The following is a 40,925-nucleotide window of genomic DNA, read 5'->3' on the forward strand; positions in this document are numbered from 1 at the left end:
TTCCAAGCGTCCTAACAGCAATTCGGCGTTTTACCTATACGGTAAGGCCGTGCCACAGGCGCTTTATGCCTACCGTCGGATTTCTTGTTACTTGTATTTGCCCCCCTATTAGATACTGGGGGCTTGAGGCGGCCGGCTAACGCCGACCGCCGCCGCTCGCGCTAGCGGCTTTCGCGCTGCACGCCGCGCACGGCGGCGATGCGTTGCAATACCCTTCCGGAAGGTCTGTGAGAACTTTCGCTCTCAACATATACAGACTGTTTGTAGGACGTATTTTGAAACTGAAAGTTGAACTGTAACAGGATCTTAACATGAACCTGATTTATTCATAGGTTTGTGAAATACAACCATAGGCTCAATAGCGACACTAACTTCGCCATGCCGAATCAATACACCTTGATTTTGGCCAACTTATTCAGAGTCGGCGTCGCCAAATAGACCGAACGTATTTCAACACTTCGGCCAGGCCCGACCATTTAGTTGCTTTGGTCACATTTGCAAAATATCGTTCAACACATTGCCTATAAAGCCACTAAAAACTTGGCTTGAAGCTAAATGTAGGACGATTCGGTGCGCATGATGCGTGATCTTACCCGTAACATGGAGCAATTCAAAGCGCAAGGTTGCGATTGTCTTTCGTGCGTCAAAAGGTATCAAAATGAGTTTGAATAGTTGAACGATGTTGTAAGCAACAGCACTGATCAAGGCCCTAGCAGCGTTCATCGTAAACGAGTGACTGTCAGTCTTGTCGAAAGCAAAACCGGCTTTCAATTCTTTGATCAGATCTTCGACTCTTCCGCGTTGACGATAGCGGGTGATCAATGTTTCACACGGAATCTTCGTATCATTAGTGACCAATAAAGACCAATAAAGTATGATCGTCCCAAAGAAAAGACTCAGCCTTACTTTCAGAATGCACGATCACGCGATAATTATCCGCCCAAGTTTTAACTTGATAGTCCAGTTCGTGGTCTTCACTTTGAAAATCAGTCGTCATCTCAGTGGCTTGAGTTGCCGTTGTGGTGAGTTCGTTAATGCGGTTATTCTTCTTCAGCCGGACAATAAATTTAACACTGCGCTTGGCACAGGCTGCATAAAACTCTGGCTTGGCAAAGCCTGAATCACCGCGGACTGTGATGTTCATATCAGGGCGTAAGGCTTTAAGATGATCAAGGATCGGGGCGATGAACGTATCAGCATCGCTACTGGTATAGACGTTACCCGGGCGCAACTGCGCACCTAGTAAAAGCCCGGTGGCATCATCAAAAACCAGCAGAGGGTGATAGCCATTAGCTGAATAATGACCATTATAGGTTGCGTGTTCTTGATGGCCGAAGGTATCCGAGTGTGTGGAGTCGATATCAAGGATCATTTCAGTGCGTGAAGGATCTTTAAGGACCACATCAGCCAGTTTCAGTAACAGGTTTTGGGTTTCAACCAGATTATCTTGAGTCAGGCTTGCGATGAAACGTGAAATAGAAGCTTGAGAGGCCACACCATACTCACCTAAAGCAATCCTAATAGCAGGATCCTGACGCCAAGTATTTGCCGCAGAGTCAGTGCAATAACCGGCAATCCGGAGCATAAGCGTAAATTCAAATAGATATACGAAAGAGATCTTGGCAAATTTTCGCTCATCATTAAAGAAAATCGTATTACGAATCAAGTTTTTGAGGTGGATCCGATTGGTAAATTAAATTGGTAGTATCATTCCAGCATCATTGGATAATTGTCCGGCGTCGTTGATAACAGATAAATGAGGATTGCATTGAAGTGAAGTTGCGCGTAGTCTAAGCATTGTGTTATGGCCTTCATATTGTTGGTTTTCAGCGACTCTACAATATCACAAGACCGCACCCAGTGGGTGAAAAACACAAAGCAGCGCAACTTCATGCCAGTCATGAGGTTGCGCTGTATTTTGTCGTGTTTAAGAATAATCCAGGCTAAATGTTCTCCCGCTCCGAAGTCTGTTATACTATGCTTTATCGTATAAATTTTAAATTTTAATGAATTTCTTTAGGGGGAATAGGTAATGCTATTTGTAAAGGATATGTTCGTGCTACTAGTCGCCGTTGAGGCATTGCTGATAATGCTTCTCGAGATGTTTGGCACCCAAACAAAAATGGCCCGTAAGGCTTTTGACTTGTCAAAAGGATATCTTGCCACCAAAGAAGCCAAATCATCGATGGCAAACCAAGGACTATATAATGGATTTATCGGTGTAGGCTTGTTATATGCTCGATATTGGCTCAGTGGTGGTGCCTCCTACCACGTTCAGATTTTATTCGTGGGTTTTGTCGTGCTTGCTGCCGCTTTTGGATCACTGACAGCTAACAAGAAAATCATATTTACACAGGGTAGTCCCGCAATCGTAGCGCTTTTTATGCTTATATTTGTACACTGATGTGCTCCTCATAGTAAGATAAACTTTGGCTCCTAGAGAAACGGTAAGAATCGTTAGATATGCCAGTTAATTCTGATGAGGATAAGCTATTGAAAGTATTATTGGCCTGCCATCCGGCGGGCTTTTTGATTGCAAAAAAATAAGCCCCATATAGGGACTAGGGTGTACTAATTGGTATGCACATGGTTGGTACACGTGACTACTCTGTGGTCTTTCATGACGTGCAAGTTATATGGGCCTCGCCTCTAGAATGAGTTATTATTGAGTGCCACGGGTGCTCAAAATATCGGTATAAAAGCATTTCTAGTTTTGGGCTTGTCACTGATTTGCACTGATTTTCAAACCTAGGTGATTATCTAAATAGCTAGGCAGACGCCAGCCAATTCATTATGAGGCGCTGTTTTTAATTTTCAGAACGTCCCCACTCTGCTATACTTCTTTTCGTAACATAAAATTTGGAGGCATTCAAAATGATTAAAGAATTTAGAGACTTCATTATGCGTGGCAACGTTCTAGATCTTGCTGTAGGTGTCATTATTGGCGGTGCGTTCACCGCTGTTGTAACTTCCCTGACCAAAAACTTGATCAACCCAATTATTTCTATGTTTGTAGGTAAGGCTGATTTAAGTAAGCTATATTTTACAATTTTGAACGCAAAATTTACGTATGGCAGCTTTCTTAACGACGTCATTAACTTCTTGATCACTGCTTTTGTAGTCTTTATTATTGTCAAGACGGTTAATCGTATTATGCCGTCTAAAAAACCTGATGCTCCTGTTGTTTCGAAGGAAGAACTCTTACTTACACAGATTCGCGATTTACTGCGCAATTCACAATGAGCTATCGTAAGTAGTAAGAGGGAATAGATATCTTCGGCTTTCTTTTTGGCCTTAACTCCTGTATACTTACAATTATTAACAAAGAATATATTTAATGGGAGGGATTTACATGCACTTCATTTGGTCACTAATTGTTGGCGCAATAATCGGTGCTATTGCTGGCGCTATTACAAGCAAAGGAAAATCGATGGGTTGGATTGCAAATATTATTGCTGGGCTCATCGGATCATCTATTGGTGAAGCACTACTCGGCCATTGGGGTCCTAAACTTGCTGGTATGGCAATGATTCCATCGATAGTTGGCGCAGTGATTGTCGTAGCGGTTGTATCATTCTTTGTTGGTAGATCTAAAGATTGATTGGAGGTCATATGCATGGATGCTTTAAAATCAATTTTTACATTTATGGTAGCCAGCACTTTGCTGGTTGGAGGAGCTCTGGTAGCTGGTACAATTTTGGCAGCCAAGGAAATAGATAAGGCTGGGGATAAATTGCAGGATTCGATTCATGACTAATGATATACGGGCCGTCTGTGATAGACACACGTTCGCAAAATCCTGCTGAAAGCGTAACTTTCAGCAGGATACGGTACGGTTGAGGTACGAGAAGACTTGATGCTACACACGGAAAAGGGTATCGTGGTTTAAGATGCATCGAAATTAACCCCAGCTCGGCATGTCAATTGGCATGCCGAGTTTTTTTACTCCCTCAATTGTCAAATCAAGTGCAACACTTTATAACCAATTCTTGTTAGTGGTATAGCTTATGCCATATTGGGGTAATAGTCGCAAGGACGAAACCAGCCCAGTGAGCGCCTTGGGCGATGATTCAACGCCGACTGTGCTGGCTGGATCTCATCAAGGGTTACGTTCTTGAATGACTTTCCTTTTGGGAAATACTCACGTAGAAGGCAATTAGCATTCTCATTTGATCCACGCTCCCAGGGTGAGTACGGATGATCAAAGTAAATCTTCGTGCCAGTCACGCGAGCCAAAGCCGAGAACTCTGAACCATTGTCGAACGTAATGGTATCTAACTCCCTGGCCCCATAAGAATCGATTGTCTCCTGAAGCGCCCGACGGCAGGTCTCAGCGTGGTAGTCAGGTAGCTTAACGATTATCTCAGTACGGGAGTACCGCTCTGTCAACGTCATCAGTGCTGGGTCACTTTCAACTCGCTTTCCCTTGACCAGGTCGCCCTCCCAGTGGCCGACTCCTAGACGGTCGTCAACGGCCTTTGGCCGATTCTCAATCGACTCACCGAGCTTATGCTTGTTAGTGCGAGCGTGGCGCAATCCTGGTCGCTTGATGCGACGCCGTAACTTGACGGGTAAATCTAGGTTGGTGATTGGGAGCAGACCTGCGTCAACCCTTGCTACAAGCGGACTATCACAAATGCAAGCTCGACAAAAACATAACTAAATATCTATTGCCCTTATGATGATATTTTAGCAAACGAGAAAAACTAGTCCGAAATCTCATCATAAGAGCAAGTGTGTTAATCAGTCCGTATTAGATAGTTTTCCGTCGACAATTTTGTAGACATTATCAGAAAACTCTCGCAGACGATCATCGTGCGTGACGATGACGACTGCTTTTTCCTCGTCATGCGCAATATTGGCAAAAAGTTGGCCAACTTCTTTGACACGTGCCGTATCTAAGGCTGCCGTAGGTTCATCGGCTAGGATGATCGCCGGGTCTGTATAAAACGCACGGGCAATTGCAACGCGCTGTTGTTGACCGCCAGACAATTCGCCAGGGTATTTGTTTAATAATTTTTGAATGCCTAGCGTTTCAATAATTTTGTCAAATCCATCTTGACTGAGGTTATTGTTAGGCTTTACCTGGTCAACAAGTTTGAATTGGTCTGCTACGGTTAAATATGGCACAAGATTGTACGCCTGCAAGACGAAACCGATTTGTTCAAGTCGTCTTTTTTCGGCTTCTTTGGTACTCAAATCACTGATATCGTGGCCATTCAAACGAACTGAGCCGTCTGTTGGTGTTTGTAACCCGCCTAAAATGGTTAGCAAGGTACTTTTACCAGATCCTGAAGGCCCAATGATAAGCGACACCTCACCAGCTTTAAACGCTAAACTGACGTCTTCTAGTGCCGTAACTAAATTGGTTTTCTGACCAAATTGTTTCGTCACGTGTTCAAGGGCTAGTTTTTCTTCACGCATCTTTTTAACCTCCAATTACTGATACCGGATCAATCTTACTAATCACACGAATCGGAATGATTGCACCCAGTAACCCGGTTACCATCAATCCGACCGCAATGAGTACCATCAATCCCCAATCAAATGCCATTGGTACGCTATCTGGAATCCCAAATTCAGTTAATGCCGATAGTACGGCACCAACGACGATACCAGTTGCCATGATAAAGAACGTCTCAAATAACGTATTTTGGGCCAAAAAAAGATTTGGAATGCCTTGTGCACGCAAAACTGCCAAGTTAGGCAATTTTTGAACCGTTAGAATGTAGAGGAAGATGGTAATCACAATCAATGAAATGACAATCAGGAATCCAATCATGAGACCAAACGTCGCTTTTTGCGGTGTATAACCTGGCAATTTATTGATAAAGGCTTGGTATGAATAAGTCTTTAATGCTTTATCATCGACCGATTGTGACGTTTTTGAAGCAACGACGCTACCCTGGAATTGATCTGACACGCCCTTAATGATACGCCATTGCGCTAACTCGCCATAAATAACAGGTGCGGTGTTATACGTGGCATTTTTCGCATAACCCACGATTTTATATTTCGTATCAGATAACCCAATCGAAATTTTATCCCCCATACCGTAAATATCCTTATCAACTGAGTCAGCGAGGACGACTTCGTTAGCTGCCTTTGGCAAGTTCCCCTTGGTTAATTGTAGGTTTTTAGCGATGTACTCGTCGTTATTCATCCCAACGAATTGTGCGGATTCACGTTTTCCGCCAATTTTCATATTAACTGGTGTAATGCCAAGTGTTGCGGTTTTGTCGTCGCTTAACTGATCAACCTGTTTCGTTGTCAGTAATGACTGTCCGGCATTACCATTAGCGTCTTTGGTCATTACAAACGACTTAGACTGCCAGCTGTCCACCGCTGCGGTGTTAGCTGTTGCCAGCCCGAGCGCCAGGGCACTTAAAATGAAAATCAAATAACTGATTAAGACGACGACTGTTAGAATCAAGCCGTACCGTAGTTTTTCTTTTTTAATCTCTCTAATTGCTAAAAACATTTGTTCCTCCTGTATTTGTTGAAGTTCAACAAACTTACTATACACAAGCATACATGATATTATGATGAGATTACAAAATGATTTTTCTAGGATGTGTCTTCAAACTATCTAGTCATTAACACTATTGACGCAGCGTAAACAAATGTTCGGAACACATATGACGTCTTATCGTAGCAAGTAGCTACCCGTCTAACATGTTTAAGCCGATTAAAGAAACACTCAATTGAATGTCTTTCTTTATATATCCACCAGTCTACTGACCATGGTTCTCGATTATTCTCTTTTGGTGGGATTGTATACTTTCCGCCTTGGCTCGTGATGAATTCTCGAATTGCTTTACCACCGTATGCTTTATCGGCAACGACATTAACCCCAGTCAACTGAATGGTTTTCAATAATTCAAGCGCTACGGGACCGTCATGACGATTGCCTTCTGTTAACATAAATTTAACCGGGTTTCCCAATGCATCGACCAGCGCATGTATCTTAGTTGAATTACCACCAACGGAACAACCAATATTATTGCTTTCAAGTTTAGGACCGCTTTGTTTAGCACCGGCACTATGCTGATGCGCAATAACAGCCGTCGAATCAATATGCAGGTATTCCATATCCGCGTCCTAGCGAAGCGCGCGGAAGATACATTCCAATACACCATCGCGGCCCCAGCGGGAAAGCCGTGTATAAACCGACTTTCATGGTCCAAATCGTGCAGGTAAATCACGCCAAGGCGCACCAGTCCGATTGATCCACAGAATCGCATTTAACATGGTCCGATTATCTCGTAATATTGGACGACCTGTACTTTATGGTGGAAATAATGACTCGATCTGGGTCCATTGCTCATCAGCGATCTCATAGCGATGAGTAAGCATCACAATCAGCCCTTTACTCCAACATATCAGATTCAGGCCGTTTCGTACAACTAGTAGGCAATTCGCGAATATTTTTGAGTTTGAAGACACATCTTAATTTATATTGTTAACTTGATGTGGCTTTGATTACGGTTACACAGTTTAATCATACCAAACTTCCACCGTTTATTCCACTTGTATAACAATGTGTTCAAACGTAACCTAAAAACAGACGCTCCATGTGTTCGACTGAAAAACTGGTTATTCAGTATAAGTCCAAAAGGCGCAACAGCACCCACGACTTGAACGGCATCGATTGAAAGCCGCAAACCAAACACGCTTGCGGCCATCTAACAATTTAAGGACCTGCTTCAAAAAATCAAAACTATAGACATTCGCAAAGGATAAAGAACTGGAAGCTTGTTTGCCACGAAATTTAATTCACAAAGAGTAGCCATGTTACGGATAGCGTATACAAAAATGCCGCAAAGCATCCGAAAGGTTTGGCTCCATCCTAATTTTGGAAAATGATGGGTGGCTTCATCGGTAGATCACCGTTAAGCACCTCTAATAGGCTCTTGTCGATGTCGCGCTAACCCGGCATGGCAGTTCTGAATGTACCCGCTTATATCTGTGCACAAAGCTACCAACGCTGCGGATTCGAGGAGACACTATGAGCACCACCATAAGCTCTGCGTAGGATTCTGAGCACTGCTCTAAGTGTGTGCCTGGACAACACACAGCACGGTTCTTCTCGTATACGGCAACACCGGTTTCGGCAAAGTAACGCTGGTAGTGTCTGCCAGCACCACGGATCTGTTCGGTATTGCCACGCCTGAGTTCACTGCTAACTGTAAACTTGTTGCGATAAATCTGCTCGGCGGTTTGAGCGATGACGAAAGCAGCTTGATGGAGTGCTTGAAGCTTCCCCCGTTCGTCTAAACTGAGTTATTGATGTTGTCCTGTCGTGCTAATCTGAGAGTGGGCCATGATGGCTCCTTTCTTATATGCATAAGGTGCTTATAAGAAAGGAGTCATCATGACCTTTTTGGTCTAGTCTATAAGCTTTTGCACTTCAAGTTAAAATCGGAGTTACAAGAAGCCTGAACTCAGTATAACGTTTTGCTAGTTAAAAAAAGAAGCCAACAACGCTTCTCTTTTTTCGTGGGGTGGCACGTTTGTGGCACATTCCATCAGCACATTATATAATATTGATTTAGCAAAGTGTCCTAAAGGGCGGTTTACACCGCGATTCTAAATTTCATTCGTTTGAGACGTTTATTTCCCGGGAAATAGATAATCCCAGTAGTAACCAGAACGAATAATAACCAACTGGCACCTTCTGCGTGACTACTTGCCCACGCAGAACTGTGTGAAGAGGGTGGTGATTAGTTCATCTGGTGCAGCTTCGCCGGTGATTTCACCAAGCTTGTCCCACGCGCCGGTGAGGTCAATTTGGATTAAGTCCACGGGCATCCCCGCATCAATTCCGTCAAGCACCGCCTGCAAGCTCGTCTGCGCCTGCCGCAGCAGCCCAATCTGGCGGGCATTCGTTACAACCACGTTCGTTTGACTATTTTCGATGCCGCCAAAGAACAACTTGGCGATGCGCCCTTCGAGCTCGTCAACACCAATCGCGGTCAGGATGCTCGTGCTAATCAACTCGCTCGGCTCCACGTACTGCGCCAATTCACTCGGCGTAATGGCGGATTTTAGATCTTGCTTGTTGAGCACAACGATTCGCTTCTTGGCCTTAGTTTCGGTGAGCAGCTCCCGGTCTTCATCCGTCAGTGGCTCGCTGGCGTCGAGCACCAGCAAGACCAGGTCAGCCGCGGTCAGGGCCTTGCGTGACCGCTCCACCCCAATTTTTTCGACCTTATCGTTCGTGTCGTGGATACCGGCCGTGTCAACCAGCCGCAACGGCACACCACGCACGTTGACGTATTCTTCCAGCACGTCACGGGTCGTTCCGGCAACATCCGTCACAATCGCCTTGTCTTCATGCAGCAGGTAGTTAAGCAGGCTGGACTTACCCACGTTGGGCCGACCAACTATGGCGGTGGCCAGACCCTCACGCAGGATTTTCCCGCCCTGAGCCGTTTGCAGCAAGCCGTCGATGCGCTTGCTGGCGTCCCGGGCGCAATCGCCCATCGCCTGCACCGTCATCTGATCCGTATCGTATTCGGGGTAGTCGATATTCACTTCCACTTGGGCGAGAACATTCACGATGTCCTGGCGCAAGTTGCCGATGAGCTGGCGCAAATTACCGCCAAGCTGGTCCACTGCCACCTGCGCCGCGCGGTCGGTCTTGGCGCGAATAATATCCATGACCGATTCCGCCTCGGTAAGGTCAATTCGGCCATTGAGGAACGCCCGCTTGGTGAACTCGCCCGGCTCCGCTGGCCGTGCGCCCGCCGCAATCAGCAACTGGAGCACGCGGTTTGTGGCCACAATACCCCCGTGCGTGTTTATCTCCACGACGTCTTCGCGCGTGAAGGTCTTCGGCGCCCGCATAACGCTGACCATGACCTCATCGATGGTCCGCTTAGTCTGCGGATCCACAATGTGCCCGTAATTAATCGTGTGGGTGGGTACTTTGGTCAGGTCCTTGCCCTTGAACACCGTGTTTGCCAGTTCAACCGCGTCATCCCCAGATAGGCGCACAATTGAAATGGCCCCCTCACCAGGGGGAGTAGAAATGGCCGCAATGGTTTCGGCAACGTATTTTGGCATGAAATCGACCTCCATTTATTTAATAACACCAACGCCGGATTTTTTCGCACAAAAAAAGTGCACTCCTCCCCTGTAAATTCAGGGAAGACTCAGCACTTTGACTACTTCATCCGGTATTTAACTGTTTTCTACTATACAACTGTAAGCAAGCTAGGGCAAGCCTCGCCGTTGACAGCCGGTAATCCGCACCGCGCTAGTTTAAGTCGTTCGGGCTGGGCATCGCTTCACCCAGAATAATTCCACAATCATGGCCATTTGATACACGACATATTTTTAAATAGGCGCATTTCCACTAAATCTGCGCATATATAAAAATATGTCCTGTCTAGTGGGCGCCATTTCCGAAAATTGCGCATCGTACGTGTGCCCAGAATCCTGCAGCATGTTGGCCAGTTCGTGTTCACACCTTTTTTCGCGGGACCATGTGCCATGTGCGTAACGCTAACCGCAGCGGAATCACGAGGGCTAAGCTGCCAATTAGCGGCGTGAAGATCATGACGTAACCGCCAGCGGTGATGCTTGAATACCGCGTAAGCACGATGAGCCACAGCGTGACGGTCCCCGTCAGGCCCAAGGTGCAAGGCAACCAGCGTAAGTAGTTGTCAAGACGAAGCCAAAAGCTGCGTTTCTTTGCCCGAACCACGTCCGCATCGGTTTGACCATGGAGCAAATAATCAGTTAAAACGTTAATAACAGCACTGAGCCTTTCGATATCCACCAAACTGGGCTCAGACCGCCCCGTTTCCCAATTCGAAATTGTCGCCCGCGTAACTACCAATTGTTCCGCCAGCTCGCTTTGCTTTAGGCCAGACGCACTGCGTAACTGCTTAATTTGTTCCCCAACCGCCATCACAATCGCCTCTTTCTGGCCCCATTGTAACCACGAACAGTCCAAAACTCACGCGCAGAATCTTGTCATGCGCTGAATCAACAAAAAAAGCCGCGGAAAAATCGCTGACGCTGATGGTCAACAGTTTTCCGTGGCTTAATTCTACCTTCTTGGCACGACCACAACGTACCGGTGTGGCTCCACACCCTCGGAGCGCGTCGTCGCGTACTGGTTGTCCTGCAATTCATGGTGAATGGCTTTACGCTCAAACGATGGCATCGGGTCGAGGTAGACGGTCTTGCCGCTAGCCAAAACTTCCCGCGCCGTTTTTTGTGCGAGCCGCCGTACGCTCTCATCGCGCCGCTGCCGGTAATCACCGACATTGAGCATAATGGTCCACTTGGCGCGCCCACGGTGGTTAAAGAGCGTCTGAGCAAGGAATTGGAGTGAGTTAATCGTCTTCCCGTGCTTACCAATGAGTAACGCGTCTTTATCGGCATCAATTTGGAACATTACCCCACCGGAAATATGCTTTTGCGTCACTGCTGCCTGGATGCCCAAGGCCGCAATGCTGTGTTCGAGGTATTCCTGCACCGCTGCCAGCGCTTCGTTGTTGATTTGTTGCCGCTTCTCCCGCCGCTTTTTTTCGGCAAGTTCAGCTGCGGCTTCGTCCGTCGCCGCTTCCGCTGGCGCTGGATCCTGCTTCGTCTGCGCGGACGCGGGTGCAACCGGAGCTGCTGCAGCCGGTTCCGCAGCTGGCGCAGTAACTGGCTGCTCCTTGGGGGTGATTGTCACCTTCGCTAACCGGGAACCAAACCCCAAGAACCCGCGCTTGGCATCGTTCACCACGTCAATTTGAACGTCATCTTGTGTTAGTTGCAGCGCCTGCAATCCCGCTTCAATCGCTGCTTCAATCGTTTTTCCTTCGTATGTTGGCATGGTGTTTCCTTTCTGTGCCCGTTAGCGAACACAAATAATGCAATTTAGCCGTTAATGTATTTATTTTACACCTTTAACCCCAGTCAACCACCCCCAGTGCTAAGTGAAAGGCCACTGGCGAAGGATTGCGCACATTAACGGCATAATGTGCCACCGATAATGACCACACCGGCCGGAACGGTGTAGCTAGCATGGTACAGGCGCAGCATTAACAACTCCCCAACCGGCGTATACATCAGCAAAAAAGCAGCCGGCGTTTTTCGCCGACTGCTTTTGCGTTATATTCTGAAGAATTACCGCTTGCTAAGTGCACGCTTCTTGGCTTTCCGCAGAGCCTTTTCGCGGGCCTTTTCTGCTGCAACCTTTGCTTCACGTTCTTTGCGGAGCTTGAATGGGTTTTGCAGAATCAATTGCTGAACCAGGGAGAATGCGTTGGTGACAACCCAGTAAATGGTAACAGCTGATGGTAACTTGAGGGCAATGATGAAGATGAAGATTGGCATCCCAATGGTCATCGCCATACTCATCCCGTTACGAACTGGCTGTGCCAACATGGACATGTAGCTGGTGAGTCCGGTGAAGAGCGCTGCCAGAATCATCGTGATGTACAGGGGGTCAGGATTACCGAGTTGCATCCACAGGAACGTCCCCGCCTTCAGGGATTCGGTCCGGTAGATGGCCTGATACAAGGCAAACAGGAATGGCATCTGGACCAGCATTGGCAGGATACTCATCATCGGCCGCACACCGTTGTCGGCGTATAGCTTCCGGGTTTCCTTCATCAACTTTTCTTGAGTCTCAGGATCCTTGGACTTGTATTTTTGCTGGATTTCCTTCAGTTGCGGGGTGATTTCGGACTGCTTGGTCATGCTCTTCATGGACATGGCAGACAGTGGGAAAATCACAATCCGGATAATCAGGGTAAAGGCGATAATCCCCATCCCGTAGCTGCCACCGAACAGAGCAGACAACCACTTGATGAATTGTGCCGCGTTGTAAATGACGTACCGATCCCAAATCCCGGTGCTGTGGACATCAACTGGACTAGTACCACATCCAGCCAGGGTTACGGCAACTAGCAACATTGCCCCAACCGTTAAAATACGTTTTGCTTGCTTACTCACGGATAATATCCTCACTAGTTATTATTTTTCGCCTATTAATATAGTCGAGCTGTGCTGGGCAAAAGTGCCGTAGCTGCAACAAAACACGTTGCGGCTAGCCTTCTTTTGGTTGCCCATCTTCGTTCTGCGGTGCATCAGCCAAAATACCAGCCAATTTCAACGCGTGTGCAAGATTTTTCTTGCTGGCAGCCATGTCGAGCTGGCTGGCACCGCGACGAGCGATAATTAGGAAGTCAGTTTGCGGATTAATTTGCGGTTTAAGTTCAAGCAAACTCTGGCGAATGTACCGTTTAATCCGGTTGCGAACGTTAGCCCGGTGGCCGATCTTCTTGCCCACAGAAATGCCGACGCGGAAGTGTTTCGCCTCTGGCCTGGCAATGTGGTATACGACGAAGTTCCGGTTCGCCACGGATTGACCGTTGTCGAATACGTCTTGGAATTCGTCTTCACGTTTAATGCGGTAAGATTTGCGCACCGTTTCTTCCTCCGTCTAAGTATACCCCAGCAAGCGCTATCCTGCAGTAACATCTATGTTCTTGTCACTACGCCCGATTTGCGCAGCTGGGGTTCATGTTAATTGATTCTTTCCCGTAATGCCTGATCCTATTAGAAAGCAACTAATCCTGCCTAATATTACCAGAAAAAAAGGGTGGACCAAGACAAATGTCCTGGCCCACCCTTTAAAATCGCAGCTGATTGCCAATTAGGCAGCCAGAACCTTGCGACCCTTAGCGCGACGACGAGCCAATACGCGGCGGCCGTTCTTAGTACTCATGCGCTTCATGAAACCGTGAACGCGTTCACGGTGACGCTTCTTAGGTTGAAAAGTACGCTTGGTGGTCATTGTTGCACCTCCTCATTCTAAACTTCTTATGTTCATTTCGATTACAAACACTTTAAACAAAGTTTGATTATACTGGTCAATTGCCTCCGCGTCAACCACTAACGCCGAAACCGCGGGCAGTATCTCGTTTTATTGCGTAAAAATGTGCCGCTGAAAAAATTTTTTTGGTGAAATTTCGGGTGAAAATACAAGGAAGTTTTCGGTGCTAATCGAATTTATCCACAAGTTCAAAATCAACGGATGCGCAAACCGGCCCCGGTCGATAATGGGTGTGGATAACCAAAATGGCGCTTTGACCCCCAACAGGTTGTACCTGAGTTATTCGCAGGTCCCCAAATAAATCACAGGATTGGGGATAAACTATCCACACGTTTGAACATTCCTGTGCAAAACCTTGTGAAACAGCAATGCACCGGGATTTAATTTTGTCACACTCGTGTGCATAACCTTGGAGCCAGCTGCTTTTTACGCACTAAATCACCGAGTTGTGGACATCTTTTCCACAACACTGTCAATTCTCTGAATTAGGCTTTGTGAAACATGTGCATAGTTTATTTCTCCTCTTTTTTAGTGGCTTTGCCTGTGGAAAACTTTTTTAACAAATGCTAAACTCAAGTTTGTAAGTTTTGCGCCGGTACCGTTTATTTTGCGGCGTAAACAAAAAGCAAACTTCACAGGCTGCGTGGTCCGTGCAGATTCTGTGCAGTTTGGTGCGCTTAAAAGTCATGGTCGCCATCCCGGTCGGCCTGAATCAAAAATTTCGTATGACGCGGTATTTGCTGAGCAAGTATCGCGTTTATACCCGTTAAGGAGCTGAGAGGAATGGATGAATTATGGGCTTACATAGTCGATCACTTCCGCGAAACAATGTCCTCCGTGGCCTACACCACGTGGATTGAATCGGCAAAACCCATCCGTTTAACCGCCGATACACTTGAAATCCAGGTACCAGACCAACTGCACCAAACATACTGGCAGAAGAACCTGGCCGTAAAGGTGGTCGAAGCCGCATACTCCTTCAACGATACGGAGCTGTCCCCGGTTATTACTATTAAGAGCGACGACCCTGAACCAAACGTAACTGACAATGCTGAACCCGCACGCCAAACCGTGCCCACACCAACCTTCAAAACTGAATCGCACCTTAACAGCCGGTACACCTTTGAAGATTTCGTTATCGGGAAGGGTAACCAGATGGCCCACGCCGCCGCGTTAGCCGTTTCCGACGAACCCGGTACGCTGTACAACCCGCTATTCCTATATGGTGGTGTTGGTCTGGGTAAGACGCACTTGATGCAGGCAATTGGGCACCATATGTTGCAAAACAACCCGAACGCAAACGTTAAGTACGTCTCCGGCGAGGACTTCACCAATGATTTCATCGCGTCCATCCAGACCAAGCGGCAAGAGCAGTTCCGCCAAGAGTACCGCAACGTGGACCTGCTACTGGTCGATGATATTCAGTTCTTCGGCGACAAGGAAGGAACGCAGGAAGAATTCTTCCACACGTTCAACGCGCTGTTCAACAATAAGAAACAAATCGTCCTGACCAGTGACCGGTTGCCCAACGAGATCCCCAAGTTGCAGGATCGGTTGGTCTCCCGCTTCAAGTGGGGCTTGTCCGTTGACATCACGCCGCCTGACCTCGAAACGCGAATTGCAATCCTGCGCAACAAAGCGACCGACGAGGGCCTCGATGCACCGGAAGATACCTTGCACTACATCGCGGGCCAAATCGATAGTAACGTTCGGGAGCTTGAAGGGGCACTGCTGCGCGTCAAGATTTTTGCCGAAACGACCAAGTCGCCGATTACAACCAGCCTCGCTGCCGACGCGTTAAAGACCCAAATCTCCGGTAAAAACACACAGCTGACGATTACCGAGATTCAGGAAATGGTCGCCAAGTACTACCAGGTTTCCGTCACCGACATTAAGGGCCGCAAGCGCGTCAAGCAAATCGTGATGCCACGGCAAATCGCCATGTACCTCGCCCGCGAACTGACCGATAGCTCCTTGCCTCAAATTGGGCGGGAGTTTGGCGGCAAGGACCACACAACTGTGATCCACGCGGTCGACAAAATTGAAAAAGCAATGCACCTAGATGAAGATTTGAAGGCCTCGATTATTGAGCTCAAAAACAAGCTGAAGAATCGGGGGTAACCGCCCGCCCGTAATTGAGGCGCGGCGCTGATTTAATCCCATGTGGACAAATGTTAGTAACCCCTAAAAGTTATGCACACACAATCCACAAGCATTTCGGCTGTGTCACGGGGCCAATTCAGACTTTTCCACAGGTTCCCCAGCCCCTACTACTGTTACTCTCTTTTAATTACTATATCTATGTACCCTGGAGGTCACCACCAATGAAATTCTCTATTAATCGCTCCAGCTTCCTCAAGACGTTCGGCGATGTCAGTCGGGCAATCAGTTCAAAGACCACAATTCCCGTACTCACCGGTCTTAAGATGGTTGCAACCACCGCTGGCCTAACCCTGACCGGATCCGACGCCGATATTTCCATCGAAGCCATGATTCCTGAAGATAGTGAAGACAACACCCTAACCGTTGAAGAACCTGGTGCCATCATTTTGCCGGCACGATTCTTTGGTGAAATCGTCAAGCGCCTGCCCGAGGACAACATGACTGTGGCCATTGGCGAAAACCTGCAGGCGACCATCACGAGTGGTGCCAGCGAATTCACCATCAACGGACTCGATGCCGCAACTTATCCACAATTGCCAGAAATCAGCAGCGACCGGTCCTTGAAGTTGAACGCAGACATCTTCCACCAGATTATTGGCCAAACGGTCATCGCGGTTTCGACTCAGGAAAGTCGGCCAATCCTGACAGGGGTGCACATTTCTATCCAAAACGGCACGCTGGTTGCGGTGGCTACCGATTCTCACCGCCTTGCGCAGCGCAGCATTGACCTTGAAGGTGTCAACACGGATGCCGACTTCATCATTCCTGGACGCAGCTTGACCGAACTTGGCCGGATGCTCACGGATGATGTGGCCGAGGTTGAACTGCGCATTGCTGACAACCAGGTACTCTTCACGATTGGCCAGACGGCGTTTTACTCCCGGCTGCTTGATGGTAATTACCCGGACACGACGCGGCTCATTCCCACCACGTCCAACACGCGCATCGAATTCTCCGCACCAGCACTGCTCGCCGCCATCAACCGGGCCAGCTTGCTTAGCCACGAAGGCCGCAACAACGTTGTTCGGCTGAACATCGAGGTCGGCGCCGGCCGCGCCACCCTGTTTGGGAACTCTCCAGAAATCGGGAATGTTGAAGAACAGCTTAGCTTCAACAAACTCGAAGGGGACGACCTTGAGATTTCGTTTAACCCTGACTACATGAAGGTTGCACTGCAGGGCCTTGGCCAAAGTACAATTGAGGTTGCCTTCACCGCACCACTACGGCCGTTCACCTTGGTCCCAAGTGAAGACAAGGAACACTACATTCAGTTGATCACGCCAGTTCGGACGTTCTAGGGTTGCTTCCGTTCAGATAACGTCCAGCGTTATTTAATCAAATCAGACAAGCAACCAGGGTCCACACTCCGCAAATCGGGGTGTGGACCTTTTTTTGCCCCGTAATATTGGGAATTAGTGACTGAATTTGGCCAATGAAAATCCTTTTTTGATTAATGAAAAAGGTGGCCGATTTTTGGTGGCCGTGGCAAAAGCCAATAAAACATGCCTGGACGGGTAAAAATTTGCCCTTTTTGGCGCATGACGGCGTAAAACGGCCGCTGTGGCTTTCTACGCTTTTTTAGTCTCGGGGTACGGGCTACCCATAAAGATTAAATATGGCCCCAAGCCGCGCCATTTCGTTGTTAATTGTGGCAAAAATCGCTATAATAGAAGATGTAATGTTTTCGGCTGATACATATGAAAACACGTGACAATTAAGCAGTTCGGTAAAGTGCGAGGCTTGCAGATGGATTTGCTAGCGGACAGGGGTGAATAGAATGCAGACAATTACAATTTCCACGCCGTACATCACTTTGGGCCAGTTTCTGAAGGAAGCCGGCGTGATTGATTCTGGCGGGGCAGCCAAGTGGTACTTGGCCGAAAACAGCGTTGAAATTAACGGTGTCGAGGACAACCGGCGCGGGCGGAAGCTTGTGGCGGGCGACAAAGTTATTCTAAACGACGGGAATCAGTTCACCCTGGCTCAGGAATAATATGTACCTGAAACACTTGGAACTGCGGAACTACCGGAATTATGCGCGCGTCAGCACCGATTTCTCCCCGCAGATTAACGTGCTAATTGGTAGCAATGCGCAGGGAAAGACCAATCTGCTCGAGAGTGTGTACGTGCTTGCCCTCACCCGCAGCCACCGGAGTAATAATGATCGGGATTTGATTAACTTTGGTGCCGATTTTGCCCGCATCGACGGGCGGGTTAGTCGCAAACGCGGCAATACCGACTTGCGACTAGTAATTAGCCCCCAGGGTAAGCGTGCGAAGGTGAACAACCTCGACGCGCCGAAACTGTCGGCGTACATGGGTAAGCTCAACGTGATTTTGTTTGCACCCGAAGATTTGAATCTCGTGAAGGGCAGTCCCACGTTGCGGCGCCGGTTCATCGACATGGAGTTCGGCCAAATGAGTCCGGCGTACCTAGCCAACCTGTCGCTATACAAGAAGGCGCTGAAGCAGCGCAATGCGTACCTCAAACAATTGAAGTTCCACCAGGCGAAGAGCCAAACGTTTCTTGACGTGCTGACGGACCAGGTTGCCCATTATGGTGGCCTAGTGGTGGCGGCACGGGCTAAGTTGCTGCAGGACATGGGCAAGTTTGCGCAGGTCATTCACAGCGACATTACGCGCGGCGGCGAACAATTGCAGTTGCACTATGTTAGCCAGGTCAAGGACGAAGCCGTCGTGGATGCGGACATGGCAACTGCGCGCCTGCAGGACCTGTACGCCAAAAACCGGAAGCGGGAATTGGAACAGGGAACCTCACTAATTGGGCCCCACCGCGACGACGTGCAGTTCATCGTCAACGACCGCGATGTGGCCACGTTCGGTAGTCAGGGCCAGCAGCGCACCACCGCGCTGGCCGTCAAACTGGCCGAGATTGACCTGATGAAGCAGGAAACGGGCGAATACCCAGTGTTATTGCTCGATGACGTGTTGTCGGAGCTTGATGATGACCGCCAAACGCACCTGATGAAGGCAATCGAGGATAAGGTGCAAACCTTTCTGACGACCACGAGTCTGGATGGCATTGCCCGGGAAATAATTCATGATCCGGCGATTTTTCACGTCGATGCGGGGCAGCTAACACGGCTGTCTGCCGACGCGGTGCTGCGCGAGAAGAGCGACAAGCCGGATCAATAACGTGTAATTAACTGGTGCGCGATTTGCACCATTGAAAAAAGTTGTGAGTTGTTTGCAACTACAGGAGGTAAAACTGTGGCGGAAGCTGATATTGAGAAAGAAACCAAGGCCGAACGGGCTGCGGAATACGATGCCAGCCAGATTCAAGTGCTCGAAGGACTTGAAGCTGTCCGTAAGCGGCCCGGAATGTACATCGGGTCAACTGGTGTGCAGGGCCTGCACCACCTTGTGTGGGAAATCATTGATAACGGGATTGACGAAGCCCTTGCTGGATTTGCCTCAACGATTGACGTCGTGGTTGAACCCGACAACTCGGTAACGGTCACCGATAATGGTCGCGGGATTCCCGTTGACATTCAGGCCAAAACCGGACGCCCAGCCCTTGAAACTGTGTACACCATTTTGCATGCCGGTGGTAAATTCGGCGGTGGCGGGTACAAGGTTTCTGGTGGGCTCCACGGGGTGGGGGCATCCGTTGTTAACGCCCTGTCCACGCACGTGGAAGTCGAAGTCGCTAAGAATGACAAAATCTACCGCATTACGTTCAAGCGCGGCAAGGTGGACAAGCCGATGTACGTGGTCGGCCCGGCTCCAGCAGACTTCAAGCATGGGACCAAGGTTCACTTTGTTCCAGATCCCGACATTTTTACCGAAACCACGGTTTACGATGACAAAATCCTGACCACACGTATTCGCGAACTGGCCTTTCTGAACAAGGGCCTGCGCCTGACCTTCACCGACAAGCGCAAGGACACCGCGGAAAAGCTCGAGTTCTTCTATGAAGGCGGGATTCGCCACTACGTTGAATACCTCGACAAAGGAAAAGAAACGCTGCTGCCAGAACCGGTTTACGTTGAAGGACAGCAGGACGGCATCACCGTTGAAGTTTCCCTGCAGTACACGGACGGGTACGCGAGCCAACTGCTTACGTTTGCCAACAACATCCACACGTACGAAGGGGGAACGCACGAGGCCGGCTTTAAGACCGCGCTGACGCGGGTGATTAACGCCTATGCCCGCAAGAGTGGGGCGCTCAAGCCTAACGATGACGCATTGTCCGGGGATGATGTGCGTGAGGGGATGACCGCAGTTGTTTCCATCAAGCACCCAGACCCACAGTTTGAGGGCCAGACCAAGACCAAGCTCGGTAACTCCGACGCGCGGACGGTCACGGACCGCATGTTCTCCGAGCACTTCAACAAGTACCTGATGGAGAACCCATCGGCGGCCAAACTCATCATTGACAAGGCCATGCTCGCATCCAAGGCGCGGCTTGCGGCGAAACGGGCGCGTGAAGTTACCCGGCGCAAGAGCGGTCTCGAAATCTCCAGTCTGCCCGGCAAACTTGCGGACAACTCCAGCAAGGACCCAGCAATTTCCGAATTATTCATCGTCGAAGGGGACTCCGCTGGTGGGTCCGCGAAGAGTGGCCGGAGTCGTTTGACCCAAGCCATTCTGCCAATTCGGGGTAAAATCCTGAACGTGGAAAAGGCCAGCATGGAACGCATCTTGGCCAACGAAGAAATTCGGACGCTGTTCACTGCCATGGGGACCGGTTTTGGTGAAGAATTCGACGTTGCGAAGGCACGCTACCACAAGCTCATCATCATGACCGATGCCGATGTCGATGGTGCGCACATTCGCACGCTGCTGCTCACGCTGATTTACCGCTACTTACGGCCACTGCTGGAAGCGGGCTATGTCTACATCGCCCAGCCACCACTGTACCGGGTACGCCAGGGGAAGATGATGCAGTACCTCGATTCCGACGCCGAGCTGGAAAACCTGCTCGGGCAGTTGCCACCAAGTCCAAAGCCGGAAATCCAGCGGTACAAAGGGCTTGGGGAAATGGATGCCTCGCAGCTTTGGGACACAACCATGAACCCAGAAAACCGGCGACTCCTCCGCGTTTCCGCTGAAGATGCCGAAGAAGCCGAGAAGGTTTTTGAAGTGCTGATGGGGGACAAGGTTGAACCACGGCGCAAGTTCATTGAAGACAACGCCGTGTACGTTGACGCCAAGAACATTGACGCCTAACCCGGTCGGCAGTGCCTCCGCAACTGCAATTTAACTCTAAATAAGCAAAAATCTAGAAACACACGATGACGCCGCGAAGATTCTAATTAAAAATTCGCGCACGTCATAGCAAGGAGGGAAAGATGGAAGAGCAGGATCACCGCATTGAGACCGTGAAACTCGTGCCAACAATGCGCAAGTCGTTCCTTGAATACGCAATGTCCGTTATCGTTGCGCGTGCACTTCCCGATGTCCGCGACGGACTGAAGCCTGTACAACGACGTATCCTTTACGGGATGAACGAACTCGGGGTAACGCCCGAAAAGCCCTACAAGAAGTCCGCACGTATTGTTGGGGATGTCATGGGTAAGTACCACCCACACGGGGACTCTTCGATTTACGAAGGGATGGTCCGCATGGCGCAGGACTTCTCCTACCGGTACATGCTGATTGACGGTCACGGTAACTTCGGGTCCGTCGATGGTGACGGTGCCGCCGCAATGCGGTACACCGAAGCGCGCATGAGTAAAATCACGCTGGAAATGCTCCGGGACATTAACAAGGATACCGTGGATTGGCAGGATAACTACGATGGTACCGAAAAGGAACCCGTCGTTTTGCCTGCCCGCTTCCCGAACTTGCTGGTGAACGGGGCAACCGGGATTGCCGTGGGGATGACCACGAACATTCCGCCGCACAACTTGGCAGAAGTTATTTCTGCCCTGCACATCTTGATGGACAATCCTGATGCCACGACCGCTGACTTGATGACGGCTCTGCCTGGCCCCGACTTCCCAACTGGTGGTGTGGTAATGGGCAAGACCGGGATTCGTAAGGCTTACGAAACTGGTCAGGGGACCATCACCGTGCGCGCTAAGGTTGAAATCGAGCAGGACAAGAATGGCCGCGAACGCATCGTGGCCACCGAAATCCCGTACATGGTCAACAAGGCAAAACTGGTTGAACGGATTGCGGACCTCGCCCGGGATAAGAAAATCGAAGGCATTACCGACGTCAACGATGAATCTGACCGTGACGGGATGCGCATCGTTGTCGATGTGCGCCGCGACATGTCCGCCAACGTCATTTTGAACAATCTGTACAAACTGACGCCACTGCAGACCGGGTTTAGTTTCAACATGGTGGCAATCGTGAACGGGGCGCCAAAGACCCTGCCACTGAAGTCCATCTTGGAATACTACCTGCAGCACCAGGAAGAAGTTATTCGGCGGCGGACCGTCTTCGATTTGAAGAAGGCCAAGGCACGCGAACACATCCTGGAAGGGTTGCACATCGCGCTCGACCATATCGACGAAATCATCAACATCATTCGTGGCTCCCAGACGGGGGATCAGGCCAAGGCCATCTTGATGGACAAGTTCAATCTGTCCGACAAGCAGAGCCAGGCCATCCTCGACATGCGGCTGGTTCGTCTGACCGGTTTGGAACGCGACAAGGTTGAAAACGAGTTGCGGGACGTCCGGGCGGCCATCGCTGATTACCAAGATATTTTGGCTAAGCCCGAACGCATCCACCAGATCATTTACCAAGAACTGCTGGATATCCAAAACAAGTTTGGCGATAAGCGCCGCACCGAACTGCGCGTTGGTGAAGTTCTGTCCATAGAAGACGAGGACCTCATCGAAGAAGAACAAGTGGTGATTGCGCTCACCCACAACGGTTACGTTAAGCGCCTGCCACAAGCAGAGTTCAAGACGCAAAACCGTGGTGGCCGCGGGATTCAGGGCATGGGCGTCCACGATGACGACTTCATGGAACACCTGATTTCAACCTCCACGCACGATACCCTGCTCTTCTTCACGAACCAGGGGAAGGTCTTCCGCAGCAAGGGTTACGAAATCCCTGAATACGGCCGGACCGCAAAGGGGATTCCAATTGTGAACCTGCTCGGCCTCGGTTCCGGGGAAAAGATTCAGGCGGTCATTAACGTGCCACGTGGCCGTGAAAATGACGACTTCCTGTTCTTCATCACGCAAAAGGGGACGGTTAAGCGGACCGCGGTTAGCGAATTTGCCAACATCCGGAGCAACGGCCTCATCGCGCTTTCCCTGCACGATGGCGATGAACTAAGCAACGTGCTGCTGACGGACGGGGATGCTACCATCATCATCGGCAGCAAGTCCGGTTACTCGGTCACGTTCAAGGAAACCGCCGTGCGGTCCATGGGCCGGTCCGCAGCTGGTGTGCGGGGGATGAACCTCCGTCCTGGCGACAGCGTTATCGGTAGCGATGTCCTGAAGCCAGGAAGTCACGTCTTCGTGATTTCCGAAAATGGTTACGGGAAGCAAACCAAGGCTGAAGAGTACCCAATCAAGGGTCGTGGCGGTAAGGGGATTAAGACCGCTAACATCACCGAAAAGAATGGTCAGCTCGCTGGTCTCACCACCGTTGACGGCGATGAAGATATTCTCGTGGTGACTGACGCCGGGGTTATGATTCGGTTCCACGCCGAGGATATTTCCGAAACCGGTCGTTCTGCCATCGGGGTCCGCCTGATTCGGGTCGACCAGGGCGCTAAGGTTGCCACCATGGCAAAGGTTGCCCCAGACGACGATGAAGACGACGAAGACAGTGCAGCAACGCCTGCAAGTGCGCCAGCAGCTGATGGTGCAATGCCAGCTGATGGCACCGTCGATGGACAAACGGATGCGCAGGTCCAAGACCTTCTGCACCGCGCCGAAGATGATCAAGACGACAAGCAGTAATGCACCCAAAAAGGTTCGCGGGTAACTGCGTACTTTAAATTTAAGCCCCTGAGTTTGGCCGTAGTTGGCTGAACCTGGGGGCCTTTTTTTGCTGTAATTAATTTCGACGTTGACTTTCGGCAAACCAAATTCTGATCTGAACTTAAATAAAATAATGGGGGGATTCAGATGAGCTTTTTGGACAAAATGGGCAAGACACTGAAAGGTGCAGCGGATAAGGTGCAACAAAGCGATGCGTACGCCAAGCTGACCAGCGACGAGACCAAGGAAAAGCTGCGCACGGCCGGTGATGCGGTTGCACACGGCGTGGTTAAGGGCGCGTCCAAGGTCAAAGAAGAAGTTAACAAAGGTGCCGCCCGTTACGATGAGCGCCACAAGGACTAATTAAACCGCAGTAAGATCGGTGGGGTTGTTCTACCGGTCTTTTTTTGTCTGCGGTAGCTGCCGTATAATCGAAGTGTACATAAAAACTAGCGGCATACCGTTATTAGGAGGAAAAAGATGGATTCAATCGAACGCATTAAGAAGTTCAGTAATGCAAACGGGGTCGCGGGCTTCGAACAGGAAGTGGTGCGCCTGTTTGCTGAGGACACTAAGGGTCTCGGCGAACTTACCGTTGACGGCATGTTCAACGCGATTTTGCGGCGGTCCGAAAACACCGGAAAAAAGCCCGTGGTGCAACTAGATGCACACTCGGACGCAGTGGGGCTGCTCACCCAGGCGGTGCGGCCAAACGGGATGTTGAAGTTCGTCACGCTTGGCGGCTTTGTGCCCACGAACTTGCCCGCGATGAAGGTTCGGGTCCGCGCCAAGGACGGCCAGTTCTATCCCGGCGTGGTCGCAACGAAGCCACCGCACTTCATGACCGCTGCGGAGCGTAACGCCGTACCCCAAATTGCCGAAATGTCCGTTGATATCGGTTCTTCCAGCCGCGAAGAAACCATTAACGATTTTCTGGTTGATACCGGGTGCCCAATTTTCGTGGACGTTGACTTTCAGTACAACGAAAAGAAGAGGCTGCTCTTTGGCAAAGACTTCGATGACCGCCTTGGCGCTGCCGCCATGTCCGAAGTGATGCAGCAGATTGCGGGCAAGGACCTCGGCGTGGACGTGGTTGCCGGCCTGTCCGCCCAAGAAGAAGTTGGCCTGCGCGGGGCGTACGTTGCGGCGCGCAAGATTGAACCCGACATCGCCATCGTGCTTGAGGGTGTGCCCGCCGACGACACGTTTGAACCCGACTGGCTGTCCCAGACGCGCATGGGCGGCGGCCCAATGCTGCGGGACTACGACACCACATTCATCGCCAATCAGCCGTTCCAGAACTACGCAACGGGTCTGGCGGATCAGCTCGGCATTCCGTACACCCGCGCGGTGCGCACCGGGGGCGGCCAGGATGGCGCGGCGATTGGAAACTGGAAGGGTGTGCCAACCATCGTCGTCGGCATCCCCGTCCGCTACGAACACACGCCGTACAACTGGGCAAGCCTTAGTGACTACCAGAACTCAATTAAACTGACCACGGCGCTACTGGAACGGCTCGACAAAGCAACAATTGACGGCTTTTCTGCATTCTAGCGGTAAGGGTGCCGGCTAAAAGCAATAAAAATCGCTGAATGAAGCAATAAGAAAGCACGAGGTAACGCTGATGACGATTGAATTGCGCGCTTTAAACTTGGAGGATGCAAAGGCTGAATATTGCTTCTTTCAAACTATGCCGGCTGAAAACGGCTTTGAGGTGCCATACCAGACCATGACTTTTCAGGATTTTGTCGCCACCGCCATTCCGGAACGTCTGCTCAGTGCGCAGGGGTTGGGTCCAGCAATCGGCCGCGTGCCGGACACCTATTTCTTCCTGTGGGACGACAATCAGCTGGTTGGCCTGTTTAAGGTCCGCCACCACCTGAATAATCGCCTGCGCCAGCATGCCGGACACATCGGTTACGGCATCTTGCCGCAATTTCGGGGCCACGGCTATGGTACGCGCGGATTGGCACTGGCAATCAAGTCCTGCGCTCACTTGATGCCCGCATCAGAGCCCGATATTTTCCTTTCGTGTGCTCGCACCAATCGTGCCTCGTTGCAGGTGATGCTCAGTAACGGTGGTCGCGTTGTGGACTGTGATGATCAGGAAAACTATGTGCGCATTTCTAAGCCACACGTCTGAGTACGCAGCGGGTCACATTTACCGTGCCAGCACGTGAAACACCACTACACAAGCGCAAAGGCGCCGCCTCCTTATTTTAGGGAGACGGCGCCTTTTGTCTATAATTCACTCAGTTCACACGTAAGCTGCCACTATTTAGGCCACCTAGATATCCAGCACCACCATGTTGAACTGTGAATCTTTAACCAGTCCGTGGTAAATGGTGTTGAGAATTTTGGCCGCCTTAGTGACCTTAAGTTCCTGCAACAACGTCAACGTGTCGCGGCACTGCGCTAATCCGGTCCGGTTATCGCCAAAGCGGACCGCGAACCACCCATGGTAAAAGTTTGTGGCGATTGCCTGACTGGCATTGCGCTCGTCGTAGCCGTCTATTTCAATCAGGATATCTCGGGCAAGTTCGCGGGCGTTGTTTGCGAGCGCCGAGGTGAAATCTGCGGTCAGTAAGGCAAAAGCCATATCGGCAAATAGCGGGTCCTTGACGCTGCGTTTGAGTTTGCGCATCCCCAAGCGAAGCAGCCGGATATTATCTTCAGGGGAGATACTGATGATAAATAATTCGAACAAATATATTTCGTAGGAGTTCCACGTGTCGACCTGTTGCAAGTAGCGCACGATTGGTCGACTGATGGTTAGGGTTTCGGCGCGCGGCTGCCAATCCTCCTTTGAAACCAGCGCCATTTGCTGGAAGAAGAGGTAGATGAAGTGATTACTGCGGGTGGGGGCGCTGCGATACTGCCGCTCTGCCTCGTGCAATTTAGCGACGATTTGGTCGTGGTGGCCAGAATTGATGATGGGAAATAGCAGGTATTGGCGTAAGTAAGGCAACCGAGCGGCCTCGTACATAATGCCACTAACATCGTCATCCTTTTTTGGCCGCACAACCTGCACCCGATTTTCCGCCAAGAATTCCTCAGTCGAAATATTAATCGCCGTCAGCATGCTCTGCATCTTGGTGAAGCTAACGTCGGATTTACCCCGTTCGAAACGCGAGATGAACGAACTGGTGATGCCAGTTTGTGCCTCGATATCCTTGAGCGTAATCATTTTACTGATGCGGATGCTGCGAAATGTTTCCCCGTAAGACGTCATCAAAAGTCCCCCCACAGTTTAATTGTCATATATGACAATTTTCTGCTAGTGCTCCCTGCTTGTCAAATATGATGAGGGCAACAAGTTGAGTAGTTGCATGAATACAATCAGGGGGCTTTACAATGCATATTTTTCTTACCAACCGCCAATTTCGGGCGCTGGCCACGTCATCGTTTCTGAGTCGCATCGGGTCGGTACTGTTTAACTTTGTCTTTCTTATTTACGCTCAAGGTTTGCCTTACGCCACCCAAGCACTGTCACTAGTTGCGATTGCTAACATGGTGCCGAATTTCTTTATGATTGCTAATGGCTACCTCGCGGACCGCACGCGGGCGACCAAACGGATGCCTGCACTGCTCGGTTTGCGGGCCGTGCAGGGGCTGCTTTACGTTGCCCTGGCAATTATTATTGGTCACAGCGCAACCCGCATCGTTTTCTGGGGGCTACTCCTAATCAACATTGCCTCCGACCTAATTGCGGATTACACTGGCGGGTTAGTTCTCCACTACGAGCAACATTTCCTGCACGACCGTGATGAATACCAAACAGCGATGGGGTTCACCACGGGTGTGGGCAGCATTATCAGTATTGTGTTCCAAGCACTCGGGGCTAGTCTGATTGTGCTATTAAACCACAACTACGCCTTATTTGGGCTCATCAACGCGGCCAGTTTCGTTTTGGCTGCGGGGGTCCTCATGCGTGACCGGCGCCAATTCGTTGCCGCGGATGAGGCGGAAGTCGCTGCTCAGGTAAGTGAAATTGCGGCGGAACCACAGACACCCCAAAAGAAATCAGCCGTTAGTGGCATTTTAGCATCGCTAAAGCTGGTGGCCGCTGATCACGTAATTTTCACGATGATGCTCCTCGCACTGGGGGTGAACACGCTGGGCACAGCCATTGACGGGCTGACCAACGTGCTGCTGGCCAGCCAGCGGGTATTCTGGTTCGGCAACTTTGGGACCACAGTTGCGGTCATCAGCATTGCGTCGTCGGTGGCGATGATTACGGGGGCTCTGTTCATGCACGATGGGCTGCAGCATTTTTCCCTCGCAACGCTAACGGTGATGACGATGGTCGGCCTGACCCTGTTTGCCTGCAACATGTTTTGGTGGCGGAACCGGTATCTAATGATCATCTTCATGTTCCTGGCAACCTACCCAATCGGCAAAATTAATCCGCGGCTATCCAGTGAAATCATGATCCGGGTTTCGCCAGCACATTTGGCAGCAACCGCCAGCGTGCTGCAAACCTGCATCATGCTCGGTGCGCCAATTGGGACCGCGATTTTCCTGGGAATCGCGAACGCGGTGAGCCCCACAATCGCGTGGGCTGCTTACGCGGGAACAGCGGCAATTCTGTCCGTCTTCGCCCTAATTGTGGCGCTGCGGGAACACAAGGCGAACGCTCGGGCTGCGGAGTTAAAACCAACTGATTAGACGCCAAGCAATTTCTACCGGCGAATAGTTGGGCAAACTAACAAACTTACTATTCCTAACCACAACGGCATGCGGTACACTGACAGCAAATAACGGAGGTGGGCAGTCATGGACATTCGACCACTGCGCGACAACGACGGGCCGGCGTTCGCGCAATACCGGCGGGACTTTCTCACAAATGATCAGAATAACCCGTACAGCGCGGGAATTAGGCAGCGGCTTGCGGGGGAAACAGACTTTGCGGCCACGCTGGCCCGGACGCTGGCGAACCTGACGCCGGATGCGGAGTGGCGCGTCCCACAGATTGATTACTACCTTTTCGACGATGCGGGTGCAATCGTCGGCGTCACCAGCTGCCGGCTGGGTATGAACCCGCAGCTTGCCGATTCCGGCGGGCACATTGGTTACGCGGTGGCGCCGAGTGCGCGGGGCCGTGGGTACGCCAAGTTGTTGCTGCAATACGCGCTTAATCTGTTCCGCCGCCGCGGTGAACCGTTTGTCATCGTCTCGGCGTACTCGGGTAACGCGGCCAGCCGGCACGTCATCGAGCAAGCGGGTGGGCAGCTACACAAGCGTGTCATCGACGTCACGGGCGCGGAATTGTGTATTTACCACATTGACCTGGCGCGGTAGTGAAATGTGCAGTAGCTGTTCGGCGGCGGCGTGAAAAATGCTGTGTACGATACGCAATCCGCTTGGCTAGTTTAAGGGTAAACGCGGCGTGCGGCCGACCGGCAGGGTCAGCTGTCCGCCGCGTTTGTTAGTTTCCGGGAGCAATCGGGTGCGCGGCTTCTTGCGTCTGGTCATTGTGTGCTTGGTGTCTGCGTGGTATTGTGCAGTCATTAACAGGAGGAGTCCACAAGAATAATTGTGGGCAAGTAGAAAATGATACGTTACTTATTCAAGCATCCGTGGCGGCTAGCGTTCACCGCGGGCATCAGTGTGGTCGCGGCCGGTGTGCTCGTGGCTTACTCGTATGTGTTGCAACTCATCACCGACATTGCCACCGGCGCCAGTCACCTGAGCTTTGTGGTTGCGGTGCCGGCCGTCATCGTCTACCTCATCGTGCAGGCCCTGACGGATGGCGCGGCCAGCTACATGCAGGAATCACTGCCGGCGCGAATCGGGCGGCAGCTGCGGGGTGAGCTGTTTGCACGCTACAATCGGCTGCGGCCAATGCACTTTTACGAAAAGCAGGTCGGTCAATACGTGGCTCAGCTGACGAAGCAGGTTGACGTGGTTACCGCCAGTTATTTCCACGTTATTTTGCGCGCGATTTACCTGGTCAGCCTGCTGGTACTGGCGGTGTTGGGCACGTTCCTGATTAACCCGGTCATTACCGTGGGCGTGGCGCTGCTGAGTGTGCCGGCGCTCATCTTCCCCTTCCTCGTCAAGAAGTGGCTGGAGGGGGCCAAGACGGCGGTGGTGACGACGGTGGAGCGCTACACCAGCACGGTCACCGATATTTTGTCTGGCTTCACGACCATCCAGTACGCGCTGACCGTTCCCCCGTTTGCCCGCAAGCATGACCACGCCAGTCACGCGGTGCAGGCGGCAACGGTGCGGGATCAGCGCGTGCAAAAAATCACCAGTGGCGTGTCCGACTTTCTCGGCGACGTGATGTACCTTGGTGCGTGGTTGCTCGGGGCCTACTTTGTGCGGCGCGGGGCAATTACGTTGGGACAGCTCGTGGCGTTTTCACAGCTGGCGAGTCTGTTCAACTGGCCAATGGCACTGCTGACGGAGCTGCTGGCGGAATTCTATGGCGGACGGAAGCAGGCGCGTGAATTGGCGGCGGTGCTCGCGGCCCCGGATGATGGTGAACTGATCAGTCGCGCCGAAGCAACGCCCGAAATGACGGAAAACGCGCCATTGCTTGAGTTAACCAACGTGAGTTACGCGGCCGAGGGCAAACCGGTGCTAGCTGACGTCAACTTGCGGTTTGATCTGGACAAAAGGTACCTGGTGGTGGGCGCCAGCGGGAGTGGTAAAACCACGCTCATGCGACTGCTACTGGGGGATCTAACGCCGACAAGCGGGACGGCGCGGCTTTTCGGACACCCGCTGGCGGATTATAATCGCGGCGTGGTTTACGGCACGCTGGGGATGCTCACGCAGAAGGCTGATATTTTTGCCGGCACGGTGCGCGAGAACGTGACGCTCTTTAGCGATTCGCCGACGGATGCGGCGGTGGTGGCGGCTTTGCAGCGGGCCGGGCTGACAAACTGGCTTGACCAGCACAGTTTGACCACCCGAATCAGTGCGGAAACGCCCCTGCTGTCGGGTGGTGAAAAGCAGCGACTGGCACTGGCCCGCCTGTTTTTGCGGGATTACCGGTTCATGATTTTTGATGAGCTGACGACCGGACTTGATCCCCACATCGCCGCCAAGTTGCAGGCCGACCTGTTCAACGTGGCGGGCGGATTTATTCTCATCACGCACCAGTACGACGCGGCCACCTTCGCTAAGGCGGATGAAATCATCGTGTTAGCTGGCGGTAAGGTGGTGGCGCGGGGCAAACAGGGTGCACCGGAAGTTGCCCGCGCGCTGAGTACGTTGCAATTAACGCATTAAATTTTGGACTAAAAAGGCACAGCTCGGCGGGAAAACGAAATATTTCCCGTGAAGCTGTGCCTTTTAATTGCGGGGCTTACTCATGAAGTAGTAGGCAACCAGCACGATTGCCAGGACTAAGATTGCGAGCAGCCCCTTACCCGTACCGTACTGAAAGCTGCGAATAATCAGCGACAAAGGAATGAGTGCGAGCAATATGATGACGACTAGGAGCACACGTTTTAGATTTTTCGGTTCCATACTGGGTACCTCCGCTGTGATTAATGGTAATGTTACACCAAATTCGATTGTGAAGCCGCATACATGGTAAAATATGAAGTGACACCGGCAGGAAGTTGACTGCAAAGAAGTCTGAGTGCGACTAGCCCGCTTTGGTAGCCGCAGCGCAGAAGCGCACAGGAAAGGTGAGGGCACAGCGATGTTGAAAATTGGCGTGATGGGTTTGGGCAACATTGCCCAAAAGGCGTACTTGCCAACGATGGCGGGGATGCAGGACGAATGCGAGTGGCATTTGACCACCCGCAATCAGGAGAAGGGCGCGGCACTAGCGCAGAAGTACGGGTTTACGCACGTGCACCAAACTCTGGATGAACTGCTCGCGGTGCACCCGGATGCGGTGTTCGTGCACACGCCGACCAGCACGCACGCTGACATCATCGAACGGCTGCTGAGCGCGGGCGTGAACGTCTACGTGGACAAGCCCGTGGCCACCAATGTTGCGGTGGTGCAAAAGCTCTATGCACTGGCGGCGGAAAAGGGCCTGCTGCTGACGGCCGGGTTTAACCGGCGTTTTGCCCCGAACAATTTGGCCCTCAAAGATGTAGCCGGTAAGCAGATGATTGTGGCGGAAAAAACGCGGACGCACACGCTGCAGGACGCCGAGTTTGCCGTTTGGGACCTGATGATTCATTCCATCGACACGGCGCTGTGGCTGATGGATGAACCGGTGACTGCAAGAAGCGGTCGGCTGGTGCGGGATGCGGCCGGCAACCTGCTGCAGGGTTACCTGACCGTGCAGAGCGAGCACAGCCAGGTGCAGGTCATCACCAACATGGATGCAAACGCCAACCTAGAACAGGTGACGGTTCAGGGCGCGGCGGCGCGGCTCACGAGCGGGGATTTGCTCCAGCTGACTGCTTCGACCACGGCTGGTACCACCATCACTCACCGCCCCGACTGGGAACCAGTCCTCGAAACGCGCGGGTTCGCTGCAATCACGCGTGCCTTCCTAACCGCCGTTGCGCAAGGCGGACCCAACCCCGTGAGCCCCGAATCCGCAATTGCGAGTCACCAGGCGTGCGCGGACTTGCTGCGGGCGGAGTAAATAATAGTTAAAACCGAATTCCGTGCAGAGATGTGCGGAATTTTTTAATTAGAGGCGGCATTGGTGGTTATTTTGCGAAATCTCTCCACAGAGGAGCACGTGAGCTCCGCGGTAAGGTGATACGAAAGTCAGTTGGTCGGCAACGGTCAACGGGCACCAGACATTAGGGGGATGAAACTGATGATTAACCAAGTCGTACTGATTGGGCGTTTGACGAAAGACCCGGAACTGAAACAGACGCAGGCGGGTATTAATTATGCGTGGTTTTCGCTGGCGGTTGACCGTCCGCGCAGCAGCCATAGCGTGGAAGACAAGGCGGATTTTATTGATTGCGTAATCTGGCGGGAGCACGCGGTGGCGTTTTGCAAGTACGTACAGAAAGGCAGACTTATTGCGATTACCGGTCAGGTTCGCACTGGCAAGTACGATGATGCCAAGGGCCAGCGCGTATACCGCACAAATGTTGAGGTTAACAGTTTTCAATTTCTGGATTCGCGCAAACCAGCAACGATGCCACAAACCACGGACCCGTTTGCCAGCGAGACGGCACCGGCCGCTATGGCTGAGGACGACTTACCGTTCTAACTTGCCATGTTTTTGCGCCTAAAAGGTTTTCATTTGGAAAATAGTTGTGTAAGGCGGACATCCGCCGTTGTTGTTGTCGTCAAGTTATGGTAAACTTCTATTCTGTGAGTATCTGGCCCTAAGTGGCCCTGTGCTTGCCCCTTGTCCCCGCTACGAGCGGGGACCAAAGACCATAAGGAGGTGAAACGTCAAATGGCTGAAACTAAGTACGAAATTACCTACATCATCCGTCCTGACATGGACGAAGCTGGTAAAACTGCACTTGTTGAACGTTTTGACAACATTCTGAAGGAAAACGGTGCTAACATCATCGATTCCAAAGACTGGCAGAAGCGTAAGTTCGCATACCAGATTAGTAAGTACACTGAAGGTATTTACCACGTTGTGAACGTAACGGCATCCGACGACAAGGCAATCAATGAATTCGATCGTCTTGCAAAGATCAGCGCTGACATTCTGCGTCAGATGATTATTAAGCGTGAAGACTAGTCGAGTCTGAACCCGATTAGCTTCAAAACTAAGGGGGACGAAGGAATGATTAATCAAGTTGCATTGACTGGACGCCTGACTCGCGACGTTGACCTGCGTTACACGCAGGGCGGCACCGCAGTGGCATCCTTCACATTGGCTGTTGACCGTAATTTCACGAACGCCCAGGGCGAACGTGAATCTGACTTCATCAATTGTGTAATTTGGCGGAAGAGTGCCGAGAACTTCTCGAACTTCACGCGTAAAGGATCACTGGTTGGTGTCCAGGGCCGCTTACAAGCGCGCTCCTACGACAACGCCCAGGGTCAGCGCGTGTTCGTTACCGAGGTAGTGGTCGACAACTTCGCACTGCTGGAAAGTCGCGCAACAACCGAAGCACGCCCACGTGGCAATAGCGACGGTGGTAACAATTCCTTCAACAACAACCAGGGCAGTTCTTACCAGAATCGTCCTCAAGGTGGGTCAAAGCCGGCCGCCCCTGCCGGCTCCGGGAATCAGGGTAGTCAGAACACCGGAAGTGCTAAACCTTCCGATCCGTTCAACAACCCAGATCCGTTTGCCAACTCTGGCAAGCAGATTGACATTTCGGATGATGACTTACCATTCTAAACTAAGAATGTAAGGAGGATTTCTCAATGGCACAACAGCGTCGTGGAGGCCGTCGTCGTCGTAAAGTCGACTTCATTGCCGCAAACCACATCGAATACATTGACTACAAGGATACCGATCTTCTTTCCCGCTTCGTTTCTGAACGCGGTAAGATCCTTCCTCGTCGTGTTACTGGTACCTCTGCTAAGAACCAGCGCAAGCTCACGGTTGCTATCAAGCGTAGCCGCATCATGGGTCTGCTGCCTTTCGTAGCTGAAGACTAATAACCACCAAAAACTCCCCGTTTGCCTTTGGCGCAAGCGGGGAGTTTTTTTGCCCGCAGCTATTTACGCTTACGCTATAGCATTTGCCCAGCGGGGGGGTAAAATGTAAAGTAAATTCTATCGTGGTTAGGAGGATGGTCGCATGCGCGCACAGCTGGCTTTAGAACTCAAAAAGCAGCCTCGCTGGTTAAGCATCATGTTATTTGTGTTGCTGCTGGGCGTTCTTGCCTTCCCCTTGCGCCGAGAACTTGCTGATTTTAACTACATTCAGTTTAGTGATGGAACCTCGATGCCGAGTGTGCCCAGAAAAGTAACCACAAAGGACGCCGTTAAGCGCGCGCTGGTGGTGGATGCCAAGACGAACCTGGCGACCGTTCAGGAGGCGGGGGCCAATGAAAAGGCGGTAGCTGACTTGCTAACGGTGGTCCTGCCCGCTCTGGAACGCGGTGACAACGCGGCGGTGAATGCGGCCATTAAGCAGGCCGGCGAAACCAATCCGCATGTGTTCGCTTTTCCGGTGAGTGTGTGGCTGGCGGCGGCACCGTTTGTGACGGCGGGTAACGAGGACAACAACATTAAGGCCATATTTACCGCGATGGATAGGTATGCGCCCGACCGGTCCGCGGTTGTTGACGAGCACAGCGCGGCACTCAACCTAGTAGCGTACTTATTTAATGGGCTCAGTGAACAGGACCGGCGGCAGAATCCGCCACTGGTGCCGATGGTTTTGTTGGCGCTGGCGTTGATATTTATGGCGCTTAGCTTCACCCGCGATGGTCAGCACCATAATGATAATTTTGAACGGCTGGTACCGCTGGCGCAAAACCGCGTGATGATGATGAAAATGGCGGCGGCACTAATCACACTGAACCTGATTGCCATTTTTGCGTTTGTCGTGGTTATCGGGTTTATTACCATTTTGCCCGGACATGAGCTGGGGACGCTGCGTTTTCCCCTGGTTTATTACCAGCAAACGCAATACTTAGTGGTGCCACTGGGACTGTTCTTCGCCCGGGTGTTGCTATTTTTCAACCTGTGGCTGGTGCTACTGGCCGCGGGCGCATTTTGCTTCAGCCGCTTGAGCAATAATCCGCTGGTTGTCATCTTACTGCTGGGCGTTCTGGCCTTCGCCCGCACGCTGCACCTAGACGCCTGGGTACCAGTCACGCGGCAGTGGCTTTTGCCAACCAGCTACGTGAACTTGCCGGCGCTGTTTAACCGCATGAATGTGTTTGCAGACACGAACCTAGTGCAGGGCGCCCTGGTGCTCACGGCCTGGGCCGGATTGTTCTGGATTCTGGCACTGGTGATTGATCAAGTTAAGCGGCGGGTGCTCGCTGACCGCGGCCGCCGCACCGAGACACGTTAATTACGCAAAAAAATCCCCGCACCGGTGCTGGCGTGGGGATTTTTTGTGTGGTTTGGTTGTTAGTGAAAATGAGGTATGGCTTGCGGGCAACCCTAGCTGGCCTTGCGCATCTTGGTTTGCAGCAGCTGCTGCATCACCTGCAACACGCCGAACTCGTCGTTGGTGCCAGTTTGGAACTCGGCCGAGGCGAGAATTGCGGGGTCAGCGTTGGCCACCGTGTAACCATAGCCAACGGTGGCCAGCATTTCCGCGTCGTTATCAGCATTACCAAAGGCCATCATGTTGGTCGGATCGACGCCCAGGTGCTGGCCGAGTAACTTGAGGGCGGAACCTTTGTTGACACCGGCGTTCATCAGGTCAATCCAGCACTCGCCACTAACGGTAACGGCGTAATCAACGGCGAAGCGGCCGCGCACGGCGGCGATATTTGCCACGCTATCACCATTAGGGAAATATGCCGAAATTTTGTCGGCCGGAACCGGCAGTTGGGTCAGGCTGGTAACGATGCGCAGCTTGCTGAAGAACTTGCTGAGTTCGGGAATGTACTGACGGTGTTCCATTCCGATGTAGGCCGCATCGATGCCACAAACGACGGGGACGGCGCCAAGTTGCTTGCTGATGAAGCCACACATCAGGCGCTGGGCACTGGTATCAATCATGCTTTGGTTGATGATGTGGCCGTCGCTGTACACCAGTCCGCCGTTGTCGCAGATGAAGCTCATCCCGTAGTGCGGAAACATTTCGCGCAACGTGTGCAGTGACCGCCCGCTAGCGATGGTGACGTGAACGCCAGCCAGTCGCAGCAGGTGCACGTAAGCGCCGAAGTCAGCGGGTACTTGGCCCAAGCTGTTCAGCAGGGTTGCGTCCATGTCCGTTGCCAATAATTCGATGTTGTTCATCTGCAAGTCCTCCCGTTAGTGTGTGATGCGTGCCCGTTATTACGATACCCATTTCTATACTCATCACTATAACTTGTTAATTCGAGCGTAAATGTCATAATAGTACTTAGAAATTATCAAATCGTCCAAAACAAGATTTTAGCCCACGTTGGAGGCAAATAATGACGCAGACACCGCAAAATTCAGATTTGTCCATGGCAATCAAATATAATGTTGGTCAAACGCAGGTCGCGTTATCGGTGGCCGACATGTATCAGCGCGGTTATCGGGAGACGCCGCACTGGCACGATGATTGGGAATTCTTCGCGCCGATTGTGGGCGGGCTACACGTGTTTGTTAACGGCCGGGACTACCCGGTGGCGGAGGGCACGGGCCTGCTCGTTAACAGCGACCGCCTGCACTATGCGTTCACGGCCAGGCGCACGGACTGCCGGTTTGTTGACCTGGCGCTTAATCCAGACATGCTTGGTCAGCTAAAGGGCACGGACATTAGCCAGTTGCGCAGGAAGATGTCGCTGGCGGCGCCGGATGTGGTGGAACTCACGACAACGACGCCGTGGCAAGCCACGATTCTGGACCGCCTGCACCTGCTGGGGAACGCGTACCGGTTTGGGGGGAGTGATCCGCTCACGGTGGCGACGGAGGCCCTCGCCATCTGCACGCGGGTATTGCCGCGAATTCACGTCGCCGATGAGCCGATGCGGGGACCGATTGCTGGAGAGCAGCGCGCCTTTCAGATGGTAGATTTTATTCAGCAGCACTATTTTGAGCCGCTAACCGCGAGCCAAATTGCGGCGAGTGTGCATATCAGTCGGAGCCAGTGTTTCAATTTGTTTCAGGAGGTTCTGCACACGGGACCGAACGCGTACCTGCAGCAGGTTCGACTTGAGCGGGCCGCCGCCGAACTGCGGACCACGCGCAAGTCAGTGGCCGAGATTGCCCAGGACTGTGGATTTGGCACGGCCAGTCACCTCATTGCGACGTTCAAAGGGGTGATGGGGGTGACGCCGCGTAAGTACCGAGTGGCAAATGGTTGAGGCTGATGGCTGGGCGCAGGGGCGGTTGAAAAATGTGGCGCGCTACGTTTGGTTTAGCGCCACGACTTTTGTGAAACAAAAAGCGCGCGGGGACTGGACAATGGGCAGTTAAAAGCGGATACTATTGACAATTTGAGTATTAAACTCGAAGTGTCGCAATTGAATATTTGAGCAACGCACCGGAGATGGCACCGCCAGCTCCTGGTTGCGCAGCGTAATTAATTTCTAGCAGAGACTGGAGGATTACATTTAATGAACACTCACTATGAGGAAGACTGTGTTGGTCGGCTGGCAATTCCGGATGACGTTTTGTACGGCGTCCACTCGGCGCGCGCCGCGGGCAACTTCCCGTTCGCGCGCAAAACAAGCCCGCTCATCGTCCGCAACTTGGTGCAAATCAAGAAGGCGGCGGCCCTCACAAACCTTGCTGGGGGCACATTGGCACCGGGGAAAGCAAAGGCAATCGTTTCGGCCTGCAATGAGTTACTTTTAGGTCAGCACGCGGAGGCGTTCATCGTACCCGCCATTCAGGGGGGCGCGGGGACATCCAGCAACATGAACGTGAATGAGGTGATTGCCCACCTCGCAACGCGCAACGCGGGGATTGCTATTCACCCCAATGATGATGTGAACCAGGGCCAATCGACCAACGATACGTACCCAACGGCGGGGAAGATGGCACTACTGGAGCTGCTTGAGCAACTGCTCGAGGCGGTGACGCTGCTGAGCCAGACGTTAATGGACAAAGCGGGCGAATATCGGGATGCCATCCGGGTCGGGCGGACCCAGCTGCAGGATGCGGTGCCCACCACGTTTGGCCGCAGCTTTCACGCTTACGGCAACATGTTCCAGCGTGACTTGCGGCGGTTGCGTGCGGCTGGTGATGCGCTAAGGGACGTGCCGCTGGGCGGAACGGCAATTGGTACGGGGCTGAATGCAAGTCCTTACTACCGCAGCCACATCGTGCCCGCGGTTAACGCGCAGACAGGGCTGAACTTGCGGCTCGCGGCGGATCTGAGCGATGCCATTCAGAACACCGACGTCATCGCAGAGTTTTCTGGGGCGCTCAAGGCACTTGCGGTGAACCTGAATAAGATGTGTAACGATTTGCGCCTGCTTGCCAGCGGTCCCCAGGCGGGATTGGGCGAATTGAATTTGCCGGCGCGTCAGGCTGGTTCGTCAATTATGCCGAACAAGATTAACCCGGTCATCCCGGAAGCGGTCAGCCAGGTTGCGTTTGCGGTGATTGGTAACGACGTGGCGGTGACGATGGCCGCCGAGGCGGGTCAGCTTGAACTAAATGCTTTTGAACCGTTAATGTTTGCGAAGTTAATCGATAATGAAGAAGACATGACGGCTGCCATCAAGATGCTCGTCGACAAATGCCTGCGCAATCTGACGGTTAACGTTGATTTGTGCCGTGGCGAGGTGGAACAATCCGCGGTTGCGGCCACGGTACTGGCGCCGCTGCTTGGTTACGTGGAGACAACGAAGCTTATTAAAGAGGCCATCGCGACCAAGCAATCTGTGCGCACGCTGTTGCTCGATAGAAAACTACTGCCCGAAGCCACGGTCACCGAGCTGTTCAGCGCCGATGTGTTAACGGGCCGGGCGCAGGTGACTGTGCCAGCGCAGGCGGCCGGACGCTAGCAAGTAGGAAGGATTACTGCTACCAGTTGGCTTAGCGTGTAACTTGACGGTGAGTTGGGCAGCGGTGACAAACTTTTATGATTAATTAAACATTGCCGCCAATTTTTATTTTTCAGCGTGCATGCAGTGATTATCGTTACAGAAAAGGACAGGCGCCGTGCCTGTCCTTTTTTGTGAATTATTTAGTTTAAAATAGAGAAGCCGTAGTTAGCGATGTGCTGCTTGAGTAGTTCCAAATAGCGTTCCGCGGTGCTGCTCATTTCGATTTTTTTGTGGTGCAGGTAGCCAAGCGTCATTGAGTCGTCGACGTCGAGGGGGATGGCCACGATTTTTTCGTCATTCAAATCACTGCTGATGATACCGGAACTGATCGTGTAGCCATCGAGCCCAACCATTAAGTTAAAAATCGTGGCGCGGTCACTAATCTGGATGTGCTTTTTCCGCCGCAGGGTGCTGAGAATTTCTTCGGAGAAATAAAAGGAGTTTGTGTCACCCTGTTCATAGGATAGGTAGGGGTAATCTTCAAGGTCGGCAAGTGTGAGGCGCTTTTTCTGGGTTAATGGGTTGTCGCGCCCAACAAAGACGTGGGGCTTAGCCGTGAACAGCGGCACGAAGGCCAGGTCTTTTTCGGTAATCAGGCGGCGCATCACGGTTTCGTTGAATTTGTTCAGGTAGATTACGCCAATTTCACTTTTAAAGGTCTGAATGTCGTCGAGGACGCTTTGGGTTTGGGTTTCGCGCAGGGTGAATTGATATTCGTCACCGCCGATTTCCTTTACCAGTTCCACGAAGGCGTTAACGACAAAGGCGTAGTGCTGCGCAGAGACGCTAAAAATTTGTTTGCGCACGGTATCCTGGCCGAAGTGCTCATTCAGGAGATTCACCTGATCGAGCACACCGCGCGAGTAGTTAATGAACTCGCGGCCAGCGTCGGTGAGCGTGATGCCGACCTTGCTTCGGTAGAAGAGCTGGATGCCGTACTCACGCTCTAATTCCTTCATGGCCTGGGAAAGGGAGGGCTGACTGATAAATAATTGCTTGGCCGCCTCGTTAATCGAACCAGTTTCGGCGATCTTTTCCAGATATTGTAATTGCTGAATACGCATGGTTGCCTCCGAGTGATATAGTTTGTGCCTATTATAGCACCGAGTAATTGCGAGGCGTCTATGCAAAATTGCTGTGGCGGGTGGTTGGTCCGAAAAAAGCGTCGTTAGTTCTCCGTATTTTTACGAGCGACAAAATTTGCCCTTATATAATGAAAGGCAACATTTTGTTTGCTGTGCAAACGGGCGCTTACTTGTTCGTTTACAAACAAAGTGTGGCGAAATTTGCAGAAAACCTTTGACACACTCATTGCTGGCTGGTACTATATTTAAGTTGCCTGATGCGGAAACGCAACGGCAACAGCTTCACAGCAACCCAAATCAATCATCGCGATTGAAAAAAGTTGTTGACAGCAAGTTATCATCGTTGTATGATAATAAAGTTGTCGCGAGGCAATGAATTAAAAAGTGGTTCCTTGAAAACTGAACAA

38 protein-coding genes and 2 pseudogenes are annotated in these 40,925 nt (G+C 51.6%); 24 read left to right on the top strand and 16 right to left on the bottom strand.

Going from position 1 to position 40,925, the window contains the following annotated elements; all coding sequences use genetic code 11:
- Window positions 1-489: 489 nt before the first annotated feature.
- Window positions 490-858: a transposase gene (locus EKN00_RS11165; protein ID WP_421825682.1), complete on the bottom strand. Its 369-nt coding sequence runs from the start codon at window positions 856-858 to the stop codon at window positions 490-492.
- On the bottom strand, window positions 848-1,681 hold the full coding sequence (locus EKN00_RS08215) for an IS1380 family transposase (protein ID WP_127849655.1): 834 nt from the start codon (window positions 1,679-1,681) through the stop codon (window positions 848-850). The genes EKN00_RS11165 and EKN00_RS08215 overlap by 11 nt, the downstream gene beginning before the upstream one ends.
- 351 nt (window positions 1,682-2,032) lie before the next feature.
- Here EKN00_RS08215 and EKN00_RS08220 point away from each other — a divergent pair, with 351 nt between their 5' ends.
- From EKN00_RS08220 to EKN00_RS10860, 4 genes are all read left to right on the top strand, one after another.
- Window positions 2,033-2,404 carry a DUF1304 domain-containing protein gene (locus EKN00_RS08220; protein WP_125572534.1) on the top strand — a complete coding sequence of 124 codons (372 nt, stop codon included), beginning with the start codon at window positions 2,033-2,035 and terminating at the stop codon, window positions 2,402-2,404.
- Between the two features lie 470 nt (window positions 2,405-2,874).
- Window positions 2,875-3,243, top strand: coding sequence for a large-conductance mechanosensitive channel protein MscL (mscL, locus tag EKN00_RS08225; protein ID WP_124974717.1), 369 nt, complete (start codon window positions 2,875-2,877; stop codon window positions 3,241-3,243).
- Window positions 3,244-3,352: 109 nt separating this feature from the next.
- The gene (locus EKN00_RS08230) at window positions 3,353-3,601 is read left to right on the top strand and encodes a GlsB/YeaQ/YmgE family stress response membrane protein (RefSeq protein WP_124974719.1); all 249 of its coding nucleotides are present in this window, start codon (window positions 3,353-3,355) and stop codon (window positions 3,599-3,601) included.
- A 15-nt stretch (window positions 3,602-3,616) separates the two neighbouring features.
- Window positions 3,617-3,757, top strand: a complete 141-nt coding sequence (locus EKN00_RS10860; protein WP_164507541.1) for a hypothetical protein — start codon at window positions 3,617-3,619, stop codon at window positions 3,755-3,757.
- A 248-nt stretch (window positions 3,758-4,005) separates the two neighbouring features.
- Here the strand turns inward: EKN00_RS10860 and EKN00_RS08235 are convergent.
- From EKN00_RS08235 to rpmH, 10 genes and pseudogenes are all read right to left on the bottom strand, one after another.
- Window positions 4,006-4,629: pseudogene (locus EKN00_RS08235) on the bottom strand (IS30 family transposase); the annotation flags it as partial.
- Between the two features lie 114 nt (window positions 4,630-4,743).
- Window positions 4,744-5,424 (bottom strand): ABC transporter ATP-binding protein, encoded by a 681-nt coding sequence (locus tag EKN00_RS08240; RefSeq protein ID WP_124974721.1) that lies wholly within the window; start codon window positions 5,422-5,424, stop codon window positions 4,744-4,746.
- 4 nt (window positions 5,425-5,428) lie between these two features.
- A complete protein-coding gene (locus EKN00_RS08245) occupies window positions 5,429-6,481 on the bottom strand; it encodes an ABC transporter permease (protein WP_124974723.1) in 1,053 nt (350 codons plus the stop codon).
- A gap of 104 nt (window positions 6,482-6,585) precedes the next feature.
- Window positions 6,586-7,356, bottom strand: a pseudogene (locus tag EKN00_RS08250) (IS5 family transposase).
- Between the two features lie 1,329 nt (window positions 7,357-8,685).
- Window positions 8,686-10,068 carry a tRNA uridine-5-carboxymethylaminomethyl(34) synthesis GTPase MnmE gene (mnmE, locus tag EKN00_RS08255; RefSeq protein ID WP_127849656.1) on the bottom strand — a complete coding sequence of 461 codons (1,383 nt, stop codon included), beginning with the start codon at window positions 10,066-10,068 and terminating at the stop codon, window positions 8,686-8,688.
- A 400-nt stretch (window positions 10,069-10,468) separates the two neighbouring features.
- Complete coding sequence (locus EKN00_RS08260; protein WP_127849657.1) at window positions 10,469-10,918, bottom strand: helix-turn-helix domain-containing protein; 450 nt, start codon at window positions 10,916-10,918, stop codon at window positions 10,469-10,471.
- A 141-nt stretch (window positions 10,919-11,059) separates the two neighbouring features.
- The gene (gene jag / locus EKN00_RS08265) at window positions 11,060-11,836 is read right to left on the bottom strand and encodes an RNA-binding cell elongation regulator Jag/EloR (RefSeq protein WP_127849658.1); all 777 of its coding nucleotides are present in this window, start codon (window positions 11,834-11,836) and stop codon (window positions 11,060-11,062) included.
- A gap of 293 nt (window positions 11,837-12,129) precedes the next feature.
- Window positions 12,130-12,921: a YidC/Oxa1 family membrane protein insertase gene (locus tag EKN00_RS08270; protein WP_164848080.1), complete on the bottom strand. Its 792-nt coding sequence runs from the start codon at window positions 12,919-12,921 to the stop codon at window positions 12,130-12,132.
- Window positions 12,922-13,054: 133 nt separating this feature from the next.
- A complete protein-coding gene (gene rnpA, locus EKN00_RS08275; protein ID WP_127849660.1) occupies window positions 13,055-13,435 on the bottom strand; it encodes a ribonuclease P protein component in 381 nt (126 codons plus the stop codon).
- Between the two features lie 228 nt (window positions 13,436-13,663).
- On the bottom strand, window positions 13,664-13,804 hold the full coding sequence (gene rpmH / locus EKN00_RS08280; RefSeq protein ID WP_054679051.1) for a 50S ribosomal protein L34: 141 nt from the start codon (window positions 13,802-13,804) through the stop codon (window positions 13,664-13,666).
- An 813-nt stretch (window positions 13,805-14,617) separates the two neighbouring features.
- On the opposite strand from rpmH, the gene dnaA reads away from it, so the two are divergent.
- The 9 genes from dnaA to EKN00_RS08325 all read left to right on the top strand — a co-directional run bounded on the left by dnaA (window position 14,618) and on the right by EKN00_RS08325 (window position 26,067).
- Window positions 14,618-15,964: a chromosomal replication initiator protein DnaA gene (gene dnaA / locus EKN00_RS08285; protein WP_164848081.1), complete on the top strand. Its 1,347-nt coding sequence runs from the start codon at window positions 14,618-14,620 to the stop codon at window positions 15,962-15,964.
- 203 nt (window positions 15,965-16,167) lie between these two features.
- A complete protein-coding gene (gene dnaN, locus EKN00_RS08290; protein WP_127849662.1) occupies window positions 16,168-17,304 on the top strand; it encodes a DNA polymerase III subunit beta in 1,137 nt (378 codons plus the stop codon).
- A 479-nt stretch (window positions 17,305-17,783) separates the two neighbouring features.
- Entirely contained in the window at window positions 17,784-17,999 is a 216-nt protein-coding gene (yaaA, locus tag EKN00_RS08295; RefSeq protein ID WP_127849663.1) for a S4 domain-containing protein YaaA, read from the top strand.
- Between the two features lies 1 nt (window position 18,000).
- Window positions 18,001-19,161, top strand: coding sequence for a DNA replication/repair protein RecF (gene recF, locus EKN00_RS08300; protein WP_127849664.1), 1,161 nt, complete (start codon window positions 18,001-18,003; stop codon window positions 19,159-19,161).
- A 75-nt stretch (window positions 19,162-19,236) separates the two neighbouring features.
- Window positions 19,237-21,198: a DNA topoisomerase (ATP-hydrolyzing) subunit B gene (gene gyrB / locus EKN00_RS08305; RefSeq protein ID WP_127849665.1), complete on the top strand. Its 1,962-nt coding sequence runs from the start codon at window positions 19,237-19,239 to the stop codon at window positions 21,196-21,198.
- A gap of 122 nt (window positions 21,199-21,320) precedes the next feature.
- Complete coding sequence (gene gyrA / locus EKN00_RS08310) at window positions 21,321-23,903, top strand: DNA gyrase subunit A (RefSeq protein WP_127849666.1); 2,583 nt, start codon at window positions 21,321-21,323, stop codon at window positions 23,901-23,903.
- Window positions 23,904-24,071: 168 nt separating this feature from the next.
- A complete protein-coding gene (locus EKN00_RS08315; protein WP_127849667.1) occupies window positions 24,072-24,287 on the top strand; it encodes a hypothetical protein in 216 nt (71 codons plus the stop codon).
- 117 nt (window positions 24,288-24,404) lie between these two features.
- Window positions 24,405-25,478, top strand: a complete 1,074-nt coding sequence (locus tag EKN00_RS08320; protein WP_127849668.1) for a M42 family metallopeptidase — start codon at window positions 24,405-24,407, stop codon at window positions 25,476-25,478.
- A 70-nt stretch (window positions 25,479-25,548) separates the two neighbouring features.
- Window positions 25,549-26,067: a GNAT family N-acetyltransferase gene (locus tag EKN00_RS08325; RefSeq protein ID WP_127849669.1), complete on the top strand. Its 519-nt coding sequence runs from the start codon at window positions 25,549-25,551 to the stop codon at window positions 26,065-26,067.
- Window positions 26,068-26,211: 144 nt separating this feature from the next.
- Here EKN00_RS08325 and EKN00_RS08330 read toward each other — a convergent pair whose 3' ends face one another.
- On the bottom strand, window positions 26,212-27,156 hold the full coding sequence (locus tag EKN00_RS08330; RefSeq protein WP_127849670.1) for an Rgg/GadR/MutR family transcriptional regulator: 945 nt from the start codon (window positions 27,154-27,156) through the stop codon (window positions 26,212-26,214).
- A gap of 122 nt (window positions 27,157-27,278) precedes the next feature.
- On the opposite strand from EKN00_RS08330, the gene EKN00_RS08335 reads away from it, so the two are divergent.
- From EKN00_RS08335 to EKN00_RS08345, 3 genes are all read left to right on the top strand, one after another.
- Entirely contained in the window at window positions 27,279-28,592 is a 1,314-nt protein-coding gene (locus EKN00_RS08335) for an MFS transporter (RefSeq protein ID WP_127849671.1), read from the top strand.
- Between the two features lie 108 nt (window positions 28,593-28,700).
- A complete protein-coding gene (locus EKN00_RS08340; RefSeq protein ID WP_127849672.1) occupies window positions 28,701-29,225 on the top strand; it encodes a GNAT family N-acetyltransferase in 525 nt (174 codons plus the stop codon).
- 252 nt (window positions 29,226-29,477) lie between these two features.
- Complete coding sequence (locus EKN00_RS08345; RefSeq protein ID WP_127849673.1) at window positions 29,478-31,166, top strand: ABC transporter ATP-binding protein; 1,689 nt, start codon at window positions 29,478-29,480, stop codon at window positions 31,164-31,166.
- A 63-nt stretch (window positions 31,167-31,229) separates the two neighbouring features.
- Here the strand turns inward: EKN00_RS08345 and EKN00_RS10865 are convergent, their stop codons facing one another.
- Window positions 31,230-31,406, bottom strand: a complete 177-nt coding sequence (locus tag EKN00_RS10865) for a hypothetical protein (RefSeq protein WP_164848078.1) — start codon at window positions 31,404-31,406, stop codon at window positions 31,230-31,232.
- Between the two features lie 178 nt (window positions 31,407-31,584).
- Between EKN00_RS10865 and EKN00_RS08350 the strand changes: the two genes are divergently transcribed.
- From EKN00_RS08350 to EKN00_RS08375, 6 genes are all read left to right on the top strand, one after another.
- Window positions 31,585-32,490 carry a Gfo/Idh/MocA family protein gene (locus EKN00_RS08350; RefSeq protein ID WP_127849674.1) on the top strand — a complete coding sequence of 302 codons (906 nt, stop codon included), beginning with the start codon at window positions 31,585-31,587 and terminating at the stop codon, window positions 32,488-32,490.
- A 180-nt stretch (window positions 32,491-32,670) separates the two neighbouring features.
- Entirely contained in the window at window positions 32,671-33,075 is a 405-nt protein-coding gene (locus EKN00_RS08355; protein ID WP_164848079.1) for a single-stranded DNA-binding protein, read from the top strand.
- Between the two features lie 192 nt (window positions 33,076-33,267).
- On the top strand, window positions 33,268-33,564 hold the full coding sequence (gene rpsF, locus EKN00_RS08360) for a 30S ribosomal protein S6 (RefSeq protein ID WP_127849676.1): 297 nt from the start codon (window positions 33,268-33,270) through the stop codon (window positions 33,562-33,564).
- Between the two features lie 45 nt (window positions 33,565-33,609).
- Window positions 33,610-34,173, top strand: a complete 564-nt coding sequence (ssb, locus tag EKN00_RS08365) for a single-stranded DNA-binding protein (protein ID WP_127849677.1) — start codon at window positions 33,610-33,612, stop codon at window positions 34,171-34,173.
- A 26-nt stretch (window positions 34,174-34,199) separates the two neighbouring features.
- Window positions 34,200-34,436, top strand: a complete 237-nt coding sequence (gene rpsR / locus EKN00_RS08370; RefSeq protein ID WP_127849678.1) for a 30S ribosomal protein S18 — start codon at window positions 34,200-34,202, stop codon at window positions 34,434-34,436.
- A gap of 142 nt (window positions 34,437-34,578) precedes the next feature.
- Window positions 34,579-35,805 carry a hypothetical protein gene (locus EKN00_RS08375; protein WP_127849679.1) on the top strand — a complete coding sequence of 409 codons (1,227 nt, stop codon included), beginning with the start codon at window positions 34,579-34,581 and terminating at the stop codon, window positions 35,803-35,805.
- A gap of 92 nt (window positions 35,806-35,897) precedes the next feature.
- Here the strand turns inward: EKN00_RS08375 and EKN00_RS08380 are convergent, their stop codons facing one another.
- Window positions 35,898-36,704, bottom strand: coding sequence for an HAD family hydrolase (locus EKN00_RS08380; protein ID WP_127849680.1), 807 nt, complete (start codon window positions 36,702-36,704; stop codon window positions 35,898-35,900).
- 161 nt (window positions 36,705-36,865) lie between these two features.
- Here EKN00_RS08380 and EKN00_RS08385 point away from each other — a divergent pair, with 161 nt between their 5' ends.
- Window positions 36,866-37,741, top strand: a complete 876-nt coding sequence (locus tag EKN00_RS08385; protein ID WP_127849681.1) for a helix-turn-helix transcriptional regulator — start codon at window positions 36,866-36,868, stop codon at window positions 37,739-37,741.
- Window positions 37,742-37,993: 252 nt separating this feature from the next.
- The gene (locus EKN00_RS08390) at window positions 37,994-39,391 is read left to right on the top strand and encodes an aspartate ammonia-lyase (protein WP_127849682.1); all 1,398 of its coding nucleotides are present in this window, start codon (window positions 37,994-37,996) and stop codon (window positions 39,389-39,391) included.
- A gap of 182 nt (window positions 39,392-39,573) precedes the next feature.
- Here EKN00_RS08390 and EKN00_RS08395 read toward each other — a convergent pair whose 3' ends face one another.
- Window positions 39,574-40,497, bottom strand: a complete 924-nt coding sequence (locus tag EKN00_RS08395; protein WP_127849683.1) for a LysR family transcriptional regulator — start codon at window positions 40,495-40,497, stop codon at window positions 39,574-39,576.
- Window positions 40,498-40,925: the final 428 nt, after the last annotated feature.

It is taken from the genome of Lacticaseibacillus hulanensis (assembly GCF_004010095.1).
GTDB lineage: Bacteria > Bacillota > Bacilli > Lactobacillales > Lactobacillaceae > Lacticaseibacillus > Lacticaseibacillus hulanensis.

Bases quoted from the DNA above. Each gene is read 5' to 3' on its own strand.
- EKN00_RS08395 (WP_127849683.1), bottom strand. From the start codon at position 40,497: ATGCGTATTCAGCAATTACAATATCTGGAAAAGATCGCCGAAACTGGT.
- ssb (WP_127849677.1), top strand. From the start codon at position 33,610: ATGATTAATCAAGTTGCATTGACTGGACGCCTGACTCGCGACGTTGAC.
- rpsR (WP_127849678.1), top strand. From the start codon at position 34,200: ATGGCACAACAGCGTCGTGGAGGCCGTCGTCGTCGTAAAGTCGACTTC.
- EKN00_RS08355 (WP_164848079.1), top strand. From the start codon at position 32,671: ATGATTAACCAAGTCGTACTGATTGGGCGTTTGACGAAAGACCCGGAA.
- EKN00_RS08345 (WP_127849673.1), top strand. From the start codon at position 29,478: ATGATACGTTACTTATTCAAGCATCCGTGGCGGCTAGCGTTCACCGCG.
- EKN00_RS08270 (WP_164848080.1), bottom strand. From the start codon at position 12,921: ATGTTGCTAGTTGCCGTAACCCTGGCTGGATGTGGTACTAGTCCAGTT.
- rpmH (WP_054679051.1), bottom strand. From the start codon at position 13,804: ATGACCACCAAGCGTACTTTTCAACCTAAGAAGCGTCACCGTGAACGC.
- EKN00_RS08340 (WP_127849672.1), top strand. From the start codon at position 28,701: ATGGACATTCGACCACTGCGCGACAACGACGGGCCGGCGTTCGCGCAA.
- EKN00_RS08375 (WP_127849679.1), top strand. From the start codon at position 34,579: ATGCGCGCACAGCTGGCTTTAGAACTCAAAAAGCAGCCTCGCTGGTTA.
- EKN00_RS08220 (WP_125572534.1), top strand. From the start codon at position 2,033: ATGCTATTTGTAAAGGATATGTTCGTGCTACTAGTCGCCGTTGAGGCA.
- EKN00_RS08240 (WP_124974721.1), bottom strand. From the start codon at position 5,424: ATGCGTGAAGAAAAACTAGCCCTTGAACACGTGACGAAACAATTTGGT.
- EKN00_RS10860 (WP_164507541.1), top strand. From the start codon at position 3,617: ATGGATGCTTTAAAATCAATTTTTACATTTATGGTAGCCAGCACTTTG.
- recF (WP_127849664.1), top strand. From the start codon at position 18,001: ATGTACCTGAAACACTTGGAACTGCGGAACTACCGGAATTATGCGCGC.
- jag (WP_127849658.1), bottom strand. From the start codon at position 11,836: ATGCCAACATACGAAGGAAAAACGATTGAAGCAGCGATTGAAGCGGGA.
- EKN00_RS08350 (WP_127849674.1), top strand. From the start codon at position 31,585: ATGTTGAAAATTGGCGTGATGGGTTTGGGCAACATTGCCCAAAAGGCG.
- EKN00_RS08390 (WP_127849682.1), top strand. From the start codon at position 37,994: ATGAACACTCACTATGAGGAAGACTGTGTTGGTCGGCTGGCAATTCCG.
- EKN00_RS08380 (WP_127849680.1), bottom strand. From the start codon at position 36,704: ATGAACAACATCGAATTATTGGCAACGGACATGGACGCAACCCTGCTG.
- EKN00_RS08385 (WP_127849681.1), top strand. From the start codon at position 36,866: ATGACGCAGACACCGCAAAATTCAGATTTGTCCATGGCAATCAAATAT.
- EKN00_RS08315 (WP_127849667.1), top strand. From the start codon at position 24,072: ATGAGCTTTTTGGACAAAATGGGCAAGACACTGAAAGGTGCAGCGGAT.
- EKN00_RS10865 (WP_164848078.1), bottom strand. From the start codon at position 31,406: ATGGAACCGAAAAATCTAAAACGTGTGCTCCTAGTCGTCATCATATTG.
- dnaN (WP_127849662.1), top strand. From the start codon at position 16,168: ATGAAATTCTCTATTAATCGCTCCAGCTTCCTCAAGACGTTCGGCGAT.
- EKN00_RS08245 (WP_124974723.1), bottom strand. From the start codon at position 6,481: ATGTTTTTAGCAATTAGAGAGATTAAAAAAGAAAAACTACGGTACGGC.
- EKN00_RS08320 (WP_127849668.1), top strand. From the start codon at position 24,405: ATGGATTCAATCGAACGCATTAAGAAGTTCAGTAATGCAAACGGGGTC.
- gyrA (WP_127849666.1), top strand. From the start codon at position 21,321: ATGGAAGAGCAGGATCACCGCATTGAGACCGTGAAACTCGTGCCAACA.
- EKN00_RS08330 (WP_127849670.1), bottom strand. From the start codon at position 27,156: ATGACGTCTTACGGGGAAACATTTCGCAGCATCCGCATCAGTAAAATG.
- yaaA (WP_127849663.1), top strand. From the start codon at position 17,784: ATGCAGACAATTACAATTTCCACGCCGTACATCACTTTGGGCCAGTTT.
- rpsF (WP_127849676.1), top strand. From the start codon at position 33,268: ATGGCTGAAACTAAGTACGAAATTACCTACATCATCCGTCCTGACATG.
- EKN00_RS08325 (WP_127849669.1), top strand. From the start codon at position 25,549: ATGACGATTGAATTGCGCGCTTTAAACTTGGAGGATGCAAAGGCTGAA.
- EKN00_RS08335 (WP_127849671.1), top strand. From the start codon at position 27,279: ATGCATATTTTTCTTACCAACCGCCAATTTCGGGCGCTGGCCACGTCA.
- mscL (WP_124974717.1), top strand. From the start codon at position 2,875: ATGATTAAAGAATTTAGAGACTTCATTATGCGTGGCAACGTTCTAGAT.
- EKN00_RS08260 (WP_127849657.1), bottom strand. From the start codon at position 10,918: ATGGCGGTTGGGGAACAAATTAAGCAGTTACGCAGTGCGTCTGGCCTA.
- mnmE (WP_127849656.1), bottom strand. From the start codon at position 10,068: ATGCCAAAATACGTTGCCGAAACCATTGCGGCCATTTCTACTCCCCCT.
- EKN00_RS08230 (WP_124974719.1), top strand. From the start codon at position 3,353: ATGCACTTCATTTGGTCACTAATTGTTGGCGCAATAATCGGTGCTATT.